This is a genomic window from Streptomyces sp. NPDC059443 (assembly GCF_042750105.1).
Lineage (GTDB): Bacteria > Actinomycetota > Actinomycetes > Streptomycetales > Streptomycetaceae > Streptomyces.
This window is the reverse complement of the sequence record NZ_JBHYVM010000003.1, coordinates 100,882-158,552: the sequence shown is the minus strand read 5'-3', so window position 1 is coordinate 158,552 and position 57,671 is coordinate 100,882. Positions and strand designations below refer to the sequence as shown.

Genomic DNA, 57,671 nt, shown 5'->3' with positions numbered 1-57,671 from the left:
ACACGGAGCGGAGCTTCCCTCCGCCGTGCTCCTCGTCGAGGGAGCAGTAGAGCCTCGTCTGGACCTCTAGGAGTACGAGGTCGCGTCCGGTCACCTTGTAGCTGCCGGGCCCGGAGCGGTCCGGGTCGGGCGGCAGGATCAGAGCCTGACGGGATGCGAGCCCGAACACACCGGGCAGGAAGGTGTTCCTGAGCTGAGCGTGACCGAGCTGGGCGTCGGCCTCCCACAGCTTCGCCAGAGTCCGGACCGCTTGCGGCAAGCCGACGTACTGCAGAGACTCGGTCGCGATGTCGGCGGAGTCGGCCGGCCACCGCGCCCCCGGAGAGAACGAGACCGTTCCGGCCCCTGGAGCAGGCTGTGGCAACGGCGGCATGGTTGGGCGGCCGAGATCAGGCCAGGACCAGTGCGAGCGGACGGCGTCAGAGTGCGGCTGTCCAGGGCTTGCCAGTCAGAACCGGGGTGCCGTCTATTCGGAAGTTTCTCGGTTTTAGCGTACAGAGCGTGACGGAGGCCGCGTCGTCGATGTCCTTGCCGGGGGTGCCTGTGTGCTGTCAGGTCGGCAGGGGAACGGCGAACTCCGGATCCCGTGCTGGTTCGGTGCTGGTTACGCTGCGTTGAGCGCGTCCCGTTTGGGTTCGAGACGGCGCAAAACGGATGCGGCAGAGAACCGGGATTCGCTGCGTCTAGCAGGTCTGCTTCGCGCTTGGCGTCAACCGGCACGTCTCGGTGTCCGGCTCGGGTGCCCGGACAGCCACTCTGGCCCGCCGCGGCGTACTGGACCTCGCGGCGGGGTCAAGCCCCGGTTCTCACTGGACGGGGCTTCGCGTACGTGGTCCTGTCGATGTTGGGCGAGGACCACGTCGACGGTGTCCGTCCTGCCGCCGCCTCGACCGTCGCCTTCTTGAATACCTGAATCTGCGGGAGCACTGTCCGGGCTTCGCCTGGTAAACCGCATGCGACCGCGCCCGCCGTGCGTGGTCTTGGACGCGGGTCTAATGCTGCTGTGTTGTGCGACCTGCGGGGACGAGATGCACTGCTGTCGCTCGGTTTCCTCAACGGCGGATGGTGATCAGGGGCTGGCCATATGGAGCTGGTGGTTGGTGCAGAGTGTCAGCCCAATCCGCACCCTGGCGCATCTCGGAACGCGTCTCCATGCGATCGTTCATTGTGGCGCTGCCGCTTTCCGCATGAGAGGCAATTCCTGCGGTTTCGCTGCCGCGGGCTTGGTAGGCAGGCTGGGGCTGGTATACCCGCATCTGCGCGGTCCTCATTTTCTCCTTCGTCACGTACTCATTGAAGCGTCGGTACGGGTCCCCAGTGACGCCGGGTTTTAGTTCATTTCCGCATGCGTCGATGATTACATATACGTACTTGCCTGGTTCGGTTTTCATTGACTCTCTGAACTGGGCCTCGTTCATTGTGCCGCTAATGGTGACATTGTGGCCCGCCTTTGCGGATTTCGGGCTGCTGATCGAGGGTGACGGCTTCGTAGTCGATGGGGATGGTTTTGGCGGCTGTGGGGCGGGATCGGGCGCCGGTGGGGAATGAACTGTGGCTGTCGGATGATTTCCGGCTGCATGCTCGATGGCGGCTGCAGTGTGCGGATTAATTCCTGTGCTGCCGTGTATGCGTGGAATATTGGGGGCGAGGGTGAACGTAACGACGTCGGCGGCCGTAGTCATCGTCGTTTCGGCTGCAGTCAAGGCTGCGTCTACATAATGGCGCGCTGCCTCACTCCTTGTGCCTGCTTTTTCTGCCTTTGTTAGCGACTTGTTCATTTCCTGGAGTCCTTCGCGATGATTCACGGCAGTGCCTGCTACTGGGATGTTCGAGATTATCGCTTTATCGACTACTTGGGCGGGGTCGGCGCGCCCGCTCGCAACCTCAGTGGCAAGCTTGCTGGCCTGGAGTGCCAAGACTCCCATGGGGCCCATCATGAGAGCCCCATACCGGGCCGCACGGTCAAGATCCCCAGTCAGATCGCTCAGTCCATACCGTCCACTCAGGTCGATGATATTCGTCGGATTTCCCCCCATTGCCGAATAGAGACTCGGGGAGTCGGCGAACCCGGACGGGTCGCAGGAAATCCACCGGCCCAGCCAAGGTGCGTAGTAGCGCGCGGTATGGTAGCTGAAGCCGTTCTCCTCGTCCCGTTCCTTGCTCGAGTATCGGTATCGTTTCGGGGCTTCCGTTGTGTTACGGGCTGACTGGAGGGACGTGCTGCCGTACGGGGTGTATTCCTCGTAGGTGATGATTTTGGCGATGTAGTCCAGTTCCAGGGTGGCCGAGCCCAGGTGGTTGGAGAGCTGGTAGCGGGTCAGGGTTTCCGGGGAGCCGTCGTTGACGGTGTTGCGGGTTTCGATCAGGGCGATGCGCTGGCCGGCGGCCGAGACGTGGAGGGTTTCGCGGACGAGGCCCGCGTGGGGGCCCGAGTGGCGGCGGTGGATTTCGAAGTCGCCCAGGTAGATGCGTTCGTCCGTGCGGGCGGCCCCTGCTGTCTCCGTCACCTTGCGGATGCGCTGGCCCGTCGCGTCGTAGACGTAGTAGGTCCGGTCCCCTAGTCCATCCGGGTCATTGACCGATTGGCGTTGAGTCATGCGGAGTTGGTCGTCGAAGTCATACTGCATGAGGGGGAGATGGGGCATCGATGTCATGTTGCCGTGGGGGTCGTACGCGTACGGCTCGGGCGTCGTGCCGGTCTTCGTGCTCGTGAGGCGGTTGTTGAACGAGCCGGCCTGAAGCAGGCTTGGCTCGCGGTAGGAATAGGTGCGCGCCCACGACTGCGCGCCCGGGCAGGCGTCGTGGTGGCGCATCGCCTGGAGGTTGCCCACGGCGTCGTACTCGTACGTCTCGCAGTAGCGGCCGGTGGCGAGGCCGTCCGACGGGTGGGGCAGACGGATGCGCAGGGCGTCGTCGGGGGAGTGGGGGACCCTGATTCCCTGGGCCAGGTGCTCGCGGCCCGTTGCCCGGGTCAGGCGGTACAGCGGGTCGTACATGTATTCCGCGTGGGGGTCGACGCACTGGTTGCGGAAGAACAGGGCTTGCTGAGCGTCATCGCGGATGTACGCAATGTTGCCGACCGGGTCGTATGTGTAGTGCAGGCTCTGCAGTTCGGTACCGGGGCGTGTGCTGAGCAGGGAGGCCAGGCGGGAGGTGAGAGGGTCGTACGTGGCGTGCGTGGTGATGCCGTTGCCGTACGCCATGCGCGTACGCCGGCCCTTCGCGTCGTAGTCGATGTTCTCCAGTAGATGTTCCGTGACGGCCCCGTGGCGCACGTGCACCTCGTTCAGCAGACCGGCCACGTTGTAGTCAGGGGTGGTGACGCTGCCGTCCGGCGTTGTCATCGTGGTCGGACGGTTACGTGCGTCGTACGTGACCTCGCTCGAGAAGGCGCCCGTTTCCAGCAGGGAGGCTAGAGCTGCTTCGATGGCGGCCGGGGTCGCGGCATCGACGGCCTGCCATGACAGAGGCTCTTTGTACGTCAGGGCGAGGCGGCGGGTGGTTCGTAGCACGTTGCCCTTGAAGTCGTGGGACTCGACAGCGACGACGCCCGCCTGGTCAAGATGCAGGCAGAGGCGGCCGCGGAGATTGAGGTCCTCGCCGTTCGGATGTTCCTCGCCGTACATCAGACGCTCGGTCAGCAGCTCCCGTCCCGGGTCCGCGGGATCGTTGCCGGTGACGAACAGCCGTAGCGGGCGGCGCAGCGCGTCGTACTCGGTGCGGAACACATGGCCGCGGCTGTCCCACGCCCGGATCGGCTTGCCCAGCACGTCCGGCAGCGTCCAGCGGCACCCGGCCTCCATGCTCTCCGTCCGGATGCGGCGGCTCGTCAGGTCGTACGCGTACCGCATGACGAGCCGCTCCAGTGCGTCGTGGACGGCTCGCTGGTTGCCCTCGATGTCCAGGTCGAGGCGGGTTCTATGGAGTACGGGATCGCCGTTCGACAGGAAGCCCGCGTGCGCCAGCGTGAGGAAGGGCCGCCCGAGACTGTCGAAGCAGAGGGTGGTCGGCGTGTTCGCGTGCGCGGCGGCCATCGTCGCGGCCTCCTGCTCATGTACATCAAGGTCGCCGCACACACCACGGAGCGCGTACCAGGTCTGCCAGGTAGCGGGCTGTGTGGAGAAGTAGCGCTCTGTGTAGACGCTGACGTCAGGGTCGGTGCGCGGGTCACCGGTCTCGGTGCCGTGCGGTGCGACCGTGTCGTTGGCGTCGAAGGTGATCTGCTGCCAAGGGTCGAAGACGACTTTGTCATACGTGTGGTTGGGGTGAAGCGTGGCAACCACTCGCTGGAGCGGATCGTGGAGGAGGACGGGGCTCACACCGACGCGGACGTCCGACTCGAATCGGTGGGTGTCGCTGAAGAACGGCTCGTACTCGCGGACCGGGCTGCCCTTGTTGTTGAAGACCGTCCAGCCGGTACCCACCCACCGCGGGTCGACGTCGTTTGCCGTCATCGCCGGGACGCCGGTGGCGTCGATGACGAGCGAGCCGTCAGGATCTCGGCGCGGTACGGGCCCGGGCTCGGCCTGTACCTTCTGCTGGATCTGCCTGCCGAACCCGTCGCCGTACGTGAAACTGTGCTGGATCCGGGACTGCGCGCCGTCGGCATCCAGGGCGTGCCGTTCGCGGGCCACCGTGTAGACGACCACTGGGTCCCGGCCACCTGTGCGGAGGTGGGCAAACAGGTCGTACACCAACCGCGTCGTGGCGTTGCCCAGAAGCGCGTGCGGGTCGGTAAGGGGTTTGGCGATGTGGTCGAGCAGCCGCGTTGGATCAGGGTCGGGGTCGAAGCCGTCCAGAGTGTCTCCGACCAACTGTCCGGGCTTTCCCCGTACCGCGGTGCCGACCACGAGGCCCAGAGCGTCGAAGGCGACCTCGGCGCGGTTGCCGTTGGCGTCGGTGACCATCTGGGGCTGGAGTACACGGTAGTCGTATCCGGGTACGGCCGGATCAATGGCGCCCGTGGAGGTACGTTGGCCGACCGTCACACGGTTTCCGAGGGGATCGCGGGTTTCGAGTATGAGGAGGTCGTAGGCGTCGAACGTGATGGTCGTGGTGTGACCGAACGGGTCGATGTGGCGCAGCCCCAGGAAGAAGTGCTGGCGGGCGTACGTGAGTTCCTTGACGGCACCGTCGGCCGCATCGGGGGAACAGCGAAGCCTGCCGGCCGGAATCCACCAGCTGCCGTCGCCGTCCAAGTCGACATAGCCCCCCTGGTCACCACCCTGTCCTTGGAGCACGGCGGCCAGGTCGGGCAGCAGATCCTCCCCGGCGGGGCCTTTGTATACGAGGGCCGGCAGCCCTGGGGTGAAGGCCAGCGTGTAGCTATCCCCGGGCAGGGCCAGCGGTTCCAGGTGCGCCGGCGCGAGGAGCGCGAGCGGGTCGGCGACGGAGGCTCCCATGTCGTCCGGGCGGTAGAGGGTGCGGACGCACTCGATGAGGCGGCGCTGGTGACCGGTGGTGGGCTCTTCCTGGTAGGCGAGGTTGCTCTCGAACAGCAGGGCTTTGCGGTCGGCGGCAGACGGGTCGTCCTGCACGAAATCCGTGTGACGGAACAGCCCGGTGGGGCCGGCGGAGTACCCGGTCAGCTCGTACGTCCGGGTCTCATACGGCAGGGGGGTGCGGTAGTCGTGGGGGCGATCGACGACGGCGTTGGTGAGCTCGTGCGCCGTGTACGTGACCAGCGTCCTCGCCTGCTGTTCGTCGACTGCGCTGGCGGGGTCGCGGCCGTAGCCCGCAGCGGCTTCCTTGAGGACGTTCCCGTACCGGTCGACTTCCAGCGTCAGCGTATGCGTGACCCTCGGGTCGTCGGGGCTGCGCTCGTAGTGGCAGGCCAGAGCCTCGTGTGGGTGCGGGAAGAGGACGGAGTGCCGGTTGACGCGGCGGGTCTGGAGCACGCGGACCGTGAAGTTCTGCTCCTTGACGAGGTACGGCGGGCCGGCCGGGGCGGTGTCGGCCCTCCAAGGGCCCGCGCCGTCCAAGACGTACACCTCCTGGCGCAGCATGGCCCCCTTCAGCGCCCGGCACGCCTCGCGCACCTCGTCCTGCGCGAGCCCGTCCGGCAGCACCGTGTCGTCCAGCAGGTACGCGTCCTGGTGGTACTCGTCCTGGAAGAGGCGCGAGATGCGGTCCCGGTCGAGGCAGGCTCCTGTGTGGAACCAGGTGCGTGTCAGCACGGGCGGCGAGTCTGTCGCCTCGTCTCCGTCGCGGCCACCGTCCGCGTCCGGCCCGGACACGGCGCGGATCCTTTCGGTGTCGATCTGATCGACCCGGCCGAAGCCACGGAACTCCCGCTCCTCGCCATCGAAATAGCCGTGATGGTAGGCGTAGCGCGTCACGAAGCGGTTCCGGCTGACCGCGTCGTACGTCTCCACCCGCTCGACCACGTGGACCGGGAAGGGCAGCCTGGTCGCCCACGGGTGGCCGGCTCGCCGGTCGCGGAGGTAGAACCGGCCCGAGGGGGCGTAGCCGATGGTGGTCTCGGCTCCGAGATTGTTCACGATCCGGTCGAGCAGGTGCGGCTTGCCCTGGCTCATGAGGTCCACGTAGCGCATCGGTCGGGCGGCCTCGGTCGGAAGCGGACTCGACCAGACCAGCGCCGCCGTGCCGTTTCCCTTGAGGTCGACCACCGTGACCGACGACATCGGGTCCGTCCGGGGGAAGCCCGGCAGCTCCACCGGCGGGCTGCTCCAACCATTGCCGCACTGGTTGAAGTACAGGCGGGGGCCGGTGCCGTGCAGGTAGACGATGTCGGTCGTCCCGGAGCCGTCGATGTCGACCAATAGCAGCCGGCGGGGGTCGAACCGGTCCGGATCGTCGAAGGCCGGGGGCCCGTCCATCACCACCTTGCCGCCGAACCGCCCGCGGCCAAGGTTGGGCCAGTAGCAGACCTCGCCGGCTCCGCGGATCCGTACCAGGTCGGACAGGCCGTCGCCGCTCATGTCGGCGAGGTGCAGGGACTCCGTGCCGTCGTTGAAGACCGGGCGCGGGCCCTGTTCCTCGTCGAGGGCCTTGGCCACTCGGTACGGGGGGCCGAAACCGGCCTCGCCCAGCGAGGGGTACCACACCAGCGAGTCCGCTTCGGTGATCAGTAGGTCCGCGCGGCCGTCCCCGTCCAGATCGATCAGCCGGGCATCGGAGCCGATGACCGGGCGGTTGGGATGGTTTGCGAACGGCCGGAAGGGTCCCCAGCCGTCCCCAACCGCTTCGTGCTCGTACAGGCCCGGATTCGGGCCGTCGAATACGGCGAGGTCGGGCAGCCCGTCCCCCGCGAGGTCGCAGAAGCGGGCCGAACCATCGGCCAGTGAGACGTTTGGCACTGCCGCGACCGGCTGCGGTGGCGCGAACTCCACCGGCCTGTCGCTCGCCGGGCTGAGGTTTCGCGCGTAGTACCAGGTGCCGCCGTCCTGCTCGCTGAGGATGCCGGTCAGGCCCTCGCCGTGCAGGTCGGTCCACCGGTAGCGGGCTTCGTCGACGCCGACGGGAATCTCGCCGAGTAGATCGCGGTCCACGTCGTGGACGGTGGGGTCCACCACGGGGGCGGTGTAGCCGAATTCCACCGGCGGCATGCTGCGCTTGAGGTACCCGCCTCCGGGCTGGGGGAGGTACCCGTTGTGGGTGACGGCGGTGAGGTACGTGTACGGCGCGGTGGCGGAGCCCGGTGCGGCGTCGGTCGCGGTGGACGCGTAGGAGAAGTCCGTGGAGCGCACCAACTGCGGTACGGCCGGGTTCGGTCCGACGGGGAAGCGGTGGAACATCAGGACCCGGCGGCACAAGCGGTTGGTCCGTACCTCGAACCCGGGCCGGTAGGAGGAGAAGGGATCGGCCCGGGGCGGCCAGACGCCGGTCTCCTCAGGGGTGGGAGCCTGCGCACCGTGCTCGCCGTAGTCGAAGACGACCTCGAAGAGCCACTCCGCCTCGGCGATGGCCGAAGGCGTCAGCCGGGGCGGGCGGCTGCCGTCCGAGCCGAGGAGCGGGCGCCGGTTCCCGTAGCGGATGCGCTTCAGGTAGAGGTTCGCCCCTCGCCGTCGATCGTCGGCGGGACCGCGCCCCAACTGGTGCGGAGCATCCATGTCGATGCGCTCGCCGTCCTCACGCTTGTACGTGTACAGGCACGCATTGCCCCTGTCGTCGCGGGTCTCGCTGATGAGCCAGCTGAATACCCGCTCGGTGTGGTCGGGGTCGGCGATACGTGAGTCGGGGTCGGTGCCGAAGAGGGTGAGGACGTTGTCGGTCGACAGACTCCGCCAGTGGACGTCTCCGTCGAGTGTGCGTGTCCACCGCTCGATCCGCGCGAACAGGCCCTCGACCCGTGGCCGATAGCGATGGATCACATAGTGCGGATCCGTGGACGTGTCGGTGAGCCGGGTGCCGTCGGCGTTGAGCTCTGGTACGAGATCCTCGGCGTCGGAGAGTGCGTACGCGTCCGCGTCGCCGGCCTCGGGAGCGGTCGGCTCGTACCGGGGCAGTGCGTTGTCGGTCTTGATCTGCACGTGGGGGGTGCGGAAGGACCAGCCGAGGCCGCAGGGGCCGTTGCCGGCGCCCGAGTCGTAGGTGAGGGACAGGGCGGGGCCGAAGCCGGACCGGCCGGGGCTGGTGGAGACGGGCACGCTCACGGAGCCGGTGCCGGTGACGGGATTGGCCGCGAACTTCTCACCGATGCCCCGTATCGCGCCACCGCCCTTGGGCAGGGTCACCTGTGGGACGGAGGTCAGAGGCGGTGGCGTGTCCTGCTCCGGGGGTGGTGGGTGGGGTGTGGGGTGTTCCATGGCAGGCTGTCCATCAGAGGTCGAACCGGGCCAGCAGGAGGATGTCTTCGGTGGTCGTCGGGGGGAGGTCCGGGGCGGCCAGGGTGACGGACCAGAGCGGTTCGCTCCCTGTGACGGCCATGTCGAGTGGCACTGTGGCGCCGACGGGCTTGCCCTTGTGCAGTCCTACGGCCACCACTGAATGCAAGGTCGGGTCGGGAGCGTCGTCGTTGCGCATGAAGTGGGACAGGTCCTGGACGCCCACGCTGGTGGCCACCTTGCCCGTGGCCTGGAACGTGGCCCAGTCCGCGGAGCGGTCGTGCTGCAGGCTGATCAGCCGATGGATGCCCGATTCTTTTGCGGTCCCGTCGCTCTGCAATCTCTGACGGAGCACGTTGAGCGCCTCTCTGATGTTCTTGGACCGCGTCGCTCCGTACGCATCCCCGCCTGTTCTGGCGTTGATCTGAAGGGTGAGGACGACATCGCTTATTTCGCGGTACGGGTACCTGCGGAAGTGCTCCGGGAGGCTGAGAGTCCAGTCGGATACGGCTCCCATTCCCTCGAAGGGCTGGAACAGTTCCGGATTCACCTCGAACATTCCGGTGTCGTTCTGACCGGTGCTGAGGGCTATGGAGTTGGTGCCCAACCGCGGGTCCGGTTTGAGGTCCTCCGCGGTGTGGGTCGGTGCTGCCCGCCGTTTGCTGCGGTCGAGGGTCAGCGTGCCGCCGATTCCCATGAGAGGCCCCCTGTTGCACAGGACGGAGATCTGGACCCCCTTGATCCGGCGGTCGTAGTGTTCCGGGTGATCGATGTCGAAGAGCACCTCGGGCAGTGAGAAGCTCGCCCTGCCCGTCTCCCGGAGGTCGTACAGGGCCCACGGGTCGATCTCCCTGAGCGAGAAGCGGTGGACGGCCTGCGGGCCCACCTGTTCGGTCGACTGGAATCTGCGGTTGAACTCCTGCAGACAGGTCATCAGATCGTGTCCGAAGAGCAGCTCCTCGCGGGCGGAGGTCGGCCTGCTCACGCGCGGCAGAGTCGCGACGCCGTCCGTCCACTCCCGCTGCCACCGGTAGGCGCAGCTCACTGCCTCGAAGCTTTCCATCGCGACGTCGCACGAGCGTCGGAACAGATCGTGAAGATGCTGCCTGCGCCAGTCGTGGAGCTCGGCACGGGTGAACTTCTCGCTGAGGAACTTCTCGATCGCCGCGGCGTCCTTGAGGGCCTGGTTCTGGGCGTCGTACTCCGCTTGGTGGGACGCGATCCGCAAGGCAGCGGTCGCGATGCGCTGATCGGCTTCCCGTACGGCGTGAGCAGCGCGGTTCAGTGCCGCTACCCATTCGCGCTCGCGCAGCACGACACCAGCCTGCTTCTCGTACACCGAGGAGAGGAAGCGGTGCATGCCCGCGGCCGTGGTCTTGTTCCCCGAGCCGGCACGGGCCACCCCGGCCAGTGCCTGCCCGCCGAAGTGGATGGCGGCGCCGGCGCCGAAGGGCTTCATGGCGCCCTCGAAGGTCGGGATGATTCCCACGGCAGCTGCGAGGGTGTCCAGCAACGCCGCCTCGAACGTGAGCCTGACCGCCTTGAACGACTCCTGCAGCTGTTGCTTCTCCTCTTCGAGGATGTTGCCCGGTGCCATGGTCGTACCGCCGACCGACTCGTTGACGGCGTCGACGGCGGCATGGGCCACGCCTGCGCCCACTGCCCCGTTCAGTGCCCCGCCCGTGGCTGCGCCCATCGCTCCTCCTGCGGCGGTGACCAGTGAGCCCACGAGATCGGGGATGACCTGGAGGTCCTCGAAGGAGACCGATTCGGAGGGGACCAGAGCCAGTTTGCGTCCCGGAGTGGCGAAGGCCACCTTCGTGGGGTCCGGCAAGGGGGGCAGCCCGAGCAGTTCCTGGTAGTGGTGCCACTCGTGGACGTGCTCGTCCCGCTGTGCGTAGGCCTCCTGCTGTTCGCCGGATGCCACCGCACGCTGTTTGTCCCGCACGGAAAGGATCATGGAGGCCATGGCCTGTTCCTGCACGGCCCGCGTATGTGCCATCGTCTCGTTGTCGTACTGTTCCTCGGCGGCCAGCAGTGCGTCGCCGATCGCGATCAACCGCTGGGCATCCGCCACGGCTTCGCGGTAGGCGGCCTGGAAGCGCTGAGGAGGCCGCGTCGCGCCGAGCGCGTCGAGTATCTGGTCGATGGTCATGCCGGTGCCGATCGCCTCGGCCAGCGCCGCCGGGTCGATCCGCGGGGGGTACAGCGGAAGCTGGATCTGCTCACCGTCCAGCGTCATGCTGTTGCGCAGTTTGAACAGCCGGTCCTCCGCCTCGTCCCACAGCGCCAGCAGCTTGCGGTCCGGCGGAATGCCGAAGTAGCCGATTGCTCCCCGCTGGACAAGGCCCGCAGTCTGCGTGCTCGACGCCGTACCGCTCGCCGTGCCCGCGGCGGCTGCCAGGGGCGCCAGCTTGCTCTCCGCGGTGAGCAGTACGTTGCCCAGCGCGTCCAGATCGGGGCGCAGCTCGGCGTAGCTGCGGGGCGCCATCGAGGCACGCGGTTTCACGACCTCCGGCCGCGGCCCCAGCAACGCCTTGGCGAGCAGGCAGGGCTGGAAGGCCCGGTTGAAGGCCTCGGGGTTCGGGAAGCGTGCGTGGAACTCCTTGCTGATGGCGAGCTGGAGCCTGACGGCCTCGATCACGGCCCACTTCTTGTAGGCGAGGGGCCGAAGTCGCGCGATCCGATGTGCCTGGAACGGATACTTGTGCATCGCCTCGATCTGGGCGTCCATCGCGACGCGGGCGGGATCGCCGGCGGGGAGGCTCAGTGTGGCCAGCATGTCCTCCAGGCGTACCGGCTTGGCGTCGCGCAGAGGGAGGAAGAGCCAGGAATCGTCGGGGTTCGCCGATCCGTTCAGCGGGTCGAAGAAGGTGCGCTGCATCTCGAAGGCGGCGTCGAGCTGCTTGTTGTCGGCGAGTCGCTTTCTGATCAGGTCGGGCAGATGGAAGAAGATCTCCCAATTGGTGTTTCCGAACGGGCTGTCCGGGGAGAAGTCGACACCCTCGACGGCCGGGAAGGTCGTCCGCCGCCAGTCGGGATCGCAGCGGGCGGCGAAGGTATCGGAGGAATCGAGTGTCTTCTTCTGCGTCTCAGGTGAAAGCAGCGCGCCGATTCCCTCCTGATGCAGGATCGTCTGGAACGTTCCGGCGAGCGCGTGGGAGAACGGTGTGACGGCCAGGTCGAGTGCTGTGTAGCCGATCCATTGAACCGGTGGGAAGGTGATGGGCAGCTTCTCCTTGCCGCCGGGCGGGTCAAGCCCCACGAGGACGGGGTCGAAATTGCCAGTCTTGGCGGCGCTCGCCGCGGACACGCCTCCGGTGGCCGTCGGCCCCGTCGACTGCATCTCAGCTAGTGAGTACCCGGCCATCGCCGCCGCCTTCTCGGCCCACCACGGATTGGCCGGGGATCCCACGGCCAACTGTGGGGCGGAGGCGGCGGCGTCCATCAGCCGGACCCTCTCACCGGCTGTGAGTAGCGAGGCAGGGGGCGGATCGGCATACAGCAGAAGTGCGCCTCCAGCTCCGTGTTGGGTCGTGGCGAAGTAGGCGCGGTCGCCGAGGTCGATGAAGAGCGGCGCCCGAAGGCCGTCCGTGAACCCTTGGTTGAGGGTGATTACGCTGACCGGGTTCTGGGGGGTGAACAGCACATCGCCCGCGGGATGGTGCTCCGGGTCCGCGATGGCCCTGACTGCTCCGGACATCCTGATCCCTTGGTAGCAACCGACGGTGCTGCCGTCGGCGATGAATGCGGGGTGGTCTCCGGTGCCTGTCCCGAACGTGCTCTGCGCGCGCACCTCGCTCGTCGCACGGTCGAAGACGAAGGCGAGGCGCCGCCTGGCCGAGGTGTCCGGCCAGCGGCTGCACAGGACGACGGAGAGCTGTCCGCTCGTTTCGTCCACCTGCGCCTGAAGTAGGAGGGTGCTGGGGTCCGGAAGCTGAGGCGCAGGTGTGAGCCCTACAAGGTCGTAGAAGCCGGCGCTGCTGTAGTCCTGCCGCCACCAGGTCTCGGCCAGAGCTCCGGACTGCTGCTTGGGCGTCCATCCGACCGGTTCGCGGCGAGTCCAGGAGAGTTTGACGTCCCAGTAGGGGCGGGGGAGCTCGGCCTTCAGCTGAGGATGGGTGACGTCGACCTCGGGTGGTTGTGTCCTGCCTTCCGATTTACGGACGAAGGTCGGCCAGAACAGGTATACCTGTCCGCGCCAGACCACCGGAAGCAGGTGCACGCCGGGAGTGACCAGGTCGGCGTCGCCGTCCTGGGTGCGCGGTTCGGTACGGTCCTGCTCCACACCCTGGATGTCGGCCTCGACCGGTTCCCAGTCGGTCCATTCGCGATAGTTCTCGCCCTGGTTGAGCCGCCGGTAGAAGTACTTGCGCGTGACGCTGGAGCGGGTGCGTCCCACCACGTGGAGTACGGACGTGTACTGCTTCTCCTCCCGGCCCTCGAACTTCGTCTGCAGGAACGAACCACACACCTCCAGGGTGGAGACCTCGGAGAGGCCCGCAAGGTAGCGGTGGTACGACTGGACGGTGTTGGCCGGTGTGACGTCCGCTTGACGCAACGCCGACTCCTCGGCTTTGAACAGCACCGATTTGTTGTCCCGCCATGAGGGATCGAGCAGCCAGTGGGGGTAGAGGAGGGTTTCCAACTGGGCGGACCAGAGCGGTTTGCTCTGAAGTACCGCCCATTCGTCGAGGTCGAGCTGTGAGGGATCGACACCCTCGACGACACCGAGCTGACACCGCTGGACGAAGGTGTGGATCGCGAAGATGGCCTGCCGGATGGGCGAAGTAAGGGCGAACGGACTGATCCCGGTGTCCACCAGGCACTCTTCGAAGAGCTGCTCGGCGTCACGGAGCTTGTCGCGATGGAGGAGATAGGCCACGAGCGCGTCACGGCTGGCCTCACGGATCGGGTCGGCGAGCTGCCGCGAGACCTCGGGCCAGCTGGTGGGCGCGAAACCGGACGAGACCCCGCTGATCAGGGAGACGAGACTCGGCTGGGACAGCGGCTCGGCCAGCAGGTCCGGCACCTCTCGTGGGGCGTGCCCGAGCCTGGACGCCATCAGTGTGCACCGGCGCAGAGCGGCCAGAGCCGGGAGTGGATCGAGACGGGCGTCGGCGGGGGCCAGGACGCTCAGGCCGATGTGGACGGTGTCCTCCACGAGAGCGGCGTCCAGGCGGAGCCATTCGGCGCCCGCGGAGATTGCCTTCGCGGGCCAATCGGTTGCGCCGGCGGAGAGTTCGAGCACCGCAGAGGCCAGTGCCGTCGGCCGCAGCGTGCGCGTGGCCAGATCCGCGAACAGCGCGATGTCCCTGACGATCGCCAGTACGACGGTCGGGTCCTTGCCGGTGAGAACCGCTTCGAGCGCTTGGTCCGACGTCTGCTGCGCGTGGGTCGTGGCGGCGGCGAACTGAGTTTCGGGGAGCCCGGTCGCCGCGCGCAGCCTCCCGATCCTGTCGAGTCCGGCGAGCAACTTCTCGAAGCCGTCCTGTGGCGCGACCGTGTGCCGCAGGACCTCGAGGGACGGCAGTGCCGTGAGCAGCCGGGCTACGAAGGCCGGGTCCAGCCGGCACACCGGGCCCAGGACCTTCGCCACGAGCTCGTCCCGGTGATCGGACCGGGCCTTCCGCCGGGCGGCGAGCTGTTCTGCCGTGAACTTCGGGTTCTCCGGTCGCTGCTGCTGCTCCTCGTCGGCTTCTCGTGTGTCCCGCTCGGTGGCCGCGTCGTATGCACGACCGACATCGGCGATCAGCGCGGTGCGGCCTTCGGCAGACAGACCGGGCAGTTGGTCGGGCGGCGGCGTGGTGAGGAGTGCGAGCAGGTCGGTGGACACCCCGGCTCCGAGGAGGAGACGGGCCCACTCCACGAACGTCGCCACCTGCGCCGGATCGCTCTGCCATGCCGCGTAGGGTCCGGACAGAGAGTAGATCTTCTGGAGGACGACCAGCTCCGCCGGCCGCACGCCGACTGCCGTGGCTAGGCGCGTGACACGGTACAGCTGCGACACACCATCCAATGTCACCGTCTCGATCTTGAGTTGGTCCGCTGCCGCGGACAGCTCTTCTGGTGAGGTAGCGAACGCCGTCGCCAGGACGGGCAGACCGGCCTTGAGGGGCATCGGCGATCCGTCGGAGAGTACGCTCCCGTCCTCCTGCCGCCGGAATCCGGTCTGGGACCGGTCGAGTCCGGTGACCACGAACAGGTGGTCGTAGAGGGAGTCGGGGCCGTGCGTATCGATGTCGGCGACGAGTGCGGCCGCAGCCGGCCAGGTCAGGTCCAGGGACGCCCGCAGCCTGGTCAGGGCGGCGAGACGCTGGAGGGTTCGCGCACTGAAGGCCGGTGGCGCGACGTCGTCCGCGACGGCTGCGAGCGCGACGTCGAGATCGCCGAACGCGATGCCCATGCGCCTGGCCAGCCGTACGAAACGGTGCAGGCGCAGCCACTGCGGCTCGTCGACGTCACTGCCGTCGAGATGCCGGACGCCGATGGCGTCGGGGTCGCACGATCCGGGCGGGTCCAGGACGAGAGTGGTCGCGAACCGTTCTCCGAGACCTTTGACGAAGTTCTCGACGTCCTTCGCGGTGAGCCCCCCGGCTTCGAGGAGTTTCGCGGTGTCGGATTCCGCAGAGACCACGTAATTCGCTGCGCGGAGGGCGGTCAGTTGGCCGACGTCGATGAGCAGACGGGCTGCGGTGCCGGCATCGTCCGCGTCGGGTACCAGGCCGCCGGCGAACCGGGTTCGGAGCAGAGCGACGAGCTCTTCGAAGGACAGGCCGAGAGCTGCCAATGCCGCGCGAGCCGTGTGCGGAAGGGGCGGCGTCGTGTTGCCGAAGAGCTCCTGGGTGACTACTGCCTTCTTCGGTGAGGTTCCCCGGAACGTGGTGCCGGTGAGGATCTCGAAGTCCCGCCTGAGCAACCCCAGGGATTCCGCGGCGATCTCTCCGGCGGCCTCCGGCCGGAAGAGTGACATGGCTTCAGCTCGGCTCGTCCCCGCCTGCTTGAAATGGACTCGCGCGGTGGCAAGCGGACGGTCGTAGGGCAGGATCATCGGGTAGTCGGCTTCGGCGAGCAGATCGTATGCCTTCTGGATGAGGTGCTCGGGACCGGCCGACAGGAGGCGATCCGTTGCTCCCGGGGACATTTCGTTGGGCTGCAGTTCGTTCGGAAGAACGGGTTCTCCGTCGGCTCCCGTCTTGAGGGGCACGGTCTCGTTGAACGCCACCCGGCTCTCAAGGATCTGATTTATCAGATCTATGGTGGGCAAGGACGTGTTGACGTTCTGACAGGTCAGTTTGATGTGCTGAAGATCGGGGCGTAGCGCGGTCAGCCGATCGCCGGGTGTCAGCCCGTCCTTGCCGGGCTTGCACCCCTTGTGGAGATACTGGAGAAGGGCGACGAAATAGGCCGCCGGGCCGGTGACGGACCGGCATTCGTCGCACTCGCACTGCTCGACGCTGCCGAAGAAGTCGGTCCAGCGAGCTACACCGGCAGCGTGCGGAGCAAGGGCGGCACCGGATGGGTCTGCACCGGCTGCGGGGTCGTCCTGCTTTCCGTTCGCAGCCCACAGGGGCTTGGCGTCGTACTCGTCCTGGTACTGGGCGATCATCAGGGCGGCGACGCTGCCGGCTATCGACCGGGATCGGTCGTAGACCCGCTCCAGGGCGGTCACTTCGCTCTGAGTCAACCGGGTGGCGGCGGCTTCGCGGGGTTCGCTGGGCTCGAAGCTCGCCAGGAACGCAGACTTGCCGTACTGGGCGATGTCGAGGGCTCCTTGGTACGGGCGGCTCGTGCCCGTGGCGAGCAGTTCGGCGGTCCGGGTGCCGATGCTCACTCGGAACAGCCGTTGCAATCGGAGCAGGCCGGCGATTGCCTCGCCGCTGCGCTCGCGCTCCTGGGCGTCGGTGAACAGCTCGGTGAAGTGGGATCTGGTGAACTCGGTGACATCGCTCGTGGCGAGCTCGAAGTCGGTCTGGCGGACGGCACGCTCAAGCAGGCCGGCGGCCGCCGGAGACACCGTGTCGGGCTTCTCGGTCGCCCATCTCCGGGCCATTCGGGCGACTATCGAGGTCGGCTGGGACGCTTCGAGGAGACCGAGGATCTGGGACTGCAGTCGAAGTCGGGCCTTCTGGTCTTCCTCGTCGGGCAGGCGGTCGGCCGGCGAAGCCTGGCTTTCGGCGATGGCGTTCGCCAGCAACCGGTCGTCGAGATCGAGGGCGAGAGTGCGCATCGACTGCGCCTTCGGCGCCGCTTCCTGGAGGGCGGTGACGAGGCCCGGGTTCCCGTCCGCGAGGTTGGTGAGCTGGATCGCGAACTGTATGCGGGGGATCGACAGAGACTCGTACCGGTGTTTGAGATCCTTCCAGAAGTCTTCAGGAGCGCCCTCGTGGTTGACCGCGAGCAGGGCGATCTCCTGGCGCTTCTCTTTCTTCTCGATGACCGGGCGCAAGGCCTGGTCGACCACGGCAGCATCACTGCCCGGGGTGTCCAGCTGACACTGGGCAGCTGCCTTCTGGAGACGGACCGTCACGCCTTGCGGATCTTTGACCTCAGGGATCACGTTGTCCTGTACCGCCCGGGTCAGCGCGGCAACGAGATCGGTGACCGGCCGCGCGGCCAGGGCGGCCGCATCGGTGATTCCGAGGACGCGGGCGAATCCGTAGAAGACCTCAGGTGCGGTGTCCCTGGCGAAGGGTAGAGCGGCAAGCTTGTGCGCCGCGACCAGATCCGCGACGAGCGCGCGTTCCTCGCCGATCTCGCGGGCGGCGAAGCTGATGTCCTGAGTGCGCGTTTCGTTGAAATCCACCAGTGGCGTCGTTCTGGTGAGCGGTTTCAGTGCCGACATCAGGCGTGTGAACTCGGACGGTCCGGGGGGTCGGCTGTATCCCTTGAGGTGGATGGTGACCACCTCGACATCACGACCCTGGATGCCGAGGTTCTGGTCCAGGGCACTGACGGGGCCCGCCCCGGCGAACTGCTCCCCGTCATACGCCGGACACCGTTCGAGTGTGAAGTTCTGCCAGGGCTGGCGCTTGATCGTCAGCTTGAACACGAGGTCCGCGCGGAGCTTGCCCGCCTCCTCCCCTTCCCCGCGGGCGTACGCGGACGCGTCGTAGACCACTTGGAAGGTGCCGGACAGGCCGGTTTCGCTGTACTCGCCGCGACCTGGGTCGCCCAGTCGCTGGACGGCGGTTCCGGCATCGCGGTCGAACACCTCCACATGTACCCCGTCGACAGGGGCGCCGTTCTCGTCTACGACGGAGCCCCGGACGTAGCGCGGGGGGTGGTCGGCCGTGGCAGGCAGCGCGAGGTCCACAACGAGGATTCGTCGGTTCGGCCGGGGGGCGGAGTGCACCGCGGCCCCGTCTGCCTCGGCGCGCACGACGACCTGGATGTTGTTGACCGGGTTGGCCACGCCGAACCGCTGGTCACGATAGAAATGGGGGTCGTAATAGGCTCGGTAGTAGCCCTCGGTCTCGGTGGAGGTCAGGGCGCACGGCACATCGGGATTGCTCGCGTCGGTGATCGACACAACGGCCCCGGTTTGGGAGGTCCCGGCGGCCCCCAGTACGTGGCCATGGACGACGCGGAAGAGCCCTCGGCCGAATGCCAGGTCGTTGGCCCCGCGGGCGGTACCAGCGTCCAGCTGACCGCTCACCGGAGGCCGGGAATCGAGCCGCATCATGCGCTGCAGCTGCTTGACCAACACCGTGGTCCGCTCCCCGTACCTCTCCTCGGCGGCCTCCTCCCCGGGCACCTCACCGATGCCGAGGCGGGCCAGGAGGAGATGGAGACGGGCAACGGCTGGGCCCCGGGTGCCGATGTTGGTCGCTGTCAAGGCGAAGAGCGGAATGTCAGTCACGACGTGCTCCTTCAACCGCACATCACACCTCTCCACGATCCCAGCCGTCGGGGGAGGGTGCCACTCGTGCGGACCGGGGACGACCTGGGCAGGTGACCCGTGAGGGTCAGGAGGTGTATGAGGGACCGGTCTCCGACAGTGGCCTTGCGGGTTCTCGCAGCACGGGCGGCTCACCGATAGATCGGGCGGCCACCGATCGCCTCGTCGGCGACCTGCCGGACGTACCGACTGTGCACCCAGTCCGAGAGGCGGCCACGCCCCCGGAGAACGGGGCGCCAGCGGCCCCGAAATCCTCGCGCATCTTCCGCTTCTGCTTCCGGTCCCGGTCCCGGTGATCCCGTGCCCGGTGTCCTCGCAGACGGCTTCAGACCCGAATCGGTGCCGCTGACGCGTGTGCCCAGCGGGAACTCCCCGCGGGTGGTCTCGAAGCCGACCTGACTGGGCCCGGCGGCCCTCCACTGGTTGCCGGTTACCACGGTCGCCTCCGTGTCGCCGGAATGTCCCCCCGCTCCGGGACCAGCTATAGCCCGGCGACGGACCCGACCCGAACCGACGCGCGGCTCGACCTAATCTGCCTAGTTTTCCGAGTCGGGAATTCGTTCAGGTATGAGGCGAGGCGTTCGAGGGCCCTGTCGTCTGCCCGGAGATCGCTGAGGCATGCCGACTGGCTCGCGGCTTCGTCACTGTCTTGCGCCGCCGCGAAGGGCGGCACCAGCTGGGAGCCTGGCGCGCCCAGGCCGACGAATCCGAGGTCAAGGAGATCCACACCTTCGCCAACGGGTTCTGCAAGGACCTCTCCACCGTCATCGCGGGGCTCACGCTCCCACTGAGCTCCGGCGCCCTCGAAGCCAACGCTGCGCCAGCTGCGGCGGGAGAATGCCCAGCTCAGGACCGGGAAGGAGATCTCAAAAAAGACGCGGCCTTCTTTGCGAAGGAGATGAAGTAGAAGACGTCTGCCGCTTAATCGACGTGGATAAGGCCACCGAGGAAAGCCCGGGCGGCTTCAAGGGGGGCTTCATCGGGGCTGAACGCCGACGAGTTGGTCAACGCAGACCTCAAGCGCACCCTGCCCGTGAGTAGCCCAGCCCGGAACCAGGCCGAGCTGACAGCATAAGCCCGAGGCTTCTTCCGTCGCCGCCAGCGCCAACCCCACGTCATCCGCGGCTACTTCCACGGTCCACAGGTTCGCTATACCCTCGACGAGACCCAATTGACTTTCTGATTAATGGGTGTAGTCGTTCACGCTTCTGTCTCTTTGCTTCTGTGAAACTATGCCCTGGAGGGCTTACTCGCCGAGGTCCGCCGCAACTGAATGTTCGCGGCCGGCCCTTTGTGTAATAAACGTGAAAGGAGACATGTGGACGCGAACGAGCCATGTAGGGACTGTCTGCACGCTAAATCCGGTGAGGGGGAGTCCTTTTGGGCGAGCCTCCTTGACGTGCCTTGGGGGTTGATCACTTTTTTTGTGCTCCTGGCGCTCATTGTGTCTAAAGTGCTTACTGGTCCCGATATCAACTCTCTAGTGACAGCCGCTGGTCTCTTCGGCGTCGGTCATGGCATCCACACAGGAGCGAAGCGCCTGAGCTCCAAGCGCTGATCTCGACGAGCTATCCAGGTCGGGCATACAGAGCCGTGGCCCGGGCGGGTTGGATGTGGCTCAGGGAGCCGTCGATTAATAACTCCTCAGCTTGGTGGGGTGGTTGGGGTCGCAGGATGATTTGGGTGCGACGGAGGGGGCCCGCGCCGGCATGGGCGTCGGGGTCGGCCAGCGTCTCGACCGCGACCGTCGCGATGTCCGCCGCATCGACGAAGGCTTCCGCACGTCGGCGCCGTGGCGTGAGGCCGTACGTGCATTCAGGCCCCGCTCGATGGGTTTCCGTGCCACCAGCGATCCGGTTCGTCCGGTGCCGCCGGGCACGAGTGTCGTCTGCTGCGAATCGTTCGAGTGACCAGCCCATGGTGGGGGCCGGTCAGGTAGATGCGCTCGCGTCGTCGGTGGGCGGGTGGGGGCGTACCTGGGCGATGACGAGGGCGACGTCATCGGCGGCGTCGGGGTGTCGTAGTGCGGCCAGGAGCTGGTCGCAGGTCGCCTCCAGGGAGAGGTGGGGATCGGTGAGGAGGCTGAGGAGGAGGTCGAGGCGGTCGTCCAGGGCCTCGTCGCGGGTTTCGACGAGGCCGTCGGTGTACAGGACCAGCCGGTCGCCGGGGACCAGATCGAGGACGGTGGTCTCGAAGTCGGCGCTACCGAGGCCGCCTGTGCCGAGCGGAACGCCGGCGGGAAGGTCGAGCAGTTCGGGGGGTTGACCTGATCGGATGACGACGGGGGGTGGGTGGCCGGCGAGGGCGACGCGGCAGTGGGAGCGGTGGGGATCCCAGGTGGCGTAGACGCAGGTCGCGATGGTCTGGTCCAGTCCGGCGGTGATGTGGTCGAGGTGGCGCAGGACCCGGGCCGGGTCGAGGCCGAGGTCCGCCAGGGTCCGAGTGGCGGTGCGCAGTTGTCCCATGGTGGCGGCGGCGTGGACACCGTGTCCCATGACGTCGCCGACCACGAGGGCCGTCTTGTCCTTGGGCTGGGGGATCGCGTCGAACCAGTCGCCGCCGATCCCGCTGGCCGCTGCCGCGGGCTGGTAGCGGTAGGCGATCTGGAGGCCTGCGGCCTGGGGTGGGGGGTGCGGCAGAAGGTGGCGCTGAAGAGTCAGGGCGGTGTCGGCGGCGTGCTGGTACCAGCGTGCGTTGTCGATGGCGATGGCGGCGCGGGTGGCCAGCTCGCCGGCCAGCGCGACGTCGTCGTGGTTGAAGGGGAGCGGATTGCGGGTGCGCAGGAGGCCGAGGGCGCCGATGACCTGGCCGCGAGCGGTCAGCGGCACGGCCAGGTAGGAGTGCGCGCCCTCCCGCGCGAGGAGGTCCGCGGCGGCCTCGTCGCGCGCGATGTGCCTCAGGTCCGGGCCGGTGATGTGCGACACCAGGACGGGACGCCCGGTGCTCACGCACCGTGTGACCAGGCGCTCGGCCGGATAGGTGGTGCGTTCTCCCACCGGGTCGGCGGCGCGTACGGCGTCCGTCTCGTAGGCCGCCGCTACCGCCAGGGCCATGAAGAGGGCCTGCCCCGCCCCCGGGCCCGACGCCGTGGTCACGCTGCCTTCCAGGACGGAGTCGAGGACGTCGACCGAGGAGAGGTCGGCCAGGTCGGCCACGACGAGGCCGGCGAGCTCGCGGGCCGTGCGCTCCAGGTCCAGGGTGGTGCCGACGGTGACCGACGCCCGGGCGATGAGGTCCAGGCGACTACGGGCCTCGGCGGCCTCTGTGGCCGCCCGGTAGCTGTCGGTGACGTCCACCACCGATAGAGCAACACCGATCACCCGCCCGCCAGGGTCCTCCAGTCGGTAGTACGAACCCGACCAAGCGTGGTCCTGGTCCGGGTCGGCAGGCGTGCGTCCGATGGCGAACTGGTCCAGCAACGGCACGCCGGTGTCCAGGACCTGGCGCATGGAAGCTTCGATCACGTCGGTGTCCAGGAACGGCAGCGCCTCACGGACGGTACGGCCGAGATGCTTCTCGACGGGCAGGCCGTTGATCCGCTCCAGCGTCGGGTTGACCAGGACGTAGCGCAGGTCGGTGTCCAGCACCGCCAGCCCGAGCGGGGACTGTGCCACCAGCCGCACCGACAGCGCCAGGTCACGCTCCACGCCGCGCAGTACGGCCTCGTCGCAGGCGATCCCCAGGGCGTACACGCCTCCGTGCTCGTCGAGCAGTCGCATGTTGCGGAACTCCACCAGTTTCGTGGAGCCGTCCTTGTGCCGCACGGGGAACACCCCGGCCCATGCGCCTCCACCGGCCATGACCTTGGCGAACAGCTCCAGGACCAGATCGACGTACTCGTCGGCGACCAGAAGTTCGGCCGCGTATCTGCCCAGTGCCTCCTTGGCGGACCAGCCGAACAGATCCTGGGCCTGGGGGCTCCACAACGTGATCCGCCCCTCGGTGTCCAGGACCACCGCGGCCACGCTCAGAACGTCCAGCAGACCGCCGGGCTCGGAGGGAACCACTCCCACTGGGCCGGGCTCCGCCCGGAACGCCTCGGACGCGACCATGGCCGGACCTCCTGCACTCACCGCGGAGGGCCTCGGATCTGTCAGCCCGGTCCCTCGCTCGCTCCGTGCCCGCCCTCCTCTCATCCTCCTCCCTCCCCGCCCGGGCGGCCGAACATTGACACCGCCGCCCCGCCCCGCCCAGCACCGGGTGAGGGGCCAACCCGCCGAGTCCACCCGTGCGGTGCCCGCCGCCTCGGCCGCGGTGGCGACCGTGTTGGCGCCGGGCTTACTGATGTGGGCCTGGGCCTGGTACGCGGCGCCGTGGTCGAGTCGGGCGGGGTATATCGCGAAGGGCTACCTGCAGGTAACTTTCCTTCGTCCAGGAGAGTCGACGGAAGGGAGCAGGCGCGTGCCAGACCACGACCTGACCGGCTTCACGCAGAGCACGTTCACCCATGACGGTGCCACCCGCCGGGTGCTGCATCGGGGCACGGGCCCGGCGGTGATCATCATGGCGGAGGTCCCCGGTATCACCCCCAAGGTCATCGAGTTCGCCGACCGCGTGGCCGAGACCGGTTGCACGGCCGTACTCCCGGTGCTCTTCGGCACACCCGGCCGGGACGCGGATCCCGGCGCCGTGGGCTGGCCGAGGGCCGGCCGCGCCCTGGCGTCGACTCTGTGGGAGGTGTGCGTGAGCCGGGAGTTCACGCTGTTGGCCACGGGGCGGAGTTCGCGCGTCGTACGGTGGCTGCGCGCCCTGGCCGCCGCTGAACACGAGCGCTGCGGCGGCCCCGGAGTCGGCGCCGTCGGCATGTGCCTGACCGGCGGCTTCGCCCTGGCCATGGCCGTGGACGAGCGGATCGTCGCCCCCGTACTGTCCCAGCCGTCGCTGCCGCTCGCCTGCACCCCGCGCCGCGCGGGCTCCATCGACATCAGCGCCGGGGAGCTGGCGGCCGTCCGCGGGCGCTGCGAGCGCGACGGGCTCCAGGTCCTCGGGCTGCGGTTCGCGAGCGATCGGCTGGTACCCAGCGACCGGTTCGCCTACCTGCGCCGCGAACTCGGCGACGCATTCGTAGCCGTCGAGTTGGACGACAGCGCAGCGAATCCCGCGAGCCCCCTTCCGCCGCACTCCGTCCTGACGGAGCACCTCATCGACGAACCCGGACAGCCCACACGGCAGGCGCTCGACACGGTCCTCGACCTGTTTCGCACACGACTGCTCGGGGAGCGGTCCAGCGCGAACGCGTGACCCCGTACAACTGTCGTGCACGACGGAACACCCCCGCGTCGGCGGGGAGGACACGGTGAAGTGTCGGCGGACGTTCACGACCATCATGGCCAGCTGTGAAGGAGACCTGCTGCGCGGATGGATCGCCGATGTCTGCGCCCACCAGCAGTGCGGCCTGGCCTCCTTCGCCGCCGGGATGATCACCGACCTCGACGCCGTCGTCTTCGGCATGAGCACCGAACGGTCCTTCGAGCCCGCCGAAGGCCGCGTCAACGACCTGAAAGCCCTCAAGCGCAGCATGTTCGGCAGAGCGAAACCGCCGCTGCTGCGCAAGCGGCTCCTCAGTCGACGCCGCGCAGGTATACGCGGCTGCTGTTGTCATCGACCCGTGCCACGGCGACTTCCAGAGCGTTCAGGTCGCCCTTGCAAGGTGCGCACACCACGCCTTCGCGGACGCCGGCAAGCGAGTCGGGTTCTGGTAGACCCAGGTGTGAGAAGGACGTCGTCGCCTTTCCCTCCCCCACGAATGGCTGTTCCCGTAGGTGCAGAGGCCGCTCCGGCTTCAGCTGAGTGAGGAAGCCGTCCACCGCGGCGGTGGGCAGGACGAAGGACAACAGCAGACCGTCGTCTTGGAAGCCCTTCTGGTACGCGGCTTTGGCCTCGGTCGCTGTCGAGGGCATTTGCACGTGCAGCGCATTGGCGACGGACTCTACGGTGACCCCGTCCATCCAGTACGGCACCTGCCGTCCTGGTGAGCGGCTCACGTTCTGACCGCCCTGTTCGGCCGTCGCCCCCATGCATCCGGCCATCAGCCCGGCGAGCAGTCCCACGCCGGCGACGAGCAGCGGGTGACGAGTCCGTAGTTGCATCGAGCTCACCGGGCGTCCCCGTTACGGCCGATGTCCGCACGCGTCCCGTCACGGCCCGGGTCCTGAGGGGCGGGCCAGTTGCCGACCGGGCCCAGATCGTGCTGCTGCACCGAACTGCTGCCTCTCATGTCGAACTCCCTCGCAAGCCCCGTGGTGTGCAGGCGGGCCATGTCGGCGTCGGTCACCGTGGTCGGGCCGATGGGGGTGGCCTTGCCCGGGTCCCAGTTGTACCGGTCCCACACGTTCACCTGGTAGTCGATGCCGACCTGCGGTTTGCCGTCCGGTCCCGGCACGGCCGTCACCACACCCGTCGTGTTCGACATCGCACTGCCCACGGCCAGGTACCAGTTGCGGTCCTCATGGGTATTGGGCTGGCCCAGGGATTCCACGGGGATGGCGACGGGTTTGCCACCCGACTTCTCGAAGGCCTCCAGCGCCTGGCGCCGCCACTCGTCCTGCTCTGCGGCACGCGCCTTCGCCGTAACATCTCGCAGCTTCCCGTCGTCGGACAGCATCCGGTCGACATCGAGGTCGAGGGTGGCCCCGGTGCTGCGCAGGTAGTGGTCCATGTGTCTGGCCGCGTCGGTCATGCCGATGAAGTCACCCGAGTTCGATATGCCGTTCGCCTGCAGCTGGATCCAGTAGTCCTCCACACCGGGGGACTCGACGTCGTACCGTCCTGCCCCTTCATCCGCGGACACTCGCTTGACCTGCGGGGACAGTAGACCCGCCGCCAGCAGGTCGCCCTTGTGCTGCGTCCACATCTGCGCCCGTGCCTCGGGACTCAGGGACTGCCACAGCCGCCGCAGCTCCTTCTGCTGCTTCTCGTTGGCGTCTTCCCCCAAGCCTGCGAGTTTCAGGGCCCGGGGAAGCATGTCCTCGTCGAGCGAGGTGTACGTCGCGTGGCCGGCATTGTTCGCGTCACCGCCGTGGCTCGCACGGAGCGCGCGTACGGCGGCTGCGTCCACCTCGGCGGCGTGACTCACGATTCCGGTCAGTGTGTCGGCGTACCCGTGCATGAGATCGCGTTTCTTCTGCCCAGGCCCATTCACCTCACAGATCAGGGCGTCCTCGATCACCACCGCCCCGTCCTTGCCCGCCCTGACGCTGAAACCATCCTCCTTGGCGTCAGCCGTCAGGCTCTTGGCCTGCTCCTGTAGGTTCTTCGGTTCGGAGTGCGCGTCCTCGACGACGCTGAGGATGCTCTGCGCCTCCGCGTGAAGGTCCTCGATCTCCTTCACCGTCTTGCTGACGAACTCCCGGGTCACCCCGGCGTTCACGCCCTCCCACCGGGCCTGGTCCGCCTTTGCCTTCAAGCCGTCGCGGGCCTCGCCGCCGAGCCGCTGCAAATCCCCGGCCGTTCGCTTCCAGTCGGCGACCGCAGTTCCCAGCTTGCCGAGGTCGGCTTCGATGAGTTCGGTGTAGTCCATGCCTGGATGCCCCCTACTTGAAGGACTCGGCAAGGCGCGAAACGGGCACGGCCGAGCCGTCCCGGTTCCGGAGCGCCGTCGCGATCGCGGCATCGTCTTCGGCATGCGCCTTCTGCGAGTAGTCCAGGTGATTCGAAATGTGAGCGCAGGCTTGCAGAACCGCTTTGACCTGCGAGGTCCACACGGACACCATCGTCTCCAGCTCGCCTCCGAGGGCGAAGTTGCTCGCCTTCAATACCGCGGCGGCCTGCATCGTTGAGCCAGAGCCCTCTTGGTTGACCGCCGCCCCGGCGATATCGGCCTGCTTTTGCAACTGGCCGTGCAGTACGAAGGCCTCGTGACCCACGGCGCCGAGATCGTCCTGATGCACGACGAGGTCATTCCACCACGCACCTGCGACAACTTGATCGGCAGGCACGGGAGGGCAGTTGACATTCAGCCAGCACTACGAAGCGCCGACGGCGGGACGGACGGTCGACTGCGGCCCGGAGATGACTCGGATGCCGCCTTGCGCTCGACTACAAGGGTCCAGGCCACCCACGGCATGGACGACAAGGCTTTTCGTCAGCGGCTTGATGAACTGAAGGCGGTGGTCGCCGAGTGTCTGCCGTACTTCCTCAAGGTCAAGCAGACTGCCGAGTTTCGGCAGGACAGCCACTATCTCAGCCCGGCCCGGGAGCGGATCTACGAGCCGATCCGCTCGCACAACGAGGGCCTCAACGGCCGCCTCAAGGGCGCCGAGCTGAACATCGGAGAGCCCCTACACTGCCGGGCGCCCGGGGCCGGTCGCCGCAGAGGGCACGTGCGCGGGAGGTGCGGTCATCCAGGCCTATGACCCCGAGCCGGGGTGGCGCCTACTCAGAAACCCTCAGGTTCTTGGTGCACAGAGCGTGACGGAAACCGAGGTTCCGATGTCCTTGGCGGAGACGCCGTTGGGGTGTCGGGGCGAAGGGCGAGCAGCCCGACTTCGGATCCCGTGCTGGTTTGGTGCTGGTTCAGGTGCCCCGCGTGCGGGAAAACCGCAGGTGGCAGCTCTGGTCGGATGAGTTGTCGTACCACTCGATGGTGGTTCCGATGAGGCTGGCGGCGACGATCCGTCTGATGCCGGACGGGGCCTGCGGTTCGGTGCCGGGGGAGACCATGTGCACCACTTCCAGGGTGTCTTCGGGGACGTCGGGTGTGGCCACAACGTAGGAGTCCGCAGGTCACCGGTATATGTGGCCGGTCATCACATTCAACCCCAGCCAGATGTGTCCGACCACCACCTTCGAGTACGTGGTCTGGTCGTCGTTGGCGATGACCACGTCGACGATGCTCCTCACGAGTCTTATGCTCCAGCTTGGCCGGCGCAGCGCAGGCCTCGCAGACTGGGCCGTCTCGGGTGCGCATCCGGTCCACGAAGAGGCCGCAGCGTGGGGCGGACGCATGCATGCCTGGCTTCGTGGAACGTTGGCAGACCGATCACCGAGTGCACCCGCTGACGGGTTGAAGCCGTACTTCGGTGCAGAAACAGGCTGTGAGGCCCTCGGTGGGTCGGTGCTGTCACCAATTGTTCTCCTACGGCACGCTGCAGACCCCGGAGGTCCAGCTCGCCCAGTTCGGCAGGCTGCTTGAGGGGGAGTCCGACGCGCTGCCCGGGTACCGGATCACCTACATCGAGATCACCGACCCCGATGTGATAGCCGCCAGCGGCACCGACCGGCATCCCCTGCTCGTTGCCTCCGCCGAACGGGCCGACGCCGTTGACGGCACCGTCTTCGCGCTCACCGATGAGGAACTCGCTGCGGCGGACGCCTACGAGGTCGACGACTACGCCAGGACCCAGGTCGTCCTGCGCTCCGGCATGAAGGCACGGGTCTACCTCGGCGCGTAGACGGGTCGGAGTCCCGACGGCGAGTCCGTTTCGGCCGTCTGGGTCGGCGTCTTCGTCCGATAGCTGACCTGCGCCTCATTCTCCTTCCATCCAGCGTTCTCGTAGTGCGAGCAGGACTGTGCGTGTAGCGTCAGCAGCAGCTGTCATGGTTCCGAAGTACCGGTCGCCCGTGAGTGCAGGTTTCACGGGCGATTCTGCTGTTCACAGTCTCTGAGGGCCAGGGCGATCACCTCCGGCTCCCGCATGGTGCGGGACCGGTTTCGAGTCCCTTGGAGGACACATGGCCACCGGAACCGTGAAGTGGTTCAACTCGGAAAAGGGCTTCGGCTTCATCGAGCAGGAGGGTGGCGGCCCGGACGTTTTCGCCCACTACTCGAACATCGCCGCCCAGGGCTTCCGTGAGCTGCAGGAAGGCCAGAAGGTGAACTTCGACGTCACCCAGGGCCAGAAGGGCCCCCAGGCGGAGAACATCACCCCCGCTTAAGTCGTCCCTCCTCATGGCGGACGCCGCGGTATCAGCGGCGCTGCTGTAGGAAAGCCCGGCCAGCCTCGTTTGCTGGCCGGGCTCTTGTGTTGGTGGAGACCTCGATGCGATCGCCGTCCTCGGCTCCCACGGCGGCGGCGTCGTCCGGATGGAGTCCGACGAACGGGCCCGGGTTCAGTTCGTTGAGCTTGGCGACCTTGCCGGTCCGGCAGGTGCGGGCGGGCTAACCGGGCTGCGGGCGTCGCCCTCCGGGGACGCGGCCGGCAACTGGACGGGGGTCCGCCCGAAAAGCGGTGGAGTCGTGCTCCCGTGGGCCGATATCGTGCTCGTGCCCGCAGTCGCCTCCGGCAAGGACGTGCCGTTGTACACCAAGTGAGACACCCCGAGCGCTGAACCGTCGCGCGTCGCACCTGTGTGCCGCGCTCCTTTTCGCTGCGGTCTTCTCACTGGAACCGGTGTACCTCCATGTCCAAAACCTGGGTGGCTCTGCCCACCTGCTTGCCGATCGTTCTCCGCCGTTGCCACGGGTACGGGGACACCACCGAATTCGATGCCCCCAGCCGCGTAGCCGGGCTGCTCCGGGTCCCGGTCCTACGGCGTCGAGACCTGGCTGCCTCGGGTCGAGGCGACAGGCCGGCCTGGCAGTCGCCGTACGGTCCGCCGTCCCGTCGGGCGCACCGCGGCCGGTGGGCCCCTGTGCCGGGGGTGGCCAATCCTCGGTCCGCCCTGCCACGCGAGTACCTGTGCGGCCGGTGCGACTGATCGCCGATGGTTTCGCCTGTGCGCGAGCCCGGGCCGACAGGCCGCTCACAGAGAGGCACCTCGTGGCGACGGTCGACCTGAACGGCTAGGTCCCGAGCGGCTTCACCTGAGCGCTCAAGCACTGAGTCCTCCCAACCCGGGGCTTGGCCGGCGGAACCCGATCCGCCGGCCAGGTCTCAAGTTGTCCCGATCCGACGATGCCGCCCTGCTGTCCCGCTTGCCGACGCGATGACGGCGCGCGCCTCTCCGCGAGCGGGAGTCTGCCAGCATCCGCTGCTCACCCACGTCGGAGACGCGGAGGCCGACCGGTTCGTAGGCATCACCAGATCGGGGCCCCTTCCGGGCGTGGGAACTGGTGCGGCAACCACTGCAATGTCCGAGGCCCGGCGTGTTGACTGCTGCTGGCTCTCTGTTGGTCCAGTGCACCGCATGGGTTCCCTCCCGCCGGCGTATGCGGGTGAGGGCCGCGGGAGCGCGAGGGCGTGCGCCTTCGCCGGAAGCGCGGAAGGAAGAGGAGCGGCACGATGGCGGTACCCGACCGGATGGACGAGCCTCTGCGGGCCTTGAGGCTGGTGGAGGAACAGCGGATGGCTCAGGCCGTGCTCGCAGAGGTGATCGAGAGCGGTCTGATCGTGCCCGGTAGCACGGAGTGCGAGGTGGACGACCGGATCTGGGACGTGGCGGGGGAGGTTTTCGGTACGGCCGTGGGTTGGACTGACCGTCTGGTCCGCTCGGGGCCGAACACCGTGCTTCCGTGGCGACGACCCGGACCGGCGCCGGCTCGGCGAAGACCTGGCGAAAGTGGGCGCGGCAGCCCGCGAGACATTTCTCGGGCAGGACGGCATCACCGGCAGACAGCTGCACGCCGAGTTGCGGGCCTTGGCCGGCAAGGCGGGTTGGAGCCTGGGAACGTGGCAGGCGGGCCGTTTGTGCGGGCAGGCCCCGGCTGTGGGCGGATCCGATCCAGAGCCCTGTTCCTTCATCGGTCCGGACAACGACGAGCCGCTCCGTCGCACCGCCGCAGGAGGGTGGCGGGCTCACTGGATCCTGGAGATACGCCTGGTCGACGACTACAGCGGGTTCGGAGGTGTGTTCAAGCAGCTCCTCGACCTGGTGTGACTGCGAGTGGCGTTGCCCGATGACCGCTCGGCTGGGCGACCGGGTACGCCCGAGGGCAACGCCGCGTGAGCGAGGTGGCTCATCGGTAGACCCCGCGTGACCAGGGCTACTCCGAACGGATCTCCGTGACGATCGTGTAGAGCTCGATGATGACGCCCCCGCTGGTGCGGGCGATGTCCATGCCGCTCACCCTCGGCGGTTGGCCGTCGGCCGGGCCGTACTCGAATCCGAGGTGGCCGATGTCGTCGAGCCCCGACGCGCTGCCTGCGGGCCGGAAGACCCAGTCCGGATGCTCGGCGAGCAACTCTGTGGCGCGGCGTACGAGCTCCCTGCGCCCGTGGTTGATGCGGTCCGGTTCGTGCCACACCACGTCGTCGGCGTAGTTCTCGGCGATGACCGCGGCCCGACGATCGGCGTCGGGTTCGTTGAACACCTCCAGGAGGTTGACTCGCATCAGATCGGCGGCGGATCTGGTCATGGTGACTCCGTGGTCGCGGCGGCCGGGGCCGTCCGTAGCGGGGCGAGGGCCGAGGTCCAGGCGATGACCTGGTCGAGCATGGTGTTCAGCGCATGGAGGTGGTGGTCGCCGGGTGTGAAGACGCTGAAGTTCTCGAATTCGGTGTGCAGGGAGAGCGTGACTTGCCGGGCGTACGTCGGCCATCTGGAGTTCGGCGGCTACCAGGCGCAGGTGCTCGGCGGAGCGTACGCCGCCGGCGGCTCCGTAGGAGACCAGGCCGAGGGCCTTGTTGTTCCACTCGGCGTAGAGGTAGTCCAGGGCGTTCTTCAGGATGCCGGGGACGCCGTGGTTGTACTCGGGGGTGACGCCGATGCTGGGCATGGTCGGCCTGCCTCTTCGTGGTGCCTTGCGCCTGCCGGGACACGCGCTGGCCCAGCAGGATGGTGCGGGGATCGAGCGGAGCGGTTCGGTCAGCTCGGCACGGCGGCCGACGCGGTGACGGCGGAGGCGAAGTCGGGCCGTATGCCGAGCTGGGCGAGCATGACGCTGAGGCCGACGTAGCAGTTGAACTCTGTGATCTTGCCGTTCTCGACGTACCAGAAATCGGCCGTGGGGACGTTGAGCTCGGCGCCGGTCGGCGGGATGGTGCCGGCGGGCGTCTCGAACGGCCCGGAGAAGGTGCCCTGGATCGTCAGCTCGACGGCGACGACGTTGCCCATGACATGGAACCGGTGCAGTTCGCGGTGCCCCGCTCGGTCCATTCGCCCAGGTCAGAGGTTTACCGGGTGCCCCGAAACGCCCCGGCGACCACAGGGATGAGCATCCGTTCCACCTGTTCGGCGGGCTCGGCGGCCAGCTCGGCCCCGATGGGTGTCAGAGCGAGCCAGTTCAGCATCCCGGCCGCACACCGGACACGGAAGACGAGCTCCTGCTCGTCGACCTCGGGAAGGTTCGCCGCCAGCACCCGCACCGCCTGGCGTCGGGCCTGCTGGAACTTCCCGGCCAGCCTCTCCCATCCTCCGGGTGGATCGATTCCCACCCGCGCCACGGTCCGTATCACAGCCAGATCCGGCCCGCCGGCCACGAGGGCGCTCACCATCGGTCGTGCGAAGGCCTCGGCCAATTCGGTCAGCGTCGCGTTCCCCGCCAGGGCGTCGAGCTCCCGGATCTGTGCGTCCAGGTAGCGCTCCAGCGCGTGTTCGATCGCGACGTTGCACAGCGTCTTCAGCGATCCGAAGTGGTAACTCACCGCGGCGACGTTGGCGCCGGCGTTCTGGGTGATCTCGCGGAGGGTCACCCCTTCCTGCCCCCGCTGTGCGAGCAGTTCGAGGGCGGCCCCGAGCAGGTCGTCCCGCGTTCGCTGACCGGCCTCGCGGCGAAGGTCTGTTTTCTCTGGCCTCACGCTAGAACTCAAGCGACTGATTGACTTCATTGTCAAGTGGTCGCACTAGGGGGATCGATCCCCGTTTGACATGGTTCGAACGGGTGGCAGGGTGGTGGGTGGGGCCAGCGTTCGGGAGGTTCGGCGTGGCATCCGTATCGGTATGGCGTTCTGCGGCGCGGCAGCTTCCGCTCGGGCTCACGGTCGGCATGTTCTTCCTGAACTCCGGGCTCCCGAAACGGGGTGCGGACGAGGCCACTGCTGCGACGTTGCTCCTGCCGGTCGTCCCAGCCGCTGTCGCCGGGGTCGCGCTGAAGCGGTAAGTCAGGGGTGCGCATGGCAGTGACGAAATGGTTCTTCGAGCCAGGCCATACCGCGGCGGAATTCTGTGCCAGGCACATGATGGTCACCTACGTGCGAGGACAGCTCAAGAACGTGCACGGCTTGCTGGAGGTCGATCCCGACGAGCCGGAAAGGGCGCGCATCGAGGCGACGGTCGACGCGACCCAGGTGTACACCGGGCAGCCTGAGCGCGATGCCCACCTCCGCAGTGCTGATTTCTTCGACGTCGAGCACCACCCGACGTGGACGTTCGTCGGGTCGCGCATCCACCAGGTGAGCGGTACCGAGTTCGAGGTCACCGGAGATCTCACGGTACGTGGAGTGACGCGCCCCGTGACCTTCGATGTCACTTACTTGGGACAGTGGGACACCCCGTGGTGGGAGGAGGGCAGGGACCTCGGTCCCAGGCGACGCGCCGGATTCCTGGCCACGACTCGCATCAATCGACATGACTTCGGAGTGAGCTGGAACGATGTGATCGATCGCGGCGGAGTGGTCGTCAGCCCCACGGTCGATGTCACGGTCGACGTCGAGGCCGTCCTCCAGCCCGGTGAACCGGCCGCCTGAGCCGGTCATTGGTCACGTGGTCAGGGCTGCCGGGTGACTACGGCCTACGTCTCTTCTCGTACCGGTAGGCGGCTGCCCGCGTGATCGGTCCGCCCGTCAGGGGGCAGCAGGTCCTTGGCCCTGCGCTCCATCAAGACCGGCAAGTAGGTGCGCACGCGTGCGTACCTGAGCTCGTCGTACGCCGTCCGAACTGAGCTTTCCACCAGTTCGGCGTCCAGCTCGGGGTGGGCCTTCATCAGCCGCTCCGAGACGTGGCGGATGGTGAGCGCATCCTCCGACTCCGCCATCACGCACCGCAGCCTTCCTCCGGGGACCGTCCTTTCTCAGTCTCGCGGAGTGGCCGTTGCCTCGGAAGTCGATCTTCCGCCGCTCTGCGCGGCCATCGGCAGTGCCTACGGCTGGAACCTGCTGCGTCCGTTCCGGCGCTCAGGGGTGGCCGCATGCCCGGCGTCACCGTACCGAGGCGCTGCTTTGGGCTCAGGCGCCCGTACCGTCGGTGATGCGTTGGAGCAGGTCGAGCAACGTGGTGCGCTCAGTCGGGGACAGGGGTGAGTAGCACGAGGCGAGGACTTCGTCGGCGATCCGGTGGCCTGCGCTCAGGACCTCTTCGCCGGAGGGGGTGAGGTGGTGCTCGATACGCCGGCCACTGCCCGGCCTGCGGTCGATCAGGCCCAGAGTCGCCAACCGGCCGGCGAGCGTCCCGAAGGCCTGCTCACTCTGGAACGTGGCTGTGGCCAGGGCGCGAGCCGTTGCCCCCGGCGCGCGGCTGATCGCGCGGAGGGCGTCCCACTGAGCCAGTGTCGTGCCCACGGCGCCGAGGCGGCTGTCCAGCGCTCGGTGCTGCTTGTACTGGGCTTGCTTCACTGCTCTTCCTAGAACCTGCAGTTCATCGGGCATGACCCCACCCTAAGGCATAACTAAGCTTGTTTAACTAAAGAAGCTTAGTTATGGTCGGGGCGTGCCCGCAGAGAAGAGAATCGCCTTGTACCCGGACCTGTCCCTCACCCTGACCGAAGCCGGAAGTGGCCGGCCCTGCCTGATCCTGCACGGCGGTGGGGGACCGGCCACCGTCGCCGGACTCTCGTCCCACCTCGCACGGACCGCGCACGCCATCACGCCGGTACACCCGGGATGGAACGGCACCCACCGCCCCGGCTGGCTGACCGGCATCGACGATCTCGCCGTCGCCTACCTGCACTACCTCCAAGACCGCGGACTGCGCGACGTCCTGGTCATCGGCTCCTCGGTCGGCGGCTGGACCGCGGCGGAGATGGCCGTACGGGACACTGGCGGAATCATCACCGGGCTCATCCTGATCGACCCCGTCGGAGTCCACGTCGAGGCCGAGCCGATCAGGGACTTCGTCGAGCTCGACGCCCGCGGAGTGGCCGAGTACGCCTGGCACGACTCGGCTCGCTTCTACCGTGACCCCGAAACTCTTCCCGCCGGGCAAGTCGCGCTCCAACGCGAAAACATGGCCGCTCTGCGCCTCCTCGCCGGCGACCCCTACATGCACGACCCGAAGCTGCTCCGTCGGCTGCGGCGCGTCGACGTTCCCGCCCTCCTGCTCTGGGGCGAGAGCGACCGCATCGTCACTCCGGCCTACGGCGCCGCGTACGCCGAAGCCCTCGGCAACGGCCGACTCCAGGTCATCCCCGAAGCAGGACACCTGCCACAACTGGAACGGCCGGAGGAGACCTTCGCCGCGATCGACGCTTATTTGCGCGAGGCGACCGCCGACCCCGTCGACACTCGGACGCCCGGCAGCATGAGCTTCGGGCGGTGACCTCGGAGACAGGGAAGGCTCGATGGGGGGGTTCACGCCGTGGCTACCGCGACACGCGCGGCGAGTTCCAGGCGGAGCATGGGAGATCCGGAATGGGGCCCGACACAGTCCGGGCTCATCAGGCGGGCGAGGCGAACGGCCCCTCGGTAACGAACCGGTGCAGGTCGCGGGCGAAGCGCTCGGCCTCGCCCGGCGGCCACGAGGACAGGCTCGCCGTGATGTGCGCGGCCAGCCGGGCCCTCAGTTCCTCCACCGCGGCCCGGCCCTGCCCGGTGAGGACGAGCAGGTACGCGCGCCCGTCGGCGGGGTCCGGCTCGCGGCGGATGAGGCCGGCGGCCTCGAGCCGGGAGGCGCGGCGGGTGACGCCGGAGCGGTCGACCCCGACCTCGGGGGCCAGGTCGGCGGCGCTGCGCGGGCCGGTCCGGGCCAAGGAGCTGAGGACCGGGTACGTCAGCTCGTCCACCCCCTCGCCCATCCCCTCGGTGATCCGCTGGTGCAGTTGTGTGCGCGTGCTGCGCTTGAGCAGCATGCCCAGCGCGTCCGCGATCTCGTGACCTGCTTCGTTGTCCACATCGAAAGAATAGCGTGCGCAGCGCACGCTGTTGGCGTTACAGTGAAGGAGAAGCGTGCGAGACGGACGCAGTTCTCCTTCTTCATGCCATCGCTCTGTAGGGAAATCCCATGAACCGCACTCGTATCGAGGCCGCTCTCAACGACCTGATCTTCAACCGCGACATCACCGTCGAGGAGGCCGTCGAGCGCCACTTCACCCCGGAGTACCGCCAGCGCACGGACGGGGAGTGGGTCGACCGCGCGGAGTTCATCGAGCACATCACCCACGTGCGCGGCGTGGTGGTCGATGGCCACGTCGTGGTGCACGAGGAGCTCCACGACGGCGCCAAGTACGCCGACCGGCACACGGTCCACATCACGAAGAAGGACGGTTCGACCGTGCTCATGGAGGTCTACGTGTTCGCGGACCTCGCCCCCGACGGCCGGTTCGACCGCATTGAGGAGACCACCCTGATGCTGGAGGGCTCCGACGCCGACCGCAACATCGGCAGCGCCCGCTAGGGGGTCTTCGTCAACGGAGTTGCCCCTCCGAGGTGACCGGGCATGCGTCGCCGGGGCTTCGCCCCGGCTCGTGAGGGTGTGAGCCGGGGCGGCGGGGGAGAGGTCAGCCGGTGGCTCGGGCGGCCTGATCGATGAGGCCGGCCGTGGTGCGCGGGTGGCTGATCATGGCGACGTGGGACGCGCCCCGTGCCTCGACGACCTGACGGGCCTGCGCGCGTTGGTAGAAGAAGCGCTGAAGGGCGGGCGGGATGGCCTTGTCGGTGTCGGCGACCAGTCCCCAGGAGGGGATCGTGCGCCAGGCGACTGAGGTCGTGGTGTCGGTGAAGCAGGTGGTGCTGAAGGGACGTTGCGTGGCCTGCATGAGGCGGGTGGTGGCGATCGGCAGGTCGGCTGCGAACGCGGCCCGGAACTTGTCGGGTTCCAGGTACAGATCGGTTCCCGTGGTGCCGTCGGGGCCGTCGTAGGGGACCGGCCGGGTCGCGGCCTCGATGGTGCTGCCGGGGTACTTGTTGATCAGTGCGCCGAGTTGCTCGCCCTGGTCGGGGGCGAACGCGGCGATGTAGACGAGCGCCTTGACGTTGCCGGCGCCGGCGGCTGCGTTGGTGATGGTGGCACCGCCGTAGGAGTGGCCGACCAGTACGACCGGGCCGCTGATCGAGCGCAGGACGCTGGTGAGGTAGGTGGCGTCGGTGGGCAGGCTGCGGAGCGGGTTGGCGGGGGCGATGGTCGGGTAGCCGGCCTGCTGGAGCTGCTCGATCACGGCGTTCCAGCAGGAGGCGTCGGCGAATCCGCCGTGCACGAGCACGATGGTCGGCTTGGTCCCGGCCGCGGAGGGCGCGGCGGCAGAGGCTGTCGAGGAGAGCGGTCCCAGCAGCGCCGCCGTGCTCGCCAAGGCGGCGCCGCCGGCGAGGACTCGGCGGCGGGTGAGTTCAGGGTCCATGCAAGTTCCCAGGGTGGTCGGGACGAGGCGTGTCTCGTCCGTGCGGCAGTCAGGCAGTCAGGCGTGCCGGCAGCGGGTGTGGTGCGCAGGTGCCCGTGCGTCGTCAGGAGGGGGTGCTGGGGCCGTGTGCGGCCTGGGCGATGACGGCGGCCACGACGGCCGGGCGGGAGACGTAGACGGCGTGGCTCCCGGGGGTCTCGGTGACGATCGCGCCGGCCCGCTCGGACATGGCGCGCTGGGCGGCGGGCGGGATCATGCGGTCGTCGGTGGCGACCAGGTACCACGACGGCTTGGTCTGCCAGGCGGGTTCCGAGACTGCCCCGTCGAGGGCATCGACGCCCCATGGGACCTGGGAGTCGGCCATGAACGCGGCCGTCGGTTCCGGGACGTCGGCGGCGAAGGAGGCTGCGAACCTGTCCCGGTCCAGGAACAGGAAACCGCCCGCGGGCGGCAGGATCGGCGGGACGGGGGCGCCGGGCGCCGGGTCGGCGATCAGGGAACTGACCGACTCGCCCTTGTCCGGTGCGAACGCGGCGATGTAGGCGAGCGCGGCGACGTTCGGGTGGTTGCCGGCCTCGGTGATGACGACCCCGCCGTAGGAGTGGCCGACCAGCACGGCCGGGCCGTCGAGGCCGTCGAGGACCTGGTGGGTGGCGGCGACGTCGCCGGCCAGCGAGAGGGTCGGATTCTGGACGACTGCCACCCGGTAGCCGTCGGCGGTCAGATGGCCGTAGACCCCCTGCCAGCCCGATCCGTCCACGAAGCCGCCGTGCACGAGCACGATGTTCTTGATGGTTGCCATGATCGTCTCCGGTCCGGAGGGACAGGCCCGATGCCTGTCCGGCGTCCTCCATACAAGTCGGCCGAAGGGCCGGGGAACATGCAGAGCAGCACGCAGAGTTGGCGCTCGGTGCCATCGGTGTTCCGCGCTCCGGCCCGTCAGGCGGAGGCGGTCGCCAGGTCCTGGCAGCGGCTGCTCGCAGCGGTGTCACCGATCGATTCGAAGACCTGTGCCGCCCGCACGTAGGTACGGCGGCTCTCGTCGGTCCGGCCTTCGTCGGCCAGCAGGGAAGCCAGCGTTTCCAGGGCGTCCGCCTGCCGGTAGTCGGACGCCCGGAGCTCGTCCACGAGGCTGATCCCCTCGCTGAGCGCGGTGATCGCCTCCGCACGACGGCCGAGGTGTCCGAGGCAGGCGCCGATGCGCAGCAGCGCCAATGGCCGACTGTGCGCGACCACGCTCGGTGTCATCCCCGACTCGGGGTCGTCCAGCACGGAGAGGAGTCCGAGGTAGCGCTCCAAAGCCTGGGCGTAGCGTCCTTGGTCAAGAAGGACCTTGGCGATGGCGGCGTTGCTCTGGACGCAGGAGTCGAAGTCGCCGATGGCCCGGAACATCTCCGCTGCCCGGGAGGACGACTCGATGGCCTGGTCGTGCCGGCCGAGCAGGAGGAGTGCATCAGCGGTGTATTCGTGTGCCCAGGCGATCTGCGCGGTGGCATCGGCCCGGGTGGCCAGTTCCAGGGCCTCGGCCGCGTACCGCAGGACGGATTCCGGGTCACCGGGCGGCACCGAGCTGACCCAGGCCAGATAGTTCAGCTGGGTGGCTTGCTGAGCCGGGTCACCGAGGGCGTCGGCGGCCTCCGCTCCCAGCGTGAAGACCTCCTGCCAGTGCGGGCTGTGCGCCCACCGGTCGGAGAACCAGTGCATCGACTCCGCGCAGTCGAGGACGAGAGAGTGCCGGCCGGCGGCTGCCGCGGCTCGCATGGCGCCCAGCCAGTTGTCCACGTTCACCCGCAGCCATCCGTCCGCCTCCTCCGCGGAGGGCAGGGCCGTGAGGTCGGGGTCCGGCCGGTCGGGACGTCCGTAACCGGGTTCGAACCACCGCCCGGACAGGGTGGCCATGCGCAGCAGCCACGACGTCACCCTCTCCTCCAGCGTCTCGCGCCCGGTCGCGGTCTCCTCCTGCTGGAGCCGCTCGCGCGCGAAGAGACGGACGAGGTCGTGGAAGCGGTACCGTCCCTCGGAACTGTCTTGCAGCAGGCCGAGGTCGACGAGCTCGTCGAGAGCGTCCCAGGCGTCTGCGATCGGCATCACGCCGGCGACGGCCGTCAGAGCGGCGTCGAGGTCCCGGCCCGGTACCACGGAGAGGTTCCGGAAGACCCGGCGTGTGGAGGGCGCGAGCTGCTCGTACGACATGCCGAAGGCGTTGGCGATCTTGAGGTCACCGGCCTTGAACTGCCGCAGGCGACCCTCCTCGTCCGCAAGCCGGGCGGCGAGCTCAGCGGCGTCCCAGTCGGGGCGGCTGAGCAGCCGGTTCCCGATGATCCGCAGTGCCAGGGGCAGTCCCCCGCACAACTCGGCGAGCCGGGTGAGCGTCGATTCCTCGTCGTATGCGGAACGCTCGCCCAGGATCCCGGTCAGCAGTTCCGTGGACTCCGGCAACGGCAGGGGGCCCAGGACGAGCCTGCGGACCCCCTCCAAACCCGCCAGCAGCCGCCGTGTGGTGATCAGTACCCTGCTCGCGCCCCCTCCCGGCAGCAGCGGACGTACCTGCTCCTCCGAGGCGGCATTGTCGAGGACGACCAGGACACGCTTCTCCCTCAACAGCGACCGGTACAAGGAGGCGCGTTCTAGGGGATCGCCCGGGACGTGCTGGTCGGTGACACCGAGCGCACGCAGCAGTAGCCGTAACGCGTCATCGGCGGCCAGGGGCTGCTGGGACATCCCGAACAAGTCGAGGAACAGCACCCCGTCCGGAAAGCTCGGCCGCACGGAATGTGCGGCACGGACGGCGAACGTGGTCTTCCCCAGACCGGCGGAGCCGGTGATGAGCCCCACCACACCGACCCCCGGCGAACTTTCGGCGTACACCAGGTCGCTCAACCAGATCAGTTCCTCGGCCCGGCCGGTGAAGTCCTCGACCAACCGGGGCAGTTCGCACAGGCCGCTGCGCCGCGTCCAGTGGTCCCGTAGACGTCCGTCGCGCGCCAGTTCGACCAGCCTCGCGCGACCGCCGTCGTCCAGCTTCAGCGCATCCGCCAGCGCCGTCACGGTCCGGGCCTGCGGCCCTTTGCTGCGTCCACGCTCCATGTCCGACAAGGTCCGGGCACTGACGCCCGAGACCTCGGCCAGCTGCTCCAACGTCAGCCGCGCCGCGCGGCGGTGACGACGCAGCACCTCCCCGAAACCAGGTCCGTCCGTCTCACTCATGGAGTCACTCCCGATCAGCGGTGATGGCACACATCGTCCAGGACGAGCCGGTGTTGACCTGGAGCATGGTGGCCTGGGTCAGCTTCTTGTAGCGGGTCGCGATCCTCTCGGCCTGCCCGACGGGCAGCGTGCCGCCGCGCTCCTCGGCCCGCGATGATCTCCTCCGGTCCCAGCTCCCGGTTGGCCGGTACGAGTGCGTTGACGGTCGGCCGGCGTATCCGGTCATAGCGGCGACCAGGAGCTTGCGACGCAATGTCATTGCATTCGCTTTCGTCAAGGGGATGCATGGCCTGAAGGTTCAGGCCATGCAGGCGGTGCTCGATCACTGCCCAGGCAACTGGCAGTGGTCAAGAACGGGTCGACCGATACGACCCGGCTCAATGAACAGTCCCGGAGCAGGCGTTGAAGAGGCCTCAAGTGAAGCAGCGCCAATGGCGCTGTCTCAAGGTGTTCGCCAGGAAGCGCGGCAGCGGATCGTCACCACGAAGTGGCCTGCCCGTCGTTGTTCACCGCGCTGCCCCGGATCACCGCAAACACCCGGTCACCGCCAACACCCGATCACCGTCCCGCCGCGCATCGACCAGCCGCTTCAGCAGCAGCGCACCCGCGTCCTTCCCGCGTACATCGTCACCGGCCCCGCACACGCGCTGGCGGACGCCCGGTCGGTGACCGCCGCCCAGCTCGCCGGGCACCGGATCCGGATGCCCGGCATCGTCCCCGGCGCCGAGCGGGGCGCGTACTACGAGGACCTCGTCGCTGAGTTCGGCCTCACCGTCGAGGCGACCGGCCCCAACATGACATTACGGAACGATAACGGGTCTAGCCCAATGCTTGGACCCTGTTCGTGCGCTGTTCGGACAACCGGCTGCGGAACGTCACCGGGAAGCATCAAGGTCTTGGCCGACGGGGTGCACCGCAGCCGGCCAGGACACGGGGGCTGGGAGGCGGCGGCGTCCTCGACCAGTAGTTCCCACAGCCTCACCCGATCACAGGGAGCCGCAGTGTCTGCCCAACCCGAAAGCAACGGCTTCAACCGACGCAGGTTCCTGGGAGCCGCGGCAGGTGCCACGGCGGCCGCGACGCTGCTGCCCGCGTCACTGCGCTCGGCGGTCGCAGCGGCCGCCGCCGGAACATCCCTCGGCGACGTCAAGCACATCGTCATCCTCAGCCAGGAGAACCGAGGTTTCGACCACTACTTCGGCGCCTACCGAGGCGTCCGCGGGTTCAACGACCGCAATGCCATCAAGGTCAACGGCAAGTCCGTCTTCACCCAGGGTTCGACCAACACGCAGCCGTTCCGCATGAACTGGACCTCGACGTCCCCCTTCTGCGTCTCCGCCGGCAGCCAGGACTGGACTTCGGACCACAAGTGGTGGAACGCCGGGAAGTGCGACCAGTGGTTGGCCTCCGAGAGCGGCGTCAAGATGGGCTATCTGGGCCGCCACGAGCTGTCGTTCTACTGGGAACTCGCCGACGCCTTCACGATCTGCGACAACTACCACAAGTCGTCGTTCACCCAGACCAACCCGAACCGGCTGTACATGTTCACGGGCACCAACGGGATCTCGCTGCCCGGACAGCCGGTCGCGACCGACAACTCCTACAACGCGGGAAACCGCACCCTGACGTGGAAGACCACGCCCGAGCGCCTGTCCGACGCGGGCATCACCTGGAAGTTCTACCAGCAGGGTCCGCTCGGCGGTGACGGCGGCAACTTCGACGACAACCCGCTGGTCTGGTTCAAGCAGTACCAGACCCCCGGCAGCGACCTCAACCAGCGGGGGATGCAGACCGTCGCCGACATCCCGGCCGCCCTCCGGGCAGATGTGGTCGCAGGCACGCTTCCGCAGGTTTCGTGGATCGTCGCCGACTACGCCGAGTCCGAACACCCGGACGCCAAGCCGCCGGCCGGCGAAGCGTTCACCTCGAAGATCATCGACGCGCTGTACGCGCCCTTCGCCGGAGCCCCGCACGGCGTCTGGGAGGACACGGTCTTCATCATCACCTACGACGAGGCCGGCGGCTTCTACGACCACGTACCGCCGCCGGTCCCTCCGTCACCTGCCAGTGGAAGCGGCAGCCAGAGCAACGTCGGGGTGGGCGCCAACGGCGTGGTGACCGGTGAGATCCACCAGAACCTGCCGACCGGACCCGGCTGGCGCGTGCCGATGATCGCGGTCTCGCCCTGGAGCACCGGTGGCTTCGTCTGCTCCCAGACCTTCGACCACACCTCGCTGCTGCGTTTCCTCGAAACCTGGTCGACGGCGATCGGCAAGCCCTTCACCGAGACGAACATCAGTGCCTGGCGCCGTGCCGTCTGCGGCGACCTGACCTCGGTCTTCAACTTTTCCACCCCCGGCGGCTGGCCCGCGACGATGCCCGACCCCAGCCCCCTGGGCGGGGCCATCAGCGCCTCCTGCCACACCGTCAGCGTCCCCACGACCCCGGTGGCCGCCACGCAGGAAGCGGGTACGAAGCCCGCTCGGCCCCTTCCCTGGCAGCCCAACGTCGCCGGGCGCACGAGTGGCGCCGAGAAGCGGTTCTACCTCGACATGACCAACACGGGGACCGCCGCCGTCACCTTCACCGTGTTGCCCAACGCCATCCGGACCGATGGCCCCTGGCACTACACGGTGGGCGCCGCGACCACCACGCCGATGTCCGACTACTTCGCCAAGGACGACCAGTTCGACCTGTCGCTGTACGGACCGAACGGATTCCACCGCCGGTTCGCCGGCAGGATATCGGCACCGTCCGTCGAGATCGCCTCGGCCTACGCCGCGGACGCCTCGAAGATCACCCTCAAGTTCACCAACCTGCGCACCTCCGCGGTCACCGTGACCGTCACCGACGGGGCCTACGGCACAGGTGGCCCTTGGACGGTCGTCCTCCCCGCATCCGGAACCGTCCAGGCCGACTACCCCACCGACCACGGCTGGTACGACCTGACCGTCGCCACCGCCGCCGACAGCGCCTTCGCCCGCCGGCTGGCCGGCCACATCGAGAACGGTCTGCCGAGCATCACCGACCCGCTGCGGAACGCCCTCGCCCCCGTCTCCCGCGCCGGCTGGACCGTCAAGTACGCCGACAGCCAGGAGACGTCCGGGGAGAACGGCGCCGCCACCAACGTGCTCGACGGCGTGATCGGCACGATCTGGCACACCCAGTGGACCGGAGCGAACCCCGTGCCCCCGCACGAGATCCAGCTCGACATGAAGCAGACGTACTCCTGCGCCGGCTTCGAATACCTCCCCCGCCAGGACGGCGGCAAGAACGGCACCATCAAGGACTACGAGATCTACCTCAGCGCCGACGGCACTACCTGGGGCACCCCGGTCGCCTCCGGAGCCTGGCCCGCCGACACCACCCTCAAGCAGGTAGTCCTTCCGTCCCCGGTCGACGCCCGCTACGTACGCCTGAGGGCCCTGTCGGAGATCAACGGCAACCCCTGGACCTCCGCCGCCGAAATCAACGTCCTCACCCGCCAGTAGACCCCCGTCGCGCGGTCACCGGTAGCTGCTGGCCATGGTCGACGCGGACGGAGCGGCATTGGCTCGGCGCGGCGCTTGCGGGGGCGCCTCGGGGTCTGCTGTGGGGCTCTGAATTTGACTCTGTCGGGGATCTTGGTGTTCCCCGGTGCGGCAGCGTGATCAATGGGCATGCTCGGGCTGCATCGCGCGGGCGAGCAATCCGGGCGGCACGACGGCGATGTGGGTGAGAGACCGGCTGGACGGGCTGTGGCGCGACGAGGACTTCGCCGACTTGTACCCGCGTGACGGCCGTCCGGGCCTGTCGCCCGCCCAGCTGGCCACCGCGGTCATGGCGCATGACCTGCATAAATGTTGGCTACCCGGCCTCTGGCACAAACCTCAGGTCACTCCTCCACCACCTGGAAGGCCCGCTCGGGGCAGTTCGCCACCGCCTGCCGGAGAGCGTCGGTCATCTCGGCACGGCGGCTCTTCGCCTCGGGGACTTGGGCGTAGCCCTCGTCGTCGAAGTCGACGGTTTCCGGGAGGAAGGTGAGACAGCGCGCGTGTCCCTGGCAGTGCTCGGAGTCGATCCGGATCCGGTACATCCGCTCTCACCGTCCGATCCGGAGGGTGAGCGGGCCCAGACCGTGCCAGGGCTCGGTCGGGTCGGTGCGGGAGAAGTCCGGGACGGCGGCGAGGAACTCCTGTAGGGCGACGACCAGTTCCCGCCGCCCGAGGTTGGAGGCGGCGCACCGGTGGATGCCGACGCCGAACGCGAGGTGCCGGTTGTCCCGGCGGTCCAGGACGATGTCGTCGGGGTCGTCGTAGGACTCGGGGTCACGGTTGCCGGCGCCGAAGACGAGCACGACCCGGTCGCCGGCCTTGATCTTCTGGCCGGCCATTTCGGTGTCCTGCACGCAGGTGCGTGCCATCGCCTGTACGGGAGAGAGTGTGCGCAGGAACTCCTCCGCCGCCGCGGGTGTCTCATCGGGGTGCTCCCGTAGCCGGGCCTGGGCCTCCGGGTGCTGCGCGAGATACCACAAGCTGGACCGAATGGCCCAGGCCGTCGTGTCCAGGCCGGCGAGGAACAGCAGGTAGCAGAGGGACAGCAGCTCGTCGTGCGTCAGCTTGCGGCCGTCTATCTCGGCGATCGAAAGGTGGTGGATCAGGTCGTCTCCGCCCGGGGCGTCACCCCGGGACCCGAGCAACGCGTCGAAGTAGTCCATCACCTCGCGGCCCGCGGCGCGGGCGCGCTGCGGGTCGGCCGAGCGCTCGTAGACGATGTCGTCGATCCATCGGTCGAACAGGGGCCAGTCCTTCTCGGGGAACCCGGCCAGACGGCTGAAGACGGTCGTCGACAGCGGCCTGGCGAACTCGTGCGACACGTCGGCCACCTCCTGCGCGGCAACCTCCTTCGCAAGGTGACGTGCACTTCGGTGCATGTCCTCGTCCAGGCGCGCGACCGCCTTGGGTGTGAACAGGGGCAGGAGGATCCTTCGATAGCCGGTGTGGTCCGGGGGATCGATGTCGACCGGGATCAGCGGCACATCGGTGCCGAACGCAGGGAGCAGCATCGACGGTGCGACGGAGAAGGTCTGCGGGTCGTGCTCGGCGGCGAAGATGTCCTTGGCCCGTGTGAGGAACCAGAACCCCCCGTGCTGGTCACTGCGGCCCACGGGGCACTGTTCGCGCAGGTCCCTGTAGGTGTCGAAGACGGTGTCCAGCGCGGGGCCGTGGAAGTCGAAGTCCTGCTCGGTGGTTCGGTGTTCTGGCATGGGGCGGTCCTTCCGTATGGTCGGCGGGCGACGGCGCCTGCATGAGGCGCCGAAGCCGCGTCCGTCAGAGGTCCTCGTCGCGGAATTCGGCGCTGACCTCGACGCCTCGCAGGTCGTCCAGGGTGAGGTGGTGGGCGGGCGGGTCGAAGGGGTACTGGGAGACGGCCTTGCCGTCGGCGATGACCAGCAGTTCCCCGGGGTCCAGCAGCCGCCAGTCGGGGTCGGCGTCCAGCCGCTCGCTCGCGACGACCCAGGCGGGGACTTCCTCTTCCCCGTCGGCGACCCAGCTGGCATCCGCGCGGTGGTAGAGCGGGCGGGCGCCCCGTCGGCGGCTGCCGAAGCCTCCGCCGTCGGGGTTGAGCACCCAGAGCTCGCAGTTGGCCGGGTAGCGCAGCGCCCACAGGCGGCGCGGCTCGGCGAGCACGAGGTTGAGCGAGAAGATCGGGATTTCGGCCGCCATCCGCCGCACGGCCGAGATGATGCCCTCCGTGGTGTCGCCCACCCGCAGGATCTCCGCGGAGATGAAGGCGAACGCCGTCTCGGAGTCGGTCGCGCCCTCGACGTGTGCACGGTCCACGTCCGTCAGCCAGGAGTCGATGGTGTCCACCCCGCGGATGCACCCGTTGTGCGCGAAGAGCCGGTCGTGGATGTCGAACGGGTGGCAGTTGTGTACGTCCACCTCGCCCCTCGTGCCGTACCGGACATGGCTGACGAGGGTGTGCGACACGATCTGGTCGGCGGAAACGGTGAAGTCCTCGTTCTTGAAGGCGCCGATCGGAGAACGGTCGCGGACGGGCTCGTCTCCGAGCGAGAACCAGCCGAAGCCGGTTCCGTCGGGCTGCTTCCGGCTCTGCTCACGGAAGCTGGACAGCGAGTCGAGCAGCCAGTGGGATGCCTGGACGCGCGGGCCGCAGGTGGTGAGGGCGAAGAGTCTGCACATGAGTTGTCCTCCTTGAGCGGAAGAGCGGAGCGGTTCGGTGGATCGGTGGGGTTGGTGCCGGCGGTGGGGTTGCCGGCCGTCGGCCGATCAGTAGCGGTCGCGGACGGCGGCCACGACGGCGTCCGGGCCGGCGTCCTCGAAGAGTTCGACCTCTGCCCGGCGAACGGCTGAGATCGCCTCGAACAACGGGTCGCCCATGGCCTCGCGGAGCACTGCCGAGTCCTGGAAGTGCTTGACGGACTCCTGGAGCGACTGCGGCAGCCGCGGCTGACCACCGCCGAGAGCGGGATCGCCTGACACCGGGTCCGGAAGCTCCAGGCCGGCGCGGATCCCGGCCAGCCCGGCGGCGATCACCGCGCCGGTCACCAGATAGGGATTGGCCGCCGGGTCGAAGCACTTGAGCTCGGCGTTCGCACCTTGGGGCTCGTTCGGCGGGCCAGGGATGAAGCGCAGCGCCGCTTCCCGGTTCTCCACGCCCCAGCACTGGAACGCTCCGGCCCAGTGGCCCGGCTGCAGCCGGAGGTAGCTGGCCACCGACGGTGCTCCGATGGCCAGTAGCGCCGGCAGCTCGCGCAGTACGCCGGCCAGGAAGGCGGAGCTCTGCCTGGTCATCCCGGCGGAGGCGTCACCGCCCTGGCACAGGTTGCGGCCCTTCTGCCACAGGCTCAGATGGAGATGGCCGCCGTTTCCGACCCCGTCGGCCGTGACCACCGGGGCGAAGACGGGAGTGAGTCCGTTGTGCAGGGAGACCCCTCGAACGGTCTCGCGTACGAGCACGGACAGATCGGCGGCGCCGATCGGGTCGCTCGGGGCGACCGACACCTCGAACTGGCCGGGTGCGTACTCCGGATGGAGCTGCAGCACCTCCACATCCTGTGCGGAGAAGGCCGCGAGCAGCTCGGCCAGATATCCGGACAGGTCGACCAGCCGGCTCATCCCGTAGGCGGGTCCTTGGGTCGCGTACGCCGGTTCCGGGCCGGCCGGTTGGCTGTCGCGCAGCGCCACCCACTCCGTCTCGAACCCCATCCGCAGCTCAAGGCCCGCCTCTGCGGCCCGGTCCATCATCCGGCGGGTGAACTGGCGTTGGCAGGCCGGGTGCGGCCGGCCCTGCTGGTCGTAGCGGTCCGCCGGGGCCCAGGCCCAGCCCGGCTGTGCGGCCAGCACGGTCAGCCGGTTCAGGTCGGGGAAGAGCCGGAGGTCTCCGTCAGGTCCGCCGATGTGCGTGCTGGTGGTGATCGAGTCGTCCAGCAGGAACACGTCGAAGACGGGGGACATGCCGACACCGTGCTCTGAGGCCTGCCCGAGGCGGCCGGCGGGCACGGCCTTGACCCGGGTGATGCCGCTGTTGTCGACCCAGGTCAGTGCGACACCACGGACGTCCTGAGCGGTGAGCCGGGCGGCCTCGCGGCGGGCCCTGCTGGTGTCCCGAGGCACGGACGTCGCCGTCACCGCAGTGCCTTCTTCTCTCGCGTTCATGATCACCGTGCCTTCCTTCCCGTTGCTCCAGTCGCGAAGTCCCGTACGGCGAGTGCGACTCTCTCGACCTCGGCGTCGCTGAGTTCCGCATAGGCCGGCAGGCACAATCGGCGAGCGGCGCCCGCCGACCGGCTGGTAACCCTGCTGCGGTACTCGATGTGCCGGAAGGCCGGCTGGTCCGGGAGTAGATAGGGGTAGACCTGCTCGGTCTCGATGCCGCGAGCCGCCAGGAAGAGGCCGAGCCCGACCGGGTCCGGGCAGGCCACCGCGTACTTGTAGTAGGCGTGTTGGTACCCGGGCAGCACCTGCGGCGGCACTATGGGCAGGTCGGCGAAGGCCTCGGAGTAGTGCGAGGCGATGGCGGATCGCCGTGCCAGCCAAGCCGGTTGGCGCTCCAGCTCCAGGGCGATCAAGCCGGCGTCGAGCTCCCCGAGCCGGGCCCGGGCGCCCCGGTCGTGGTGGACGTGCCGCTGTCCCCGTTCGCGTCCCATGTCGGTGAGCCGGCGCAGCCGGTCGGCTCGTTCGGCGGAGTCAGTGACGACGGCGCCGCCGTCGGCGAGGCCGCCGACGCACTTGCCGACCCAGAACGAGAAGCAGCCGAAGTCCCCCCAGGTGCCCGCCGCTCGACCGTCGAGGGCCGCACCGGCGGCCTGGGCGCAGTCCTCCACCACGGCCAGGCCGTGTTCCCGGCCGACGGACAGGATTTGGGGCATGTCGGCCATGTGGCCGTGCAGATGGACGGGGATCACCGCCCGGGTCCGAGGGGTGACGGCAGCGCGCAGCGCCTGCGGGCACAGGGTGAGTGAAGGTTCGGCCACATCCACGATGACGGGCACGGCGCCGGTCTCGCAGACCGCGAACGCCGTGGCGGCGAACGTGGCGGCAGGCAGCACGACTTCGTCCCCGGGCCGCACCCCAGCGACGCGCAGGGCGAGCGTCAACGCCTGCGTGCAGGAGGTGGTGGCTACGGCCGACCCGCCCCAGGAGGTGGCGATCCGCTGTTCCAGGCGCGCGGTCTGCGGTCCGAAGTGGAATGTCCCGGCGTCGATCACCTCGTCGGCGATCCGATGTACTTCTCGCCGGAGGGTGCGTACTCGGCGAGCATGGCCCTCGGCCGGGATGCTCCAGGTTCCGGGCGGCACCGCGGTTACGGCAAGGGTGGGCTGAAGGAGCGCCATTGATGACTCCTCATAGCGTTGTTCGTTGCCAACAGATCGGATTCCCCGAGCAAACACAGGCCGCGGATACGTTCTTCGGCGACTCCAGCCAGCATCAACGGGCTCGAAACAGTGCGCAACTTGGAGCATTCGATCGACCGGCCTTCCCGGGCGATGTCCGGCCCGGGGCTGGGCACACGGCCACTCGCGGGCGCGGCGCATCCGGGTGAACCAGTTCCCCTGACGGCTCCGCCGGCGCCCAGGACGCCGTGGGTCCGTACCGCCATGAGCGCTCCGTTCCGCGCTCGCAGACAGGGGAAGAGAGGGAGAGGGGGCCTGTGCAGCCCCACAGTCAGCCGAATTGAGGGGCCTTGTGGGGGCGTCGGTCATGGGGGGACCCACTCGAAGCGGTGACGCCGCTGAGCCGCCAGGGACGGACCGTGAGAGCATCGACTGCAACGCACCCACTCGACTGTGCAACACGGCACTGCAACACGTCTGCGCGTTGCACACCTGAGCCGTACGAAAACCGGCCAACGGTCCTCCGGGGCCCCAGTGTTGCGGCCTGGCCGTGACCGCTGTCCAGGAGCCGACCCCCCAACGTCCGGCGGACCGTCGTACCGCCCGCCCGCTGTGCGCGGACGAGCTTGGCCGGACAGACGAACAATTCGCGGTGCGGATGCGGCCTCGCCCAGCCCGTTCAGAGGTGGACCGGCTGAGCGGGGCGGCTGCCGCCAACCCGTCGGGCAGCGTTCGGTAACTCATGTCCAGGAGGCAGCTTGTGGCGCTGTGGCTGCTCAATCACCTCAGTACGTTCACGCTGGCGCTTCTCATGGTCGGTGGGATCGTGCTCGTTGCCGTGGCGGGCAGCATGGTCGCCCGCCGCCGGTTTCCCCGGTTGTCCGAGGGCGAGCACAACGAGATGGTCGGCGTCGTGCTGGGCATGTTCGGCGCGATCTACGGGATCATCCTCGCTTTCGTGGTCGTCACTCTGTGGACCCAGCTGGACCACGCCCAGACCGTGGCCTCGCAGGAAGCCACCGACATAGCCCTGGTCGTCCGCGACACCCGGTCCTTCCCACCCGCGGAGCGGGCGCGGATCGACAAGGCAGTGAGCGACTACGTTCACGTCGTGCTCGAAGTGCAGTGGCCGAACATGCGCTCCGGCCGGCCGAGTTTCGCGGCCACCTCCCAGCAGGTCGAGGCGATGTACGAAGCACTGCAGGCCTACGACCCTGCGGCGGCGCGCGACCAGGCCTTCTACGGCGAGGCCGTGACCCGGCTCAACGACGCGGCCGCCATGCGGCGGGAACGGATCAACATCGCCACGAACGAACTGCCGATGCTGCTGCAGGTCCTGGTCTACGGCGGCGCGCTGGTGATCATCCTGCTGACCTTCCTCTACGGCCTGCGCAGCCCGAAGATGCAAGCCCTCTTCGTGGCGAGCGTCGCCGGACTGATCAGTTTCAGCCTGCTCCTGGTCCTTGTCCTCGACCGGCCCTTTGCGGGCGATCTCACCGTGAGTCCGCAGCCATTCAAGGAGGGGGCCCTGTCCCAGTTCTGGCCGCAGGGCGGGGCCAGACCACCGTGACAACGCGGTCGACGGTTCACGGCCCGCCCCGGGCGAGCTCGCCTCCGACCGCCCGGCCCCCGCAGGCGGTGGTGGAGCCCGCTCCGGTGATGCTGCCACCGACGGTCTTGATGTTGTTGTAGATGCCGGTGGAGCTCGCGGCCCGGTAGCGGGCGCTGGCCTCGACGAGTAGCCACCAGCGCGAAGGCGAGCACCAGCATGCCCAGGTAGCCGGTGATCCGGGCGACCACGGAGGACGCGCTGGCCGTGGCGAAGGCCAACAGCATCGGCACCGCCATCCAGACGCTGATGTCCCAGGGGCCAGCCCGAACCCGTACCCGCGCTGTCCGGTGCGGCGTCCAGGAAGGCGACGGCTACGGATTGGCCGCCCAGCAGCGTCGCGCCGAGGGTGAAGCCCGAGAAGCAGTGCGGAGCCACCGCGCGGGCGGCCATCGCCCGTACACCGACCAGGGGTTCGGCACGGCACCCGTCATGTCGTCGACCCTGACACTTCATGTCATCAGGAGCGCTTCCGCGAACCGCCCGCAGGGCGAAGCGGGACTTGCCGACACCCCCAACACCCGTCATGGTCGTCAGCCGCCGGGCGGCAAGCGCGGCGACGAGGGCTGCCGTCTTGGGCTCGCGGCCGATGAAGCTCGACGCCGTCTCAGGAAGGTTGGAGATCAACACCGCATTCTCAACCGTGCCGTACCGCCCGTGCATGGAAGCGAAGCCACGCGGCTGGGCGTTTTGCGCCGGCCGCGACTTCGGTCCCTGACCCCACCACTTCTTCCGTGATTCCGGGTCACTCGATAGGGCAGGTGCTTAGAAGGCACCTGGCGTCTGTCAGGACGATGCGCCCGTGACCTGCACGGATGGCTGCGGCCCACGACTGGCCGCCCATAGCTTCCGCCGTTCTCGGGAAACGTATGGCCCCGCTACCCCACAGGCATTGCCAGAGGCTGCGGCTAACCCCTGTCCCCGGGGAGCCGAGGGCGAGGGCGTGAAGCAGGCCGATGCGGAAAGCTAGGGACACGCCTCCTCGGTCTTGGCGACGGTGAAGGCCAAGGGCTGGCCGGTGAGCGCTGCACCGGACTTCGGGTCCTGGGTGCAGACCTTCCAGTTCGACTCCTGGAGGACCATGCGGCTCTGCACCGCGTCCTTCACGGTGATGCTCGCGTTGGCCGGGAGTGCGGAGCGAACGGCCTTCATACCCTGGCCGACGAAGTTCGGCATGACGTCGCCTGCCGGCTTCGGAGCGGGCGCGTCTGTGGCGGGGCAGGTTTCTTCCAGCTTGACCGCGCAGAAGGCCTCTCCATCCTGGTGACCGTCTTCGGTACCGCCAGTCACAACGAGGTCGACCAGGAGATCCCGGCCTTCCTCGCCCGGGCGGACCCGGCCGAGAAGGCCCTCTTCACCCGCACCGACGGGCTCCCGCCCGCCTGAGGCAACCAGATCCTCACCTCCGGCGTCTCGGCTGGCTTCATCGTCTCCGCCGCCTCGCCGTGGTCGTCTTCTTGGTCGCCCTCTTCGCCATCCAGGTCCGCCCCTCCGACATAGAACGGCTCAGGGGCGGCGGGATGATGCCGGGCGGCTAAACAGAAAAGATTCGGCCGTTCTATTTGTGATGCGTGCGCCGAATTGTAAATTCCATGTCTATCCCAAGTTTTTCTCCCCTAGCTTGATCGCATGAGCGAAGATGATTCCCTTCCGTCAGCTCCTCTGTGTGCTCTGGTGCCGGACGAGGAGTGGGCACGACTGACGCGGTATCCGGAGCAGACCTACCTCGCGGGCCGCGCCCTGTTGCGGCAGGGGGAGCGGGGGACGCATGTGCTTGCTCTGGTGGACGGGCTGGTGAAGGTCGTCAGGACCGAGCCCGACGGGCGGCAGCGACTGCTCGGTTTCCGGGGACGGGGCGAGATCCTGGGAGAGATGGCTCTTCAGCCCGAAAGCGTCCGGATGGCCGATGTGTGGGCGCTGAGGAAAAGCAGAGCATGCATTGTGCCCGCACAGGATTTCCATCGCTTCGTCCAAGAGACCAAGCTCGCCCGCCCTATTTTTGAACTAGCCTGGAATCGTATGCGCGAACAGGCCGAGCTGTGCGAGGGGGCTGTTCATGAACGTCTAGCCCTGGCCCTGCTCCGCCTGGTCACGGCAGCCGGTGAAGGGAAGCAAGGGAAGCACTGCTTCTCCCTCACCAGGGAGGAGCTGGCCCAGCACATCGATGTGGGCCGCAAAGCCGTCAGCAAGGCGCTGGAACGGCTCGGCCCCGACTGCGTGAGCGTGGGAAACCGCCGGATCGAGGTTGTCAGCGTGGAGGGCCTGCGCAAGGTGGCCGGCGGCCACGCGGGCGGCTGACACCCCCGTTGGGGATGTGGTCCTCATCACTCCCTATCGGGTCCTGTGGAACGGAACGGCTCCCCGCCCGCTGTGAAGCTCGACGTCACGCGACAGCGTTCCCGCCCGGCCCGAGAGCGGCCGGGCGGGCTTCACGGAGGAGTGACATGCCCGAGTTCAGCAGCGCCCTGCCCCAGCGGATCGCCGCCCCGTACACCCACAGCAGGCCACTGCCTCCCTACCGGGGCATTCTGGCCGTCGACGCGAAGGACTTCACGGGCCGCCCGGCGATCGAGCACGAGGCCGTCAGCCGGGTCGTCCCCGAACTCCTGAAGACCGCGCTCCACAGGACCGACCTCGGAGACCTGTGGGAGGACCGTACGTTCCCGGCCACCACCGGGGACGGCTATGTCTTCGGGTTCGACCCGGCACGCATGCCCTTCGTCATCCACCCCCTGCTGCTCGCCCTCCAGGAGGTCCTGACCGACTTCAACGTCCTCTCCCACGGGGCGGTGCCGATCAGGCTCCGCGTCAGTCTGCACGTCGGCCCGCTGCCGGAGACCGGGGACGAGTTCGGCGGCAACGGCACAGCGCGCAACGACACCCACCGGCTGCTCGACTCGCGCCCCGTCAAGGCCGTGCTCACCTCCCACAACGAGAACATCACCCACGTCGCGGCCATCCTCTCCGAGCGGTGCTACGAGGACGCGGTCGCCGGCGGGTACACCGGGCGCCACCCCGACCACTTCGTGGAGGTGGCCGCGACGGTCGAGGGCAAGTCGTTCTCCCGACGGGCATGGCTCTACGTCCCCCAGCCCTCCGGCCCTCTCTACGAGGGGACCCTCGTCGAGGGCGCCGCTCCGGAGCCCGTGCAGGAGCCCTCCCCGCAGTCCGCCGACTTGTCCGGCGACGACACGACGGCCCGCGATACGGATGCCATCGCCGCCCCCCGCGGCAACATCAACACCGGCACCGTCCACGGCGGTCAGAGCGTGAGCAACCATCACGTGGCCGGTGACCATGTGGCGGGCGACCGGATCGCCGGTGATTACGTGGAGGGCCACAAGATCGGCAAGATCCGCCGCTTCCAGGGCGACCAGGTCCGCGGCGACAAGCGCCAGGGGCGTAAGTGACGGGGGACGGGAGGGTGGGGGCGGCCGGGCTGCCCGGCCCCGGACCCCTGCCCGAGGAAGGGGCTCCGCGATCCGAAGCGGACTACGACATAACCGAGTTGGTCGGCGGGGCCAAGGAGTGGGCGTCCGTGATCTACGCCCCCGGAGGGAACATCAACAACGGTTCCGTGTACGGCGGGCAGGGCGTACGCAACGGCCCCGGGCCGGAAGGGCGGCTACGGGAAAGCAGAGTGCGTGAGGGCCCGATCCCGGACATGGAGAGAGAGGCCGCCGCGCTCGGTTTCGCACGCCCCGACTGGTTCGAGACAGCCCTCGCGAAGCTGAAGCAGGGGCCCCTGTTCCTGGTCGGCCGACCAGGAACAGGCCGTCGTACCACGGCGCTCAACCTGCTGCGGGAGAGCTGCGGGGCTGGTGCGCCACTGCGGGCACTGGACGGCGTCACCGAACTGGACCGCTGGAAGCCCACCGACACATCGGCTCGGGGCTATCTCATAGACGGCCTGTTCCCCTCCCGCCCTCTTTCCCCGGTCATGCTGAGAAACGCGCGGGAGCTGCTCAAGAAGGCTCAAGCGTGCATGGTGATCGTCCTGCCCGACGACACGGCCCTGCTGCACCGCCTTGAACGGGACCTCCACATCAGCCCCACCGTGTGCTCCCCGCCGTCACCCTCCCTGGTGTTCGGCAGCCGCTTCGAGGCGGTGGTGCCGGACCGGTGGGAGCGGGACCGGCTGCTGTCCGCGCTTGCCAGCCGTCATGACCTGGGCGAACTTCTGGTGCCGGAGCTGGTACCCGCCGAAGTGGTGGAGCTGGTGACGGCCCTCGTCGAGGCCGACGGCGATCCGGAGGCTCTCGGCGACCTGGGGCTCCGGCTGAGCTACCGGGCCGAGCGGGAGGTCCCGGAGCTCATCAAGAGCTTGTGCGACGAGCCGGAATCACTGGCCTTCCTGCTGGCCGCTTCGGTCTACGAGGGGCTGGACCAGCAGATCGTCAGGAACGAGGCCGACCGGTTGACCAAGCTGGCGGGCGATCGACTGACGGCGGTGCTGCCCGGCACAGATGCCGACGGGGCCGCGAAACAGGACCGGCCCAATCCGAAGTTCGTCTTCCGGCACTCCCTGACAGAACTGCTGCACGCCGTGCGTGCGGTCCGTCAGAACCGCGAGATCCGGGCGGAGGGAGCCTACTCGCACAGTGTGGAGGCTGTGGTGTTCATCAGGCATCGCCAGGCCGAGGCCGTTCTCAGACATGTGTGGCGTGAGTATGGGCAGTTGTCAGAACTGCTCGTCGAGTGGTTGCGGGACGTACCCCGGTCCGGCGGGCTCGCCGAACCGGCGGGCCGGGCCATGGGACGGGTGGCGAGCTGGGGCGGCGGGCGCAACGCCCTGGTGCACCTTCTGGAACTTGCCCGGTCGGATCGTGCGACCAGTCGGCTCGTCGTGGCGAACGCGCTGGGCGTCGCGGCCGAGGACCCCGTGCTCGTCGCCGAGATTCGTTACCGATTGCATCGCTGGAGCACGGCGACCGACTTCCGTCTCAGGACGACGGTGGCGCACGCGTGCGGCGAGGAATTCGGCCTGGCCCGCCCCGACCTGGCCCTGCGGCTCCTTCAAAGTCTCTTCCACGCGGCACAGGTCCGGGAGGGAGAGGAGTACCAGGTGAAGGTGGCGGTGGAAGCGGCGATCCTGCGGCTGTTCCAGGCCGGCAACGAGACGAAGGTATTCGACTTGCTCCGGAAGTGGCTGGACGACGAGGAGTACGACCAGGAGCAGGTGGTCTCGCTCTTCAGCCGGATGCTCTGGTCTCCCCAGTGGTTCATGAGGAACCTCGCCCTGTGGACGCCGCAGGGGCAGGCGCTGGCCGACCTCACGGGCCGCGCCCTGAACACGGAGAGTTCCTTCGAAACGACGTGCTGGACGTTGCTGCGCTGGGCGGAGTCGGGCCAGTGGGACGACGAACAGTTCCGGGCCGTCGAGAACCTGTTCGCGGCCATGGCCCAGTCCATGCGCTCCGGTGAATTCCGATTGTTCGTAGAAATGGACCAGGCGGGCGCGAACGGCTGGCCCGGCCTCGTCACCGCCCGCGACGCACTCCATCGGTGGCGGACCGGCGCGCACAGGGAGACAGCATGAACGACGACACCACCGACCGTCTCTTTCACCGGCTGGACAGGGCGCCCTGGCGGGAGATCCTCGGCCATCGCTGGTCCGCGCCGAAGGACTGGGCACTGGTGCTCAGGGACGAGGCGGGGGAGTACTCCTTCCTCGGCCGGCGAGGGAACCCGGAGGGTTCCGGCGCCTATCCGCCCCTGGTGGACGAGGCCCCCGCTCCCCACCTGAACGGAAAGTACAGCGACGTCTTCCGGGTGGACACGACGGAGCACGTGGACACGCGGGCGGTCGGCCTCCCCACGGTCTACGGCACAGAGTCGGTCGACCTCTGGGTCTCCTGGTGGGTCCACGACCCCGTACGCGTCGTCCGTGCAAGAAGTCTGCACGGCTGGCACCTGGTACGGACCCATCTCGCCTCTGTCCTCCGTTACTTGTCGGAGGCCCAGGCCGCCTCCGACAACGGGCTGGGGGCGCCGGAGATCATGCAGCATCTGGGCCTGCCGCAGCGCCTGGAGGAGCACGGTCTGAGCTACCGGGTGTTCGACGTGCGACTCCGGGAGAACGATGAGGAACTGCTTCTCGGCCGGCGGGAAAGCGACGGGGTCCGTTACTCCTGGACGGCCAGCCGTCGGGGCGAGTACGAGTTCTGTCTCCAGGCACTCCACGCCGGACCGGTGTCGCTGGCGGCACTATGGCTGCTTCGTCACCCCGAAGAGGTGCGGCAGGTGCTGGACTGGGCGGTCGACCACCAGGATCTGCTGACTCCGCCGCGTTCCGACTGGCAGGAGGAGCTGGCCTCCCTGCTGGGCACGTTGACCGAACAGGAGCGCAAGGAGCTCTCCGGCCTGCTGCGTGACCGGATCGGGGCGCTCGGGAGGCCGGTTCCTCGCGAGTACATCTGACTCTGTGGAGATGTATTCGAATATCGAATTTATGGGCGGGTGTGTCGCTTTCGGTGACGCACCCGCTCTTCTTGTTCATGCCGTTCCGCAAACCCTTTCCGTGTGTGACTGGGGTTACTTGATTCCTGGTCCTCCGGAGCAGCTCCGGGGATGAATCCGCGGGAATCTCGACGTGTCGAAAGGAGGACGTCCGCACGATTCCCGGGCGTCCACGGAAGGAAAGGGCGACATGCGAGCAGAAGAACCTCAGACCCCGGACAATGTCCTCGCGTTCCGCCGGCGACGGGAAGCCGCAGGCCCGGCACCCGAGCCCGAGGCGGCCCCGGGCGCCGCTTCCCGGGCGGCGACCTCCCCCGCGACGGTGCTGAACGCCGAGCGCGGCATCATCAACACCGGCACCGTCCACGGCGGTCAGCACGTCACCACCGTCGAATTCTCCGGCCACACCGGCGGAGGAACCGATGGCGACAGCTGATCTCCCCGGCGAGACCGAGCCCGACTTCGCCGAGTTCGCGATGGCTGTGGCGGGCCGGGGGCCGGCGATCTGGGCCCCCAACGGCGTCATCAACACCGGATTGCTGACCGGCGGCCAGCACCAGCGGCTC

43 protein-coding genes and 1 pseudogene (2 of these 44 only partly in view) are annotated in these 57,671 nt (G+C 68.2%); 19 read left to right on the top strand and 25 right to left on the bottom strand.

The window, feature by feature from the left end; genetic code table 11:
* The 3 genes from ACFXDJ_RS03945 to ACFXDJ_RS03935 form a co-directional block, all read right to left on the bottom strand.
* Positions 1-259, bottom strand: partial view of a transcriptional regulator gene (locus ACFXDJ_RS03945; RefSeq protein ID WP_384648947.1) — the start only. 749 nt of this gene lie to the left of the window's left edge; the window shows 259 of its 1,008 coding nt (coding positions 1-259); the start codon lies at positions 257-259; the stop codon falls past the left edge of the window.
* A gap of 793 nt (positions 260-1,052) precedes the next feature.
* Entirely contained in the window at positions 1,053-8,696 is a 7,644-nt protein-coding gene (locus ACFXDJ_RS03940) for a SpvB/TcaC N-terminal domain-containing protein (protein WP_384648949.1), read from the bottom strand.
* An 85-nt stretch (positions 8,697-8,781) separates the two neighbouring features.
* Positions 8,782-18,648 (bottom strand): neuraminidase-like domain-containing protein, encoded by a 9,867-nt coding sequence (locus ACFXDJ_RS03935; RefSeq protein WP_384648951.1) that lies wholly within the window; start codon positions 18,646-18,648, stop codon positions 8,782-8,784.
* A 688-nt stretch (positions 18,649-19,336) separates the two neighbouring features.
* On the opposite strand from ACFXDJ_RS03935, the gene ACFXDJ_RS03930 reads away from it, so the two are divergent.
* Entirely contained in the window at positions 19,337-19,594 is a 258-nt protein-coding gene (locus tag ACFXDJ_RS03930; RefSeq protein ID WP_384648953.1) for a hypothetical protein, read from the top strand.
* A gap of 1,024 nt (positions 19,595-20,618) precedes the next feature.
* Here the strand turns inward: ACFXDJ_RS03930 and ACFXDJ_RS03925 are convergent.
* Positions 20,619-22,739 carry a SpoIIE family protein phosphatase gene (locus ACFXDJ_RS03925; protein WP_384648955.1) on the bottom strand — a complete coding sequence of 707 codons (2,121 nt, stop codon included), beginning with the start codon at positions 22,737-22,739 and terminating at the stop codon, positions 20,619-20,621.
* Positions 22,740-23,088: 349 nt separating this feature from the next.
* Between ACFXDJ_RS03925 and ACFXDJ_RS03920 the strand changes: the two genes are divergently transcribed.
* The gene (locus ACFXDJ_RS03920) at positions 23,089-23,928 is read left to right on the top strand and encodes a dienelactone hydrolase family protein (RefSeq protein ID WP_384648957.1); all 840 of its coding nucleotides are present in this window, start codon (positions 23,089-23,091) and stop codon (positions 23,926-23,928) included.
* Between the two features lie 320 nt (positions 23,929-24,248).
* Here the strand turns inward: ACFXDJ_RS03920 and ACFXDJ_RS03915 are convergent, their stop codons facing one another.
* From ACFXDJ_RS03915 to ACFXDJ_RS03905, 3 genes are read right to left on the bottom strand one after another with little or no spacing between them, the layout of a single operon-like run.
* On the bottom strand, positions 24,249-24,785 hold the full coding sequence (locus tag ACFXDJ_RS03915) for a hypothetical protein (protein WP_384648959.1): 537 nt from the start codon (positions 24,783-24,785) through the stop codon (positions 24,249-24,251).
* Positions 24,782-26,206 (bottom strand): hypothetical protein, encoded by a 1,425-nt coding sequence (locus ACFXDJ_RS03910; protein ID WP_384648961.1) that lies wholly within the window; start codon positions 26,204-26,206, stop codon positions 24,782-24,784. The genes ACFXDJ_RS03915 and ACFXDJ_RS03910 overlap by 4 nt, the downstream gene beginning before the upstream one ends.
* A gap of 13 nt (positions 26,207-26,219) precedes the next feature.
* Complete coding sequence (locus tag ACFXDJ_RS03905) at positions 26,220-26,645, bottom strand: hypothetical protein (RefSeq protein WP_384649034.1); 426 nt, start codon at positions 26,643-26,645, stop codon at positions 26,220-26,222.
* A 105-nt stretch (positions 26,646-26,750) separates the two neighbouring features.
* Between ACFXDJ_RS03905 and ACFXDJ_RS03900 the strand changes: the two genes are divergently transcribed.
* On the top strand, positions 26,751-27,041 hold the full coding sequence (locus ACFXDJ_RS03900; protein ID WP_384648963.1) for a hypothetical protein: 291 nt from the start codon (positions 26,751-26,753) through the stop codon (positions 27,039-27,041).
* Positions 27,042-27,201: 160 nt separating this feature from the next.
* Here ACFXDJ_RS03900 and ACFXDJ_RS03895 read toward each other — a convergent pair whose 3' ends face one another.
* Positions 27,202-27,393, bottom strand: a complete 192-nt coding sequence (locus ACFXDJ_RS03895; protein ID WP_384649039.1) for a hypothetical protein — start codon at positions 27,391-27,393, stop codon at positions 27,202-27,204.
* A gap of 362 nt (positions 27,394-27,755) precedes the next feature.
* Between ACFXDJ_RS03895 and ACFXDJ_RS03890 the strand changes: the two genes are divergently transcribed.
* Both ACFXDJ_RS03890 and ACFXDJ_RS03885 read left to right on the top strand, forming a co-directional pair.
* Complete coding sequence (locus tag ACFXDJ_RS03890) at positions 27,756-28,079, top strand: gamma-glutamylcyclotransferase family protein (RefSeq protein ID WP_384648965.1); 324 nt, start codon at positions 27,756-27,758, stop codon at positions 28,077-28,079.
* Between the two features lie 280 nt (positions 28,080-28,359).
* Positions 28,360-28,563, top strand: coding sequence for a cold-shock protein (locus ACFXDJ_RS03885; RefSeq protein ID WP_114041062.1), 204 nt, complete (start codon positions 28,360-28,362; stop codon positions 28,561-28,563).
* Between the two features lie 46 nt (positions 28,564-28,609).
* Here ACFXDJ_RS03885 and ACFXDJ_RS03880 read toward each other — a convergent pair.
* A pseudogene (locus tag ACFXDJ_RS03880) lies at positions 28,610-28,771 on the bottom strand (molybdopterin dinucleotide binding domain-containing protein); the annotation flags it as partial.
* 1,355 nt (positions 28,772-30,126) lie between these two features.
* On the opposite strand from ACFXDJ_RS03880, the gene ACFXDJ_RS03875 reads away from it, so the two are divergent.
* Complete coding sequence (locus tag ACFXDJ_RS03875) at positions 30,127-30,444, top strand: hypothetical protein (RefSeq protein ID WP_384648967.1); 318 nt, start codon at positions 30,127-30,129, stop codon at positions 30,442-30,444.
* Between the two features lie 106 nt (positions 30,445-30,550).
* On the opposite strand, the gene ACFXDJ_RS03870 is transcribed toward ACFXDJ_RS03875, so the two are convergent.
* The 3 genes from ACFXDJ_RS03870 to ACFXDJ_RS03860 form a co-directional block, all read right to left on the bottom strand.
* A complete protein-coding gene (locus tag ACFXDJ_RS03870) occupies positions 30,551-31,282 on the bottom strand; it encodes an NAD(P)H-dependent oxidoreductase (protein ID WP_384648969.1) in 732 nt (243 codons plus the stop codon).
* An 89-nt stretch (positions 31,283-31,371) separates the two neighbouring features.
* Complete coding sequence (locus ACFXDJ_RS03865; RefSeq protein ID WP_384648971.1) at positions 31,372-31,662, bottom strand: ester cyclase; 291 nt, start codon at positions 31,660-31,662, stop codon at positions 31,372-31,374.
* A 17-nt stretch (positions 31,663-31,679) separates the two neighbouring features.
* On the bottom strand, positions 31,680-32,303 hold the full coding sequence (locus ACFXDJ_RS03860; RefSeq protein WP_384648973.1) for a TetR/AcrR family transcriptional regulator: 624 nt from the start codon (positions 32,301-32,303) through the stop codon (positions 31,680-31,682).
* 315 nt (positions 32,304-32,618) lie between these two features.
* Here ACFXDJ_RS03860 and ACFXDJ_RS03855 point away from each other — a divergent pair, with 315 nt between their 5' ends.
* On the top strand, positions 32,619-33,191 hold the full coding sequence (locus ACFXDJ_RS03855; protein WP_384648975.1) for a YceI family protein: 573 nt from the start codon (positions 32,619-32,621) through the stop codon (positions 33,189-33,191).
* A gap of 44 nt (positions 33,192-33,235) precedes the next feature.
* On the opposite strand, the gene ACFXDJ_RS03850 is transcribed toward ACFXDJ_RS03855, so the two are convergent.
* Positions 33,236-33,478, bottom strand: a complete 243-nt coding sequence (locus tag ACFXDJ_RS03850; RefSeq protein ID WP_384648977.1) for a three-helix bundle dimerization domain-containing protein — start codon at positions 33,476-33,478, stop codon at positions 33,236-33,238.
* Positions 33,479-33,668: 190 nt separating this feature from the next.
* Positions 33,669-34,088, bottom strand: coding sequence for a MarR family winged helix-turn-helix transcriptional regulator (locus ACFXDJ_RS03845; protein WP_384648979.1), 420 nt, complete (start codon positions 34,086-34,088; stop codon positions 33,669-33,671).
* 61 nt (positions 34,089-34,149) lie between these two features.
* Here ACFXDJ_RS03845 and ACFXDJ_RS03840 point away from each other — a divergent pair, with 61 nt between their 5' ends.
* Complete coding sequence (locus ACFXDJ_RS03840; RefSeq protein WP_384648981.1) at positions 34,150-34,977, top strand: alpha/beta fold hydrolase; 828 nt, start codon at positions 34,150-34,152, stop codon at positions 34,975-34,977.
* Positions 34,978-35,095: 118 nt separating this feature from the next.
* Here ACFXDJ_RS03840 and ACFXDJ_RS03835 read toward each other — a convergent pair whose 3' ends face one another.
* A complete protein-coding gene (locus ACFXDJ_RS03835; RefSeq protein ID WP_384648983.1) occupies positions 35,096-35,548 on the bottom strand; it encodes a MarR family winged helix-turn-helix transcriptional regulator in 453 nt (150 codons plus the stop codon).
* Positions 35,549-35,658: 110 nt separating this feature from the next.
* Here ACFXDJ_RS03835 and ACFXDJ_RS03830 point away from each other — a divergent pair, with 110 nt between their 5' ends.
* Positions 35,659-36,051 (top strand): nuclear transport factor 2 family protein, encoded by a 393-nt coding sequence (locus ACFXDJ_RS03830; protein ID WP_384648985.1) that lies wholly within the window; start codon positions 35,659-35,661, stop codon positions 36,049-36,051.
* Between the two features lie 103 nt (positions 36,052-36,154).
* Here ACFXDJ_RS03830 and ACFXDJ_RS03825 read toward each other — a convergent pair whose 3' ends face one another.
* From ACFXDJ_RS03825 to ACFXDJ_RS03810, 4 genes are all read right to left on the bottom strand, one after another.
* Positions 36,155-36,991, bottom strand: coding sequence for an alpha/beta fold hydrolase (locus tag ACFXDJ_RS03825; RefSeq protein ID WP_384648987.1), 837 nt, complete (start codon positions 36,989-36,991; stop codon positions 36,155-36,157).
* Between the two features lie 103 nt (positions 36,992-37,094).
* Positions 37,095-37,793 carry an alpha/beta hydrolase gene (locus ACFXDJ_RS03820; protein WP_384648989.1) on the bottom strand — a complete coding sequence of 233 codons (699 nt, stop codon included), beginning with the start codon at positions 37,791-37,793 and terminating at the stop codon, positions 37,095-37,097.
* A 137-nt stretch (positions 37,794-37,930) separates the two neighbouring features.
* A complete protein-coding gene (locus ACFXDJ_RS03815) occupies positions 37,931-40,198 on the bottom strand; it encodes a helix-turn-helix domain-containing protein (RefSeq protein WP_384648991.1) in 2,268 nt (755 codons plus the stop codon).
* Positions 40,199-40,202: 4 nt separating this feature from the next.
* On the bottom strand, positions 40,203-40,457 hold the full coding sequence (locus tag ACFXDJ_RS03810) for a hypothetical protein (RefSeq protein WP_384648993.1): 255 nt from the start codon (positions 40,455-40,457) through the stop codon (positions 40,203-40,205).
* Between the two features lie 742 nt (positions 40,458-41,199).
* Here ACFXDJ_RS03810 and ACFXDJ_RS03805 point away from each other — a divergent pair.
* Complete coding sequence (locus tag ACFXDJ_RS03805; protein WP_384648995.1) at positions 41,200-43,689, top strand: phosphocholine-specific phospholipase C; 2,490 nt, start codon at positions 41,200-41,202, stop codon at positions 43,687-43,689.
* 383 nt (positions 43,690-44,072) lie between these two features.
* Here the strand turns inward: ACFXDJ_RS03805 and ACFXDJ_RS03800 are convergent, their stop codons facing one another.
* From ACFXDJ_RS03800 to ACFXDJ_RS03780, 5 genes are all read right to left on the bottom strand, one after another.
* Complete coding sequence (locus tag ACFXDJ_RS03800; protein WP_384648997.1) at positions 44,073-44,273, bottom strand: ferredoxin; 201 nt, start codon at positions 44,271-44,273, stop codon at positions 44,073-44,075.
* 6 nt (positions 44,274-44,279) lie between these two features.
* A complete protein-coding gene (locus tag ACFXDJ_RS03795) occupies positions 44,280-45,443 on the bottom strand; it encodes a cytochrome P450 (RefSeq protein WP_384648999.1) in 1,164 nt (387 codons plus the stop codon).
* 64 nt (positions 45,444-45,507) lie between these two features.
* Positions 45,508-46,383: a class II glutamine amidotransferase gene (locus tag ACFXDJ_RS03790; protein WP_384847692.1), complete on the bottom strand. Its 876-nt coding sequence runs from the start codon at positions 46,381-46,383 to the stop codon at positions 45,508-45,510.
* Positions 46,384-46,470: 87 nt separating this feature from the next.
* Positions 46,471-47,859: a glutamine synthetase family protein gene (locus ACFXDJ_RS03785; protein WP_384649003.1), complete on the bottom strand. Its 1,389-nt coding sequence runs from the start codon at positions 47,857-47,859 to the stop codon at positions 46,471-46,473.
* 2 nt (positions 47,860-47,861) lie between these two features.
* Positions 47,862-49,037, bottom strand: a complete 1,176-nt coding sequence (locus tag ACFXDJ_RS03780; protein WP_384847689.1) for a DegT/DnrJ/EryC1/StrS family aminotransferase — start codon at positions 49,035-49,037, stop codon at positions 47,862-47,864.
* 760 nt (positions 49,038-49,797) lie between these two features.
* Here ACFXDJ_RS03780 and ACFXDJ_RS03775 point away from each other — a divergent pair.
* Complete coding sequence (locus ACFXDJ_RS03775; RefSeq protein WP_384649009.1) at positions 49,798-50,607, top strand: DUF4239 domain-containing protein; 810 nt, start codon at positions 49,798-49,800, stop codon at positions 50,605-50,607.
* Positions 50,608-50,853: 246 nt separating this feature from the next.
* Positions 50,854-51,384 carry a hypothetical protein gene (locus tag ACFXDJ_RS03770; RefSeq protein ID WP_384649011.1) on the top strand — a complete coding sequence of 177 codons (531 nt, stop codon included), beginning with the start codon at positions 50,854-50,856 and terminating at the stop codon, positions 51,382-51,384.
* Between the two features lie 228 nt (positions 51,385-51,612).
* On the opposite strand, the gene ACFXDJ_RS03765 is transcribed toward ACFXDJ_RS03770, so the two are convergent.
* Complete coding sequence (locus ACFXDJ_RS03765; RefSeq protein WP_384649013.1) at positions 51,613-51,822, bottom strand: hypothetical protein; 210 nt, start codon at positions 51,820-51,822, stop codon at positions 51,613-51,615.
* Between the two features lie 87 nt (positions 51,823-51,909).
* Here ACFXDJ_RS03765 and ACFXDJ_RS03760 point away from each other — a divergent pair, with 87 nt between their 5' ends.
* The 7 genes from ACFXDJ_RS03760 to ACFXDJ_RS03730 all read left to right on the top strand — a co-directional run.
* Positions 51,910-52,032, top strand: coding sequence for a hypothetical protein (locus ACFXDJ_RS03760; RefSeq protein ID WP_384649014.1), 123 nt, complete (start codon positions 51,910-51,912; stop codon positions 52,030-52,032).
* A gap of 243 nt (positions 52,033-52,275) precedes the next feature.
* The gene (locus tag ACFXDJ_RS03755; RefSeq protein WP_384649016.1) at positions 52,276-52,944 is read left to right on the top strand and encodes a Crp/Fnr family transcriptional regulator; all 669 of its coding nucleotides are present in this window, start codon (positions 52,276-52,278) and stop codon (positions 52,942-52,944) included.
* A 146-nt stretch (positions 52,945-53,090) separates the two neighbouring features.
* Positions 53,091-54,056, top strand: a complete 966-nt coding sequence (locus ACFXDJ_RS03750) for a hypothetical protein (RefSeq protein ID WP_384649018.1) — start codon at positions 53,091-53,093, stop codon at positions 54,054-54,056.
* A 230-nt stretch (positions 54,057-54,286) separates the two neighbouring features.
* Complete coding sequence (locus ACFXDJ_RS03745; RefSeq protein ID WP_384847686.1) at positions 54,287-56,185, top strand: ATP-binding protein; 1,899 nt, start codon at positions 54,287-54,289, stop codon at positions 56,183-56,185.
* The gene (locus tag ACFXDJ_RS03740) at positions 56,182-57,066 is read left to right on the top strand and encodes a hypothetical protein (RefSeq protein ID WP_384649022.1); all 885 of its coding nucleotides are present in this window, start codon (positions 56,182-56,184) and stop codon (positions 57,064-57,066) included. Before ACFXDJ_RS03745 ends, ACFXDJ_RS03740 begins: the two co-directional genes overlap by 4 nt.
* Before the next feature lie 229 nt (positions 57,067-57,295).
* On the top strand, positions 57,296-57,541 hold the full coding sequence (locus ACFXDJ_RS03735) for an S-type pyocin domain-containing protein (protein ID WP_384649024.1): 246 nt from the start codon (positions 57,296-57,298) through the stop codon (positions 57,539-57,541).
* Positions 57,528-57,671: the start of a hypothetical protein gene (locus tag ACFXDJ_RS03730; RefSeq protein ID WP_384847683.1), read on the top strand. The gene runs 1,881 nt beyond the window's last position; the window shows 144 of its 2,025 coding nt (coding positions 1-144); it begins with the start codon at positions 57,528-57,530; its stop codon lies beyond the right edge, outside the window. The genes ACFXDJ_RS03735 and ACFXDJ_RS03730 overlap by 14 nt, the downstream gene beginning before the upstream one ends.

Coding starts and splice junctions, on each gene's coding strand:
- ACFXDJ_RS03825 (WP_384648987.1), bottom strand. CDS start 36,991: ATGGACCCTGAACTCACCCGCCGCCGAGTCCTCGCCGGCGGCGCCGCC.
- ACFXDJ_RS03810 (WP_384648993.1), bottom strand. CDS start 40,457: ATGACATTGCGTCGCAAGCTCCTGGTCGCCGCTATGACCGGATACGCC.
- ACFXDJ_RS03790 (WP_384847692.1), bottom strand. CDS start 46,383: ATGTGCAGACTCTTCGCCCTCACCACCTGCGGCCCGCGCGTCCAGGCA.
- ACFXDJ_RS03740 (WP_384649022.1), top strand. CDS start 56,182: ATGAACGACGACACCACCGACCGTCTCTTTCACCGGCTGGACAGGGCG.
- ACFXDJ_RS03885 (WP_114041062.1), top strand. CDS start 28,360: ATGGCCACCGGAACCGTGAAGTGGTTCAACTCGGAAAAGGGCTTCGGC.
- ACFXDJ_RS03750 (WP_384649018.1), top strand. CDS start 53,091: ATGCCCGAGTTCAGCAGCGCCCTGCCCCAGCGGATCGCCGCCCCGTAC.
- ACFXDJ_RS03800 (WP_384648997.1), bottom strand. CDS start 44,273: ATGTACCGGATCCGGATCGACTCCGAGCACTGCCAGGGACACGCGCGC.
- ACFXDJ_RS03870 (WP_384648969.1), bottom strand. CDS start 31,282: ATGCCCAGCATCGGCGTCACCCCCGAGTACAACCACGGCGTCCCCGGC.
- ACFXDJ_RS03755 (WP_384649016.1), top strand. CDS start 52,276: ATGAGCGAAGATGATTCCCTTCCGTCAGCTCCTCTGTGTGCTCTGGTG.
- ACFXDJ_RS03815 (WP_384648991.1), bottom strand. CDS start 40,198: ATGAGTGAGACGGACGGACCTGGTTTCGGGGAGGTGCTGCGTCGTCAC.
- ACFXDJ_RS03780 (WP_384847689.1), bottom strand. CDS start 49,037: ATGGCGCTCCTTCAGCCCACCCTTGCCGTAACCGCGGTGCCGCCCGGA.
- ACFXDJ_RS03900 (WP_384648963.1), top strand. CDS start 26,751: ATGGACGACAAGGCTTTTCGTCAGCGGCTTGATGAACTGAAGGCGGTG.
- ACFXDJ_RS03765 (WP_384649013.1), bottom strand. CDS start 51,822: ATGCCGAACTTCGTCGGCCAGGGTATGAAGGCCGTTCGCTCCGCACTC.
- ACFXDJ_RS03785 (WP_384649003.1), bottom strand. CDS start 47,859: ATGAACGCGAGAGAAGAAGGCACTGCGGTGACGGCGACGTCCGTGCCT.
- ACFXDJ_RS03830 (WP_384648985.1), top strand. CDS start 35,659: ATGAACCGCACTCGTATCGAGGCCGCTCTCAACGACCTGATCTTCAAC.
- ACFXDJ_RS03735 (WP_384649024.1), top strand. CDS start 57,296: ATGCGAGCAGAAGAACCTCAGACCCCGGACAATGTCCTCGCGTTCCGC.
- ACFXDJ_RS03850 (WP_384648977.1), bottom strand. CDS start 33,478: ATGGCGGAGTCGGAGGATGCGCTCACCATCCGCCACGTCTCGGAGCGG.
- ACFXDJ_RS03925 (WP_384648955.1), bottom strand. CDS start 22,739: ATGGTCGCGTCCGAGGCGTTCCGGGCGGAGCCCGGCCCAGTGGGAGTG.
- ACFXDJ_RS03910 (WP_384648961.1), bottom strand. CDS start 26,206: ATGGACTACACCGAACTCATCGAAGCCGACCTCGGCAAGCTGGGAACT.
- ACFXDJ_RS03845 (WP_384648979.1), bottom strand. CDS start 34,088: ATGCCCGATGAACTGCAGGTTCTAGGAAGAGCAGTGAAGCAAGCCCAG.
- ACFXDJ_RS03820 (WP_384648989.1), bottom strand. CDS start 37,793: ATGGCAACCATCAAGAACATCGTGCTCGTGCACGGCGGCTTCGTGGAC.
- ACFXDJ_RS03855 (WP_384648975.1), top strand. CDS start 32,619: ATGGCAGTGACGAAATGGTTCTTCGAGCCAGGCCATACCGCGGCGGAA.
- ACFXDJ_RS03865 (WP_384648971.1), bottom strand. CDS start 31,662: ATGGACCGAGCGGGGCACCGCGAACTGCACCGGTTCCATGTCATGGGC.
- ACFXDJ_RS03795 (WP_384648999.1), bottom strand. CDS start 45,443: ATGCCAGAACACCGAACCACCGAGCAGGACTTCGACTTCCACGGCCCC.